At 62.4% G+C, this 56,864-nt stretch carries 48 protein-coding genes and 2 tRNA genes (2 of these 50 cut by a window edge); 27 read left to right on the top strand and 23 right to left on the bottom strand.

Going from position 1 to position 56,864, the window contains the following annotated elements; translation table 11 throughout:
* On the bottom strand, positions 1-816 hold the beginning of the coding sequence (locus tag DMP11_RS03625) for a molybdopterin-dependent oxidoreductase (RefSeq protein ID WP_123185144.1). The gene continues 1,689 nt to the left of window position 1, outside the view; the window shows 816 of its 2,505 coding nt (coding positions 1-816); it begins with the start codon at positions 814-816; its stop codon lies off the left edge, out of view.
* Positions 817-1,060: 244 nt separating this feature from the next.
* Complete coding sequence (locus DMP11_RS03620) at positions 1,061-1,678, bottom strand: TetR/AcrR family transcriptional regulator (protein WP_235869382.1); 618 nt, start codon at positions 1,676-1,678, stop codon at positions 1,061-1,063.
* A 230-nt stretch (positions 1,679-1,908) separates the two neighbouring features.
* Here DMP11_RS03620 and DMP11_RS03615 point away from each other — a divergent pair, with 230 nt between their 5' ends.
* The 5 genes from DMP11_RS03615 (at position 1,909) to DMP11_RS03595 (ending at position 6,012) form a co-directional block, all read left to right on the top strand.
* The gene (locus DMP11_RS03615) at positions 1,909-2,871 is read left to right on the top strand and encodes a DUF5692 family protein (RefSeq protein ID WP_123185142.1); all 963 of its coding nucleotides are present in this window, start codon (positions 1,909-1,911) and stop codon (positions 2,869-2,871) included.
* 276 nt (positions 2,872-3,147) lie between these two features.
* Complete coding sequence (locus DMP11_RS03610) at positions 3,148-3,564, top strand: MGMT family protein (RefSeq protein ID WP_123185141.1); 417 nt, start codon at positions 3,148-3,150, stop codon at positions 3,562-3,564.
* Positions 3,565-3,720: 156 nt separating this feature from the next.
* Entirely contained in the window at positions 3,721-4,389 is a 669-nt protein-coding gene (locus DMP11_RS03605) for a DUF3990 domain-containing protein (RefSeq protein ID WP_123185140.1), read from the top strand.
* A complete protein-coding gene (locus DMP11_RS03600) occupies positions 4,376-5,017 on the top strand; it encodes a helix-turn-helix domain-containing protein (RefSeq protein ID WP_161555283.1) in 642 nt (213 codons plus the stop codon). The genes DMP11_RS03605 and DMP11_RS03600 overlap by 14 nt, the downstream gene beginning before the upstream one ends.
* Positions 5,018-5,079: 62 nt before the next feature.
* Entirely contained in the window at positions 5,080-6,012 is a 933-nt protein-coding gene (locus DMP11_RS03595) for a HipA domain-containing protein (RefSeq protein WP_123185138.1), read from the top strand.
* 2 nt (positions 6,013-6,014) lie between these two features.
* Here the strand turns inward: DMP11_RS03595 and DMP11_RS03590 are convergent, their stop codons facing one another.
* A complete protein-coding gene (locus tag DMP11_RS03590) occupies positions 6,015-6,941 on the bottom strand; it encodes a LysR family transcriptional regulator (RefSeq protein WP_123185137.1) in 927 nt (308 codons plus the stop codon).
* A 25-nt stretch (positions 6,942-6,966) separates the two neighbouring features.
* Positions 6,967-7,116 carry a hypothetical protein gene (locus DMP11_RS10255; protein ID WP_161555282.1) on the bottom strand — a complete coding sequence of 50 codons (150 nt, stop codon included), beginning with the start codon at positions 7,114-7,116 and terminating at the stop codon, positions 6,967-6,969.
* A gap of 131 nt (positions 7,117-7,247) precedes the next feature.
* On the opposite strand from DMP11_RS10255, the gene DMP11_RS03580 reads away from it, so the two are divergent.
* Together DMP11_RS03580 and DMP11_RS03575 are read left to right on the top strand one after the other, a co-directional pair.
* On the top strand, positions 7,248-10,214 hold the full coding sequence (locus tag DMP11_RS03580; protein WP_123185135.1) for a molybdopterin-containing oxidoreductase family protein: 2,967 nt from the start codon (positions 7,248-7,250) through the stop codon (positions 10,212-10,214).
* Positions 10,215-10,217: 3 nt separating this feature from the next.
* Positions 10,218-10,880 carry a 4Fe-4S dicluster domain-containing protein gene (locus DMP11_RS03575; protein ID WP_123185134.1) on the top strand — a complete coding sequence of 221 codons (663 nt, stop codon included), beginning with the start codon at positions 10,218-10,220 and terminating at the stop codon, positions 10,878-10,880.
* Positions 10,881-11,004: 124 nt separating this feature from the next.
* Here DMP11_RS03575 and DMP11_RS03570 read toward each other — a convergent pair whose 3' ends face one another.
* Positions 11,005-12,252, bottom strand: a complete 1,248-nt coding sequence (locus tag DMP11_RS03570) for an aldo/keto reductase (RefSeq protein WP_123185133.1) — start codon at positions 12,250-12,252, stop codon at positions 11,005-11,007.
* 370 nt (positions 12,253-12,622) lie between these two features.
* Here DMP11_RS03570 and DMP11_RS03565 point away from each other — a divergent pair, with 370 nt between their 5' ends.
* Positions 12,623-13,582, top strand: coding sequence for a C-terminal binding protein (locus DMP11_RS03565; RefSeq protein ID WP_123185132.1), 960 nt, complete (start codon positions 12,623-12,625; stop codon positions 13,580-13,582).
* A 106-nt stretch (positions 13,583-13,688) separates the two neighbouring features.
* Here the strand turns inward: DMP11_RS03565 and DMP11_RS03560 are convergent, their stop codons facing one another.
* Together DMP11_RS03560 and DMP11_RS03555 are read right to left on the bottom strand one after the other, a co-directional pair.
* Positions 13,689-14,048: a rhodanese-like domain-containing protein gene (locus tag DMP11_RS03560; protein WP_123185131.1), complete on the bottom strand. Its 360-nt coding sequence runs from the start codon at positions 14,046-14,048 to the stop codon at positions 13,689-13,691.
* Positions 14,049-14,560: 512 nt separating this feature from the next.
* Positions 14,561-15,094, bottom strand: coding sequence for a GNAT family N-acetyltransferase (locus DMP11_RS03555; protein WP_123185130.1), 534 nt, complete (start codon positions 15,092-15,094; stop codon positions 14,561-14,563).
* Positions 15,095-15,128: 34 nt separating this feature from the next.
* On the opposite strand from DMP11_RS03555, the gene DMP11_RS10200 reads away from it, so the two are divergent.
* Both DMP11_RS10200 and DMP11_RS03550 read left to right on the top strand, forming a co-directional pair.
* Complete coding sequence (locus tag DMP11_RS10200) at positions 15,129-15,410, top strand: hypothetical protein (protein ID WP_136845461.1); 282 nt, start codon at positions 15,129-15,131, stop codon at positions 15,408-15,410.
* A gap of 98 nt (positions 15,411-15,508) precedes the next feature.
* A complete protein-coding gene (locus tag DMP11_RS03550) occupies positions 15,509-16,330 on the top strand; it encodes a formate/nitrite transporter family protein (RefSeq protein WP_183621472.1) in 822 nt (273 codons plus the stop codon).
* A 201-nt stretch (positions 16,331-16,531) separates the two neighbouring features.
* On the opposite strand, the gene DMP11_RS03545 is transcribed toward DMP11_RS03550, so the two are convergent.
* A complete protein-coding gene (locus DMP11_RS03545; RefSeq protein WP_123185129.1) occupies positions 16,532-20,935 on the bottom strand; it encodes a DUF7601 domain-containing protein in 4,404 nt (1,467 codons plus the stop codon).
* Positions 20,936-21,244: 309 nt separating this feature from the next.
* Here DMP11_RS03545 and DMP11_RS03540 point away from each other — a divergent pair, with 309 nt between their 5' ends.
* The gene (locus DMP11_RS03540) at positions 21,245-21,757 is read left to right on the top strand and encodes a very short patch repair endonuclease (RefSeq protein ID WP_211329066.1); all 513 of its coding nucleotides are present in this window, start codon (positions 21,245-21,247) and stop codon (positions 21,755-21,757) included.
* Positions 21,758-21,980: 223 nt separating this feature from the next.
* Complete coding sequence (locus DMP11_RS03535) at positions 21,981-23,396, top strand: MFS transporter (protein ID WP_123185127.1); 1,416 nt, start codon at positions 21,981-21,983, stop codon at positions 23,394-23,396.
* 207 nt (positions 23,397-23,603) lie between these two features.
* Here the strand turns inward: DMP11_RS03535 and DMP11_RS03530 are convergent, their stop codons facing one another.
* Both DMP11_RS03530 and DMP11_RS03525 read right to left on the bottom strand, forming a co-directional pair.
* Entirely contained in the window at positions 23,604-24,248 is a 645-nt protein-coding gene (locus tag DMP11_RS03530) for a 4Fe-4S dicluster domain-containing protein (protein WP_123185126.1), read from the bottom strand.
* A gap of 1 nt (position 24,249) precedes the next feature.
* The gene (locus tag DMP11_RS03525; protein ID WP_161555280.1) at positions 24,250-27,168 is read right to left on the bottom strand and encodes a molybdopterin-containing oxidoreductase family protein; all 2,919 of its coding nucleotides are present in this window, start codon (positions 27,166-27,168) and stop codon (positions 24,250-24,252) included.
* A 280-nt stretch (positions 27,169-27,448) separates the two neighbouring features.
* On the opposite strand from DMP11_RS03525, the gene DMP11_RS03520 reads away from it, so the two are divergent.
* Positions 27,449-28,363: a LysR family transcriptional regulator gene (locus tag DMP11_RS03520; protein ID WP_123185124.1), complete on the top strand. Its 915-nt coding sequence runs from the start codon at positions 27,449-27,451 to the stop codon at positions 28,361-28,363.
* Positions 28,364-28,601: 238 nt separating this feature from the next.
* Complete coding sequence (locus DMP11_RS03515) at positions 28,602-29,981, top strand: aldehyde dehydrogenase (RefSeq protein WP_123185123.1); 1,380 nt, start codon at positions 28,602-28,604, stop codon at positions 29,979-29,981.
* On the opposite strand, the gene DMP11_RS03510 is transcribed toward DMP11_RS03515, so the two are convergent.
* The 5 genes from DMP11_RS03510 to DMP11_RS03490 form a co-directional block, all read right to left on the bottom strand.
* Positions 29,978-31,147: an MFS transporter gene (locus DMP11_RS03510; protein WP_161555279.1), complete on the bottom strand. Its 1,170-nt coding sequence runs from the start codon at positions 31,145-31,147 to the stop codon at positions 29,978-29,980. The two genes, DMP11_RS03515 and DMP11_RS03510, sit on opposite strands and share 4 nt — an antisense overlap.
* Positions 31,148-31,269: 122 nt before the next feature.
* Positions 31,270-32,031 carry a DNA-deoxyinosine glycosylase gene (locus DMP11_RS10635; protein ID WP_306811813.1) on the bottom strand — a complete coding sequence of 254 codons (762 nt, stop codon included), beginning with the start codon at positions 32,029-32,031 and terminating at the stop codon, positions 31,270-31,272.
* Positions 32,032-32,054: 23 nt separating this feature from the next.
* Complete coding sequence (locus DMP11_RS03500) at positions 32,055-33,062, bottom strand: acyl-CoA dehydratase activase (RefSeq protein ID WP_123185121.1); 1,008 nt, start codon at positions 33,060-33,062, stop codon at positions 32,055-32,057.
* On the bottom strand, positions 33,059-34,321 hold the full coding sequence (locus DMP11_RS03495) for a hypothetical protein (protein ID WP_214647025.1): 1,263 nt from the start codon (positions 34,319-34,321) through the stop codon (positions 33,059-33,061). Before DMP11_RS03495 ends, DMP11_RS03500 begins: the two co-directional genes overlap by 4 nt.
* Positions 34,314-35,303: an acyl-CoA dehydratase activase-related protein gene (locus DMP11_RS03490; protein ID WP_123185120.1), complete on the bottom strand. Its 990-nt coding sequence runs from the start codon at positions 35,301-35,303 to the stop codon at positions 34,314-34,316. Before DMP11_RS03490 ends, DMP11_RS03495 begins: the two co-directional genes overlap by 8 nt.
* A 239-nt stretch (positions 35,304-35,542) precedes the next feature.
* Between DMP11_RS03490 and DMP11_RS03485 the strand changes: the two genes are divergently transcribed.
* The 4 genes from DMP11_RS03485 (at position 35,543) to DMP11_RS03470 (ending at position 39,866) form a co-directional block, all read left to right on the top strand.
* The gene (locus DMP11_RS03485) at positions 35,543-36,019 is read left to right on the top strand and encodes a MarR family winged helix-turn-helix transcriptional regulator (RefSeq protein WP_161555278.1); all 477 of its coding nucleotides are present in this window, start codon (positions 35,543-35,545) and stop codon (positions 36,017-36,019) included.
* 36 nt (positions 36,020-36,055) lie between these two features.
* Positions 36,056-36,901, top strand: a complete 846-nt coding sequence (locus tag DMP11_RS03480) for a DegV family protein (RefSeq protein ID WP_123185118.1) — start codon at positions 36,056-36,058, stop codon at positions 36,899-36,901.
* Positions 36,902-37,259: 358 nt separating this feature from the next.
* A complete protein-coding gene (locus DMP11_RS03475; protein WP_123185117.1) occupies positions 37,260-39,212 on the top strand; it encodes a fructose-1,6-bisphosphatase in 1,953 nt (650 codons plus the stop codon).
* Between the two features lie 66 nt (positions 39,213-39,278).
* On the top strand, positions 39,279-39,866 hold the full coding sequence (locus DMP11_RS03470; protein ID WP_123185116.1) for an LOG family protein: 588 nt from the start codon (positions 39,279-39,281) through the stop codon (positions 39,864-39,866).
* 385 nt (positions 39,867-40,251) lie between these two features.
* Here DMP11_RS03470 and DMP11_RS03465 read toward each other — a convergent pair whose 3' ends face one another.
* The 4 genes from DMP11_RS03465 to DMP11_RS03450 form a co-directional block, all read right to left on the bottom strand.
* Positions 40,252-40,821 (bottom strand): uracil-DNA glycosylase, encoded by a 570-nt coding sequence (locus DMP11_RS03465; protein WP_214647026.1) that lies wholly within the window; start codon positions 40,819-40,821, stop codon positions 40,252-40,254.
* A gap of 6 nt (positions 40,822-40,827) precedes the next feature.
* Complete coding sequence (gene alr, locus DMP11_RS03460; RefSeq protein WP_123185114.1) at positions 40,828-42,276, bottom strand: alanine racemase; 1,449 nt, start codon at positions 42,274-42,276, stop codon at positions 40,828-40,830.
* A 324-nt stretch (positions 42,277-42,600) separates the two neighbouring features.
* Entirely contained in the window at positions 42,601-43,236 is a 636-nt protein-coding gene (locus tag DMP11_RS03455; RefSeq protein WP_123185113.1) for a putative ABC transporter permease, read from the bottom strand.
* Positions 43,237-43,386: 150 nt separating this feature from the next.
* Positions 43,387-43,956, bottom strand: coding sequence for a helix-turn-helix transcriptional regulator (locus DMP11_RS03450; protein WP_123185112.1), 570 nt, complete (start codon positions 43,954-43,956; stop codon positions 43,387-43,389).
* A gap of 423 nt (positions 43,957-44,379) precedes the next feature.
* Here DMP11_RS03450 and DMP11_RS03445 point away from each other — a divergent pair, with 423 nt between their 5' ends.
* Together DMP11_RS03445 and DMP11_RS03440 are read left to right on the top strand one after the other, a co-directional pair.
* Complete coding sequence (locus DMP11_RS03445) at positions 44,380-45,627, top strand: molybdopterin molybdotransferase MoeA (protein ID WP_194950497.1); 1,248 nt, start codon at positions 44,380-44,382, stop codon at positions 45,625-45,627.
* 12 nt (positions 45,628-45,639) lie between these two features.
* A complete protein-coding gene (locus tag DMP11_RS03440) occupies positions 45,640-46,116 on the top strand; it encodes a MogA/MoaB family molybdenum cofactor biosynthesis protein (protein ID WP_123185110.1) in 477 nt (158 codons plus the stop codon).
* 94 nt (positions 46,117-46,210) lie between these two features.
* Here the strand turns inward: DMP11_RS03440 and DMP11_RS03435 are convergent, their stop codons facing one another.
* Complete coding sequence (locus DMP11_RS03435; protein WP_123185109.1) at positions 46,211-47,173, bottom strand: CorA family divalent cation transporter; 963 nt, start codon at positions 47,171-47,173, stop codon at positions 46,211-46,213.
* Between the two features lie 258 nt (positions 47,174-47,431).
* On the opposite strand from DMP11_RS03435, the gene DMP11_RS03430 reads away from it, so the two are divergent.
* From DMP11_RS03430 to DMP11_RS03420, 3 genes are all read left to right on the top strand, one after another.
* Positions 47,432-48,523 carry a sulfide/dihydroorotate dehydrogenase-like FAD/NAD-binding protein gene (locus DMP11_RS03430; RefSeq protein ID WP_214647027.1) on the top strand — a complete coding sequence of 364 codons (1,092 nt, stop codon included), beginning with the start codon at positions 47,432-47,434 and terminating at the stop codon, positions 48,521-48,523.
* Between the two features lie 4 nt (positions 48,524-48,527).
* Complete coding sequence (gene gltA / locus DMP11_RS03425; RefSeq protein ID WP_123185108.1) at positions 48,528-50,273, top strand: NADPH-dependent glutamate synthase; 1,746 nt, start codon at positions 48,528-48,530, stop codon at positions 50,271-50,273.
* Between the two features lie 110 nt (positions 50,274-50,383).
* Complete coding sequence (locus DMP11_RS03420) at positions 50,384-50,761, top strand: NifB/NifX family molybdenum-iron cluster-binding protein (protein ID WP_211329065.1); 378 nt, start codon at positions 50,384-50,386, stop codon at positions 50,759-50,761.
* A 550-nt stretch (positions 50,762-51,311) separates the two neighbouring features.
* Here DMP11_RS03420 and hisS read toward each other — a convergent pair.
* Positions 51,312-52,628, bottom strand: coding sequence for a histidine--tRNA ligase (gene hisS, locus DMP11_RS03415; protein ID WP_123185107.1), 1,317 nt, complete (start codon positions 52,626-52,628; stop codon positions 51,312-51,314).
* 148 nt (positions 52,629-52,776) lie between these two features.
* On the opposite strand from hisS, the gene DMP11_RS03410 reads away from it, so the two are divergent.
* On the top strand, positions 52,777-53,778 hold the full coding sequence (locus DMP11_RS03410) for a P1 family peptidase (protein WP_194950488.1): 1,002 nt from the start codon (positions 52,777-52,779) through the stop codon (positions 53,776-53,778).
* Positions 53,779-53,840: 62 nt separating this feature from the next.
* Here the strand turns inward: DMP11_RS03410 and DMP11_RS03405 are convergent.
* Together DMP11_RS03405 and DMP11_RS03400 are read right to left on the bottom strand one after the other, a co-directional pair.
* A tRNA-Gln gene (locus DMP11_RS03405) sits at positions 53,841-53,914 on the bottom strand.
* Between the two features lie 11 nt (positions 53,915-53,925).
* A tRNA-Lys gene (locus DMP11_RS03400) sits at positions 53,926-54,001 on the bottom strand.
* Between the two features lie 273 nt (positions 54,002-54,274).
* Here DMP11_RS03400 and DMP11_RS03395 point away from each other — a divergent pair.
* From DMP11_RS03395 to DMP11_RS03385, 3 genes are all read left to right on the top strand, one after another.
* Positions 54,275-54,880 carry an HD family phosphohydrolase gene (locus DMP11_RS03395; RefSeq protein WP_123185106.1) on the top strand — a complete coding sequence of 202 codons (606 nt, stop codon included), beginning with the start codon at positions 54,275-54,277 and terminating at the stop codon, positions 54,878-54,880.
* Positions 54,881-55,230: 350 nt separating this feature from the next.
* Positions 55,231-55,662, top strand: a complete 432-nt coding sequence (locus DMP11_RS03390) for a universal stress protein (protein WP_123185105.1) — start codon at positions 55,231-55,233, stop codon at positions 55,660-55,662.
* Between the two features lie 50 nt (positions 55,663-55,712).
* Positions 55,713-56,864, top strand: the 5' portion of a protein-coding gene (locus DMP11_RS03385; protein WP_161555277.1) for an MFS transporter. The gene runs 234 nt beyond the window's last position; 1,152 of the gene's 1,386 nt are visible here — the first part of the coding sequence; the start codon lies at positions 55,713-55,715; the stop codon falls past the right edge of the window.

Below are 56,864 nucleotides of genomic sequence, written 5' to 3'. Positions count from 1 at the left end.
TCCCAAGAACAGCGCGGCATCGGTGCCCGGCTCGATGGGAATCCACTCATCGGATTTGCAGGCGGTGGTGGAGTAGTGGGGGTCTACGGTTACCATGTGGGCGCCGGCCTCTTTCGCATCGGCGAAGGTGAAGGCGTTGGGCAGACTGGACTCGCAGTAGTTGGATCCCACGGTGAGAACCAGCTTCGACCGCTGCCAGTCGCGGGCCTCCGGCGCTCCCATGGCGAAGCCGCCGCCCAGGCCAGTGGCGGGGTCGAGGCCGTTGCCCACTCCCACGTCGATGCCGGTAAGGCCGCCGTCTTGCGCCCCCAGCATGGGGCCAAGGAACCCGAAGTCGGCTTCGGAGGTGGCCATCACCAGCAGGGAGTCTTTCCCGTGAGCGCTCTGGGTGTCTTTGATCAGGGCGGTTATTTCGTCCAGCGCCTGGTCCCAGCTGATGCGCTCGAATTCGCCCGCGCCCCGCTGACCGGTGCGCTTCAAGGGAGCCTGAACGCGGCCGGTGCCGTAGATGTGCGAGATTTCCGAAATGCCCTTGAGGCAGATGGTTTGGAAGTCCGGGTTGCCCACCCCGTTGGGCTGAATCTTCACCAGGCGGCCGTCCCTTACGGTGCAAGCCAGGGCGCACATACCGCCGCAGTGGCTTTGGTGATAGGTGCGGGCGATGGTCTCGCTGGGCTCAGCGTGGGCCGTGGCTTGAAGGCCCCCCGCCAGCAACATGCCGGTGCCGGCAGCCCCCAAAAGCCCCGCCGCAGCGGCGGTGGTTTTCAGGAAACCCCGGCGGCTCAAGCGGTGCTGGGAGATGAACGAATCGGTCATTTCTCCTCCTTCTCCTTTTGATGGAAATGATTGCATCAACAGGTAAAAGTCTAGGGGAGGAAAAGGGGTCGATTCAAGGAAACAACTTTTGGCTAATAGGCCCGTGAACTGGGAAAACAAAACTTTTTTAGCGGATTTCAGTGAACAAAATGCAACAGCGGTTTTCAGGGCGCGCGATGGGGTGCAAGCATTGGCCTTGCCGCCCTTTGAGGCGGCCGCAACGGCGTTACCCGCGCCGCACAGCTTAGCGAGATGCCGCGCTCGCTTCGCTTGGCGCTTCCAGCGGTACCATGTCCAGCCGCAGTGTTTGCTCCACCACTTTCATCAACGCCTCGTCCGGGATTCCGGGTTGCACCTTCACCAAGCCCACCATGCCAAAAATCACCAGACAGAACATCTCGAACACCAGCTCGATTTCCACTTCGTGGAAGGCGGCATACTCGGCGGCGATGTGGCTGCTCAGGCATTCGGCGGTTTCCCTGGTGGCTCGCACGTCAAAGGCATCGCGTATGCCCAGCTCTTCCAGCACCGCGATCATGGGGCGCGGCCGGCCGGAGGCATCGTAGAGCGCGTAGCGAAACAGTCTGATGCACTTGCGAAGCGAGCCGGCAGTGTCGCCGAACGCGCGCGACTCGTTCCATACGATGACGGTTTCCACGAGGTCTTCCACGTAGTCGTCCACTACGGCGCAAATCACCCTTTGTTTGCTGCCGAAGTGGTAGTACACCAGCTCGCGGGTCACATTGGCCGCTTTTGCAATGGCGGCCACGGTGGTCCTCGCAACGCCCTGCCGCTCGAACAACTGGCGAGCGGCGGCCACGATGGCGCCCCGCGTTCCCGTGAGGCGCCGTGATTCCCGCAAGGATTTCCTCGGCGGTCGGGGTGCCGATATGGCTTCCGCCAAAGAGGATGCGAAATGTTGAGAGGTGGCCATGGCGCCCCTGTTCCCTCGGTTGGTAGCTGCTAACAGGATAGCGAAATCAGCGTTTTCACAAAACACATCGCCATGTAAAAACTTCTGGATGCCGCGCATGGTAGACTGCGGGCAATGATGCCCCGGGGAGGGGGCAAATTAAGAGGAAGGGGAGCGTCATGGGTATTTTGTATCAAGCGGCCGACCCGACGTATTGGGCCATCTGGCTGTTCGTTCTGTTCGCGCTGATGGCCTTCAACGAACTGGGCCGCGTGAAGGTGTGGTGCGGCCTGGCCCTGTTCGCCGTGTTGCCCATCGTGATGACCATTTTCGTGTGGCCCACTACCGCCGCGCCCGGCAACGAGTACGGCACCGGCACTTGGTTCAACTGGGTGAAAACCTACTCCGCCCTTGCCGGCTGCCTGGGCTTCATGGCGCTGCGCTTCGTGAAATGGAAGGGCGCCGATGGCAAAACCCACTACCTGTACGAGAAGAAGTGGGCGCTCTGCTTTCCGCCGCTGATTCTGGCCATCAATATCGCCGAGGCGGTGCTGCGCGACTTCCAGGTGTTCAGCTTCGCGCTGTGGGAGGGCGGCCTGGTGGAGAACCTCTGGACCATTTCGGGCCCCTGGAACATCATGAACGGCATCGCCGGCATCTTGAACATCATCACCATCTGCGGTTGGTTCGGCATTTTCATTTCGAAGGATTCGGCGAAGGACATGATTTGGCCCGATATGATTTGGGCCTGGATCATCTGCTACGACCTGTGGAACTTCGCCTACACCTACAACTGCATCTCCGACCATTCCGCCTACTGCGGTTTGGCGCTGCTGCTGGCCTGCACCATCCCCACCTTCTTCATCAAACGAGGCGCATGGCTGCAGCATCGGGCCCAAACCCTTGCGCTGTGGATCATGTTCGTGATGACGGTGCCGCAGTTCGCCGATGTGCTAGCGCCCATCCCCACCACCCACAACCCCACGGCCTTCTTCGTGGTTAGCCTGTTGGCGCTGCTGTCGAACGTGGCGCTGGCCGCCTACCAGTTCTATCGCGTGCGCAAGCTGAAGCTGAACCCGCTGAAGGACGAGATTTACGCCGGCACCAAGCCTTATGAGCGCATTGTGGAGGAGAACCGCTAGGCGTTTGGTTTGGGGGAAGTCCCCGATAGATGGCAGTTTGGAAAGGCTCCGCGGCACAGCGTCGCGGAGCCTTCGTTTTGGGGCCGGTGCGCTGGCAAGTTTTGGCGAAGTGGTTGTTGCGGCGCAGGCCGCGCGCGGCCGGGGGCGCGGGCGCGTGGGCCGGCATCGCACGGGGCGCAATGCCGCGCGATCTGGCGGCGCGCCTCATGGGGGTTTCGCGAGGGGAGGGCCCCAGTGCCGACTTTCCGCTATGATGGAGCCGAAGAAAGGAGCGTCATGGGCGATTTTTCCCAGCGGGTTTTCGCGGTGGTGCAGCGTATCCCCGCAGGCAAGGTGGCCACGTACGGCCAGGTGGGGGCTTTGATAGGGGCGCCGCGCGGGGCCCGTTACGTGGGGTACGCGCTGCACGGCAATCCCAACCCTGGCACCGATGAGGGTTGCATCCCCTGCCACCGCGTGGTGTTCAAAGACGGCCGCATGGCCACTGGCTTCGCCTTCGGGGGCCCCGATGAGCAGCGGAAAATGTTGGCCGACGAAGGGGTGGCCTTCGATGAAGAGGGCCGCGTTCTGATGGACCGGTTCCAGTGGGACGGCCTCAGCTCGGCCGTGCGCTCGGGCGCTGAAGGCTCTGACGCCGACGGCCCCCTAGGCCCGCCCCCCGACTTCAACTGGAAAGCCGAACTAGGGGAATAGGCCCGGCGAGTTGGTGGGCCATACGCAATGGCCCGCATGTGGGTTGCTGCCGGCGCGGGCCGAGGCCAAATGCGCCGTAACAACTATTTAAGTGAGGGTATCTCCACAGAGATACTTCAGCTATAATGAAACTATCTCCACAGAGATAGGACTCCCATGACTCGGCTGACCCTCTACCACGGATCTTCCCGGATAATCGAAACCCCTTGCTTCGGTGCGGGCAATCCGCACAACGACTATGGTCTGGGCTTTTACTGCACGCTGCATGAAGAGTTGGCCTGCGAATGGGCGTGTGCCGCCGAAGGGGCGGGCGGATTCGCCAACAAGTACGTCTTCGACAGCTCCGACTTGCGGATGTTGGACCTGGCGGCGGAGCCCTATACCATTCTCCACTGGCTGGCGTTACTGGTGGAAAACCGGGTATTTGAAGCGAAAACGCCCGTGGCCGTTGAGGGCAAGCGCTTCCTTCGGGAAAGGTATTTGCTGCCCATTGAAGAATACGACGTCATTCGCGGTTACCGCGCCGATGACAGTTATTTCTCGTTCGCGCGCGCCTTCCTTCGCAACGACATTGCACTGGAACAGCTGAGCCGCGCAATGCGCCTTGGTAATTTGGGCGAACAGGTTGTGCTGAAAAGCCCGCGGGCGTTTGAGCGCTTGCGTTTTGAAGGCGCGCGTCCGGCGGCCAGCGAAGTGTACTATCCTCAGCGGATGGAGCGGGACGAAAATGCCCGCCGGCTGTACCGCGAGGAAGCGAGCCGCTTGGGCATCGGCGGCCTTTACCTGCGCGATATCCTGCAAGGGGGCGGCAATGAGGGCTTATGACGAAAGCTATCTGGCGGACGCCCGCGAGGTGCTGGGGGAGGCGTTCGATTGCGCCGCGAATAAGGCCGATATGCCGCTGCAGAGGTTTTTCGAGCTGTTCGTGGCCACGGGTGTGGCGGACGCTTTTGGGAAGGGCTGCCCGCGCTACGTGGCGGGTTCTTCGGGCGTGGAGCTGTTCTTGGACGTGTGCTACCGGGCTGGGGTGGATGCCGGCGTGGCGCTGTGCGATGAGGTGGCCTTGGAGGAAACTCCTGAGTATTGGTGCGGCTGGGCCTTGGCCCATTGGCAGTGGAGCGCAGGCCGGCCGTTTCGCATCATCGGGCGCTCGGTGACGATGGAGCAGGTGGTGGCTCTCTATCATCCGCTGCACGAGGCTCCCGAGGAAAAGTTCTGCGAAACCATGGAGGCCCGCTTGGCGTTGGGGCCTTCGCCCTTGAGGGTGCAACGGAGAACCCGCGGCTTGTCCCAGCGGCAGCTGGCGGAGGCGTCGGGGGTGTCGCTGCGGGCCATTCAGCAATACGAGCAGCGGGCAAAAGACGTGAACCGCGCGCAGGGAGCCACTTTGCTCCGGCTAGCCTGCGCCCTAGGCTGCTCCATAGAAGACTTGCTGGAATACCCCCTGAACTAAGCCCCCCGCGGCAACGTGCTACAATTGCGGAACTTGTTTTCGATGCGCCGAAGGAGGTTGCCGTGGTTGAGATTGCCGACTTGCGCGATTGCCCTGCCAGTGGCCTCTTTTACGGCGGTCGTGCGGGGCAAAAAGAAGGCATCCTGATTGACGGGGTACCGTGGATTGCCAAATACCCGCGCACCACGCGGGATTTAGCGGGGCGGCACCTGCCCTCCTACACCTCCAGCCCGGTTTCGGAATACTTGGGGTCCCATATCTACGGTCTGCTGGGCATTCCCGTTCATGAAACCATGTTGGGGTATCGCAAGGGGAAAATCGTTTGCGCCTGCAGAGACTTCACGTTTCCCAATGCCCGGTTGTTCGAGTTTCGCGAAGTGAAGAATGCCCTGTCGGATGACGATGCCGGCTTCAACTCGGCTCCCTCTGATGGCGAGAGCATTTACTTGGGTGATGTGCTTGCGGCTATCGAGACATCGGATTTGCTGCAAAGCGTGCCCGGTGTGCTTGAGCGCTTTTGGGACATGTTCGTGGTGGATGCGTTTCTGAAGAACCCCGACCGCAACAATGGCAACTGGGGCGTGCTGATGGTGGCGCCGATGACCTACGAGCTGGCGCCCGTGTACGATTTGGGCAGCTGTCTTTTCAGCAAGCGTAGTGCCAGCGTGGCGGCACGCCGGTTGCATGACAGCGAGGCGGGGAAGGAAGACGCCTTCGGCACGAATGTGTCTTGTTACCGACTTCCCGATAGCGAAGGGGGAAGTGCGGCCATTCATCCCTTCGACTACATGGCGAAAACCAGCAATCCGGATTTGCGGGCCGCTATCGCCCGCTTTGCGGCTGCGGTGGACCTCGGGGCCATCGAGCGGCTCATCGACAGCATTCCCGAGGAGGCCTACGGCATCTCCCTCATGCCCGCTCCCATGCGCGAAGAGCACAAGCGCCTTCTGCGCAAGCGCCATGAAGAAGGCATCCTGCCGCTTGTAGGGAGGTAGGGCTACTCCCTACTCCCGTAAACCTCGCGAAGGGTTTTGATGAACGTTTCTATGGAGGGCCCTGTGTTCTGTGCAAGATGCATCTCTTCCGCTTGTATGGCCAGAGAAGGGTCGGCCGGCGGAATGATCGCGTAATTCGGGTTGTTTTCAAGGGCCGGACGCTCGCCCGCAGGCATGAGCATGAGGCAGTTTCCCAGTTCGAGATTAGAGTAATCGTACACAGAAGACGTGGCGATGGGCTTGACGGTGTGGGGTATGCCCCGTTGCTCTAGTAGCATTTGGATTTGATTCCAGGTGGGCGTGAACAGGGGGCCCGCAAGGTGGATGAAGTTGCCGCCAATCAAATCTTCCGCAGTGTAAGCTGTTTTCGCTGCCAGTGCGCTGGCGCTAGACACCACTAAGTAAAGAGGGGCGCGCCATATGGGATTTACGGAGAACAAGTCGGCGTCGTCCCACGTGGCAATGGAGCTCGAGAGGCCAAAGGCCAGCACACAATCGGCCTCGTTCTGCCGCAAGAGGGCGGCCAGAGCGGTGGGCACATTGGAGATGCAGCGCACCACATGCAAAGAGATGCTCGGGGTTTGATTGCGTAGGCGCCCGATAAGCTGCAGGGTGGTGGCGTTCTCGTTTGGGCTGCCCAAAAGCCCGCATACGTTGAGCGAGGCGGCTTCTCTCATGCTGCTGGCGGCAGCTAGCGATTCTTCGTACATCCCCCAAATTCCGAGCTCTTGGCCGAGAAGAGTGACGCCCGCTTCGGTCAGGGCAACCTCGTGACGGTCGCGCCGGAACAGCTTCACGCCGTATTCCCGCTCCATGGCGGAGATGTGCTTGCTCAGCGTAGATTGCGACATGCACAGCTTCTTAGCCGCATCGCGGAAATTCAATCGATTGCTGAGCTCAATGAATTCCTGGAAATAACGAATATCCATAGTGCCCCCATTTCCCCTTTTCTCGCTATTTTAATACCGAAGCAGTGATGCAGTGCCGCTGGGGCGATGCGTAAAAAGCATCGTGATTCAAATATGGAATCACCTCATTAGCGAATTGGGCAGTTGTCCAATTCGCGTGCATCAACAGCTCTTCCTTGGAAATCACCTTTTCCATTCTGTCCTTATGTGGGCCGATTCCGATGCACCGTTGTGGGCAATAGGCCCGTATGCTGCCACCGTCGCCAGTGCCAGCAGGTCGTTTCGGGCCGCCAGCACTGCGCAGGGAAGAGAGAAGAAGGAGGAGCAATGAAGGGATTAACGGTTACTCGCCGCACCTTCGCAAAGATGGCTGCTGTTACCGTTGCCGCCACGGGTTTGAGCGCGGCGGTGGCAAGCACATCGTTTGCCGAGGGGCAGCAGCGCTCGGATGCGGGCGCGGGCATCACGCGGGTGCGCACCTGCTGTCGCGGTTGCGGCAAGATGGAATGCGGCGTTTGGGTGACGGTGGAAAACGGCCGCGCGGTGAAAGTGGAGGGCGATACCAGCTGCTTCACCTCCGGCGGCAACTGCTGCGCGAAATCGCAGTCATCCATCCAGGCGGCCTATCACCCCGACCGCATTCTGCATCCGCTCAAGCGCACTAACGCCAAGGATTCCGATGTGGCCGAATGGCAGCGTATCACATGGGACGAGGCCTATTCCACGATGGCCCAAAAGTACCAGGAGCTTATCGACAAGTACGGCGGCCCCTCCATCATGATGATGTCGGGCACGTCCCGTTGCTGGTGCATGGGCTCTTACGGCGTGTTCCGCATCCTCTTTGAGTCGCCGAACTCCGTTCACCCATACCAGGTGTGCAAGGGGCCCCGCCACTTCGCCACCCTTATGAATTCCGCTTACGCCTTCAGCTGGCAGGCCACTACTGACCAGCCCCGTGTGATGGTGCGCTGGGGCGGATCAACCGAAATGTCGAACTATGACGACTCGTGCCGCATGACGGTAGACGCCGCCAAAAACGCCGATGAGTTCATCACGGTAGACCCGCGCCTTACCAACCTGGGCAAGGAATCCACTATTTGGCAGAACCTGTATCCCCAGACCGATGGCGCATTGGCACTTTCCTGGATGAACGTCATCATCGAGAACGATCTGTACGATGTGCCCTTCGTGAAGAAATGGACCGATGCCCCCTTCTTGGTGGTAGAGGACATGCAGCCCAGCCCTGGCCCCTTTGGCGCAAAATTCCAGGTGGGCGTCTTCCAAACCATGACGCGTTTGCTCACGGAGTCTGACTTGCGCCCCGATGGCAGCCCCTTCCGAATGATGTGCTGGGACACGATAGGCAATCGCCTCACCTATTATGATGCTCAAACTGGTCAATGGGAGGGCCAGACTTGGGAGATGAAACTGGTGGGTCGCGAGCCGCAGCAAAAAGGCATGTATCCCGGCGTTTCCCAAGGCTTCTGCCCCGAGCAATCGGGCTTTACTGCCGATGATGGCTTTGTGCAGGAAATTGACCCAGCTTTGGAAGGGTCTTATCAAGTGACCCTGGCCGATGGCACCACCCACACCGCAGTGCCGGTATGGGAGCTGTTCAAGGCGCGCTGCGCTGAGTTCTCGCCGGAAAAGGCTGCCGAGATTACGGGCATCGCTGCCGACCAAATCGAGCTAGCGGCCAAAACTTACGCTACCCGTCTTGACCCCGAGAGCGGCTATGGCAACGGCGGTATCGGTTACATGCTCGCCATCGAGCACGGTTGCAATGCCATCCAGAACTCCCGCGCGCTGGACTGCCTGGTGGGCATTACCGGCAACTGGGACACGCCGGCGGGAAACCGTGGCGGCACCACTTGCTTCCTGAGCCCCCAGCAGGTGAATTTCGGCGGCAACGTTACCATGGGCGGCGGCCGTGAGAACACCAGCGGATTCGGCGAAGACGTGATTGCGAAGACGGCCGGATATCAGGACTTCCCCGTTATGCACTGGTGGCAGTACTGGGCCGATGCCAATGCCTGCTACGAGCAGATTCAAACCAGCGACCCTTATCCCATTCGCGGCGGCATTGCCCAGTCGGGCGACTTCATGAACATGGCCAATTCACTGTACAACTACGAGTCGATGCGCAGCCTGGATTTCTTCGTGGTGTCGGATTTCTGGCACACTCCTTTGGCCGACGTGGCTGACATCATCGTGCCCTGCGCCCATTGGCTGGAGGCCAACGCCACGCGTCCTTCCCAGGGTTCGTCCGGTGGCATGGGCCTGAACGTCCAGTGCGTCGAACGGCCGGGCGAAGTGAAATACGACGTGGTGTTTAACATCGAGCTGTTCAAGGCCATGGGCGTGCCCTTCTCCGCTGACTCCGAAAATCCCTGGCCCACCGAGGAGGAGTACTGCGACTGGTTTGTGCAGGCTTCCGGTATGAAGTGGACTTGGGCCGAGGTGGTAAAGCAGTTCCAGGAAAATGGCTGGTGGGACTGCAAAGAGATGACCATGAAATCGCTGGCGGGCGATCCGGACGGTTGGCTGGAGTATGGCGGCACCTGGGGCCTGTACCGCCGCTACGAACTGGGAATGCTGCGCCCCGATGGGCTGCCGGGCTTCCAGACGCCTACGGGTAAGATGGAGCTGTGGAATACCACCATGGAGACGTTCTACAGCCCGGAGTCGAGCCGCTATTACAGTGACGACGATGCCGCTCGTGATATTCTGCCCGACTGGCGCACGCCTCCGCTGTCCTTCAGCGCAGCGCCCGAGCTGGAAGGGGAGTACCCGCTCATTTGCAACACCGGCCGCCGCATTCCGGTGTACTTCCACAGCGAACACCGCCAGCTGCCCTGGTGCCGCGAGCAGTGGCCGTGCCCCCGTGTGGAAATCCATCCCGAGGATGCCGAGAAGTACGGCATCGAGCAGGGCGATTGGGTTTGGATCGAAAACGAGAATGGCAAGATTCGCCAGGTGGCCGATATTTATGCGGGAATCGAATCCGGCGTAATCAACTGCGAGCACCAATGGTGGTATCCGGAGCTGCCTCAGGCCGACCACGGCTTCCAGCTTTCAGGCGTGAATTGCCTGGTAACTCGCGAGCTGCGCGACCGCCATTGCGCTGCCACGTATTTGCGCGCCTATCCGGTGAAGATCTACAAGGCCACGCCTGAGAATTCGCCATTTGGCAACCCTGTGCCCTGCGGCAACGATGGCACCGAGATTATCCACGATGCGAGCGATCCGCGCCTGAAGGAATGGGCGAAGCTCGTGTACGGCGGGGAGGAGTAAATCATGACCCAGTACGCAATTGCCACCGACCTCAATCGTTGCGTCGGATGCCTGGGCTGCGTTGTGGCCTGCAAGGTAGTCAACGGGGTGGATGTGGGGTCCTTCTGGAACAAAGTGCTGCGCATCGGGCCCTTCGACAAGCCGGAGAAGGCCAGTTGGGAAGACGTGTCGATGTATTTTCTTCCCGTGCAGTGCCAGCACTGCGAAAACCCTGCCTGTGTGAGCGTGTGCCCTACCGAGGCCTCCCGCAAGCTGGATGACGGTACGGTGCAGATTGACAAGGAGAAATGCATCGGTTGCCAGTTCTGCGCCATGGCCTGCCCTTACAACGTGCGCTACCTGAACGAAGAAGAGCGAGTAGTGGAGAAGTGCACCCTGTGCGAGCAGAAGATAGCCCAAGGGGAGTTGCCCCAGTGCGTGGCCCAGTGTGGCGCCCGCGCCCGTTTCTTCGGCGACTTAGAGCAAGGGTTGGATAGCTTTGCCGGTGCCGGCCGCGTGGGGCATGGGGGCGATGTGGGTTACGATGCGGTGCTCACCACCTTCACCACCCTTGGCGAACTGTGCGAGGATTATTCCGATGCCGACGTTCACCATTTGCCTAATGCAGGTAACGATCCCAGCTTCGTATACATTTTGCGCAACGCCGAATGGAAGGGCGAAAAGTAGCAAAATCGGTGGGATGGCCGCTTCCCCCAATCCCCCTTGCAATCATAGGCGGCCATCCGGTTTAGTTAAAGGCCCCGCGGCATGGTGCTGCGGGGCCTTTGGTTGTGGCGGTTGGGAAGGGCCGTTACTTTTGGCGCAGGGCGCGGGCGGCTTCTTCCCGTTGGCGGCAGAGGTCGGCCCATTTCGGCATTTTCTCCAGCGCGCCAGCTAGCTCGGACAGCGCCTCGGGGATGTCGATGCCCTGGGGGCACAGGCGGCTGCAGCGGCGGCAATCGATACAATCGGCGGCCCGGTGCTCCTCTTCCACGGCGTCCATCTGCATCGACACGGTGAAGCTGCTGGCGAATTGCAGGTCGTTGTAGGTGGCCAGCATCATGGGGATGTCTATTTGCTTCGGGCACGTGTCCACGCAGTAGCGGCACGCCGTGCAGGGCACGCCGCCTTTCAGGGTTTCCGCCACTTCCAGCAGCGCGGCGGCTTCGACGGCGGCCAGCGGTTGGCGTTCGGCGAAGATGCGGCAGTTGTCCTGCACCTGCTCCAGGTTGCTCATGCCGCTCAGCACCACCTTCACGTTGCCGAGCCCTTGCAGCCATCGGAACGACCACTCCACCGCGCTGCGCCCGGCCGCGGCCGTTTCCAACGCATCCATCTGCGCCGGTTCCAGTTGGGCAAGCCGGCCCCCGCGCAGTGGCTCCATCACCACCACCGGCACCCCGGCGTTTTCCAGCATCGCGCACTTTTCCTCGGCCCGCTGCAAGGTCCAGTCCAGATAGTTCAGCTGAATCTGGCAGAACTCAAAGATGTTCTCGCCGGCGAACAGCGCGGCCACTTCAGGGGCCTTCTCCTTCAGCGCGGCGTACTTGCGGGCGCCGTAATCCAGGAACGCAGCCAGGTTGTCGGGGCGCCCGTGGCTGGAAAAGCCCAGATGGGAGATGCGCCCCAGCCGCTTTTGCTCCGCAAAGTAGTCGGCGATGCCCCATTTCTCATCGGTGTACACGTCAATGGAGTTCTCGTACACGTTGTGCAGCAGGTAGAAATCGAAGTGGCCCACCCCGCACTTGGCCAGTTGCTCCTCGAAGATCTGTGCCGGGTTGTAGCTGTCGGCAATCTGGTGGCCAGGATACTTGTCCGCCAGGTAGTAGCTGTCGCGCGGATAGCGGGCTAGGCTTTTGCCCAGCGCCACTTCCGAGAGGCCGTCGTGGTAGGGGTAGGCGGTGTCGAAGTAGTTCACACCGCTGGCAATGGCGGTGTCCACCATGGCGTCCAGCGCTGGCTGGTCGATGGCCGCCTGGTCGCTGTCCACCACCGGCAGTCGCATGGCGCCAAAGCCCAGCAGGCCAACGGCGCTTCCCAGGAATTCGTCGTAAATCATGTGCTTCCCCTTTGCCTCTCGCGCAGTTGTGCGTTCGGGCAATATGGTAGCCCATGGGCCGCTTTTGGGGAACTGACGGGAGGTTCGCGGGCGTGAACCCAGGGCTTTGCACTCGCGTGGGTGACGGGGCGCTGCGCCCTACAGCAGGCTGGTGCCCACGCACCCGGCCATGGCAATGCAGAAAGCCACCACGATTACGGTTCCCAACATAAATCCCAGCATGGCGCTCTCCTTTCCTCGGTAACCTGTTAAGGGCAGTATGGCAGCCCTGCCTTACTGGTGCGCTGCATGGGAATTACAATGCCGTAAGTTACGGCCGCGGCATCTGCCGGGCGTTCCGCGCGGCTATTTGTTTGGGAAGGAATGAGCGATGGCAAAGATCGTGGTAACTGATAGCGATTTCGGAGATTCCCAGTTCGAGCGCGAGATGGTGGAGGCGGCGGGCATCCAATTCGCCGCGTTCAACGGCGAAGAGGCCCGCAGCCCGCAGCAGATCATCGCCCATCTGAAGGGGGCCGACGGCGCCATAACTTCCTACGGCAGCTACACCGCCGAGGTGTTTCAGGCGCTGCCGGGGCTGAAGGTGGTCAGCAAAACCGGCACGGGGGTGGACAACATCGACGTGGCGGCCGCCACCGCCAACGGCACGGTGGTGTGCAACGTGCCCGGGTATGGCACCGAGGTGGTGTCCGACCACGCCATCGCGCTTGCGCTGTGCGTGCTGCGCCGCATCAACGAGATTGACGCCGACATGCGCGCCGGCATCTGGGATTTCCGCAGGCACCGGCCGTTGGGCCAGGTGAGCGGCCGTTCGTTTGGCGTGGTGGGCTACGGCCACATCGGCCAGGCGGTGGCGCGCAAGGCGAAGGGGCTGGGATTCAACGTGGTGGTGTGGGACCGCAAGGGGCAGCCCGGCACCACTACGCCGGAGGGCTTTCCCTACATGGCGCTTGACGCCCTCATCGCCCAGGCGGATGTGGTCAGCTTCCATACGGCACTGGTGCCGGAAACTCACCATCTGCTGAACGCCCAGCGCATCGCCACCATGAAGCCGGATGCCGTTGTGATCAACACCTCGCGCGGGGCGGTGGTGGACACCGATGCCCTGGCCCAGGCGCTGCGGCAGGGGAGGCTGTGGGGCGCTGGCCTGGACGTATTCGAGGAGGAGCCGGTGTCGCCGGATGCCGCCATTTGCCACGCGCCGCATACGGTACTCACATCTCATGCCGCTTACTGGAGCGAGGAGTCGGCGGTGGAGCTGCGGCGCCGCTGCACCCAAAACGCCATCGACGTAGTGCTGGGCCGCCGCCCCGAGAGCTCCGTGAATTAAGGGCTGCAGCTGCGGTGCCCCACCCGGTTACAGATCCCGCTCTCTAGCCGGGCAGCCGGGGCCGGTTCGGGCGAGGGCCGTGCTTGGGAATCGCAGCTGCTTCGGCTTATTCCACCGGGAGGTTCTTCGCCGTCCAGTCGTTCATGCTGCCGGAGTACAGCTCCACTCCTGTGAAGCCTTTGTCCGCCAGGGTGTCGGCTGCCAGGCCGGCGTGCAGCCCGGTTTGGCAGTACAGCACCACATCGTCGCCGGGGGCAACCCCGGCCGCTTCCACAGCGGCCACAATTTCATCGTCGGGCACCATCGACCCGTTTTTGGGCACCACCAGCGGCACGCTTATGGCGCCGGGGATGTGGCCTTCCTCGTACATAAAGGCGGGCCGTACGTCCACCAGGGGCACTTGCTGCGCCTGGGCCTCCTCCACGCGCGCGCTGTCTATAACGGTAACGGTCTGGTTGCTTGCCATGAGGGCTCCTTTCGCTTCGTCCCCATCGGCGCAACGTGGCGCGACCGCTGGGGCATCGGGGCATGCTGATGCATGGTTTTACCGCACCGCCCGCTCCGCGCATCCTCAATCTTTTGCGCCGTAAGGGTGAAGCCCCCATACCGTTACGCGTCGTTCATGCGCGTTTTGCCACATCCTCGTTTTTTTGACGCCTGCTGTCACGGAAATGAGGATATGGCAAAAAACCGAGCGGAAAATTGCCACATCCTCTCGTTTTGTGCGAAATCTGCAGCGAAAACGAGGATGTGGCAAAAACAGGGACCCGAAATTGCCATATCCTCGAAAATGTGACACGGGCCGTCAAAAAAACGAGGATGTGGCAATTTCGCGGCCCGATGGCCGGTGCGTGGTGCTTGGAGGCTGGGGCGCGGCGGCGGGGAGTGGGGGAACGTGTGGCGGAGCGCGGTGCCGGGGCGATACGGTGCCGCCCGGCGGGCGAAGTGCGCTGGCTGATGGCGGCGCGTGCTGGTGCGCTACAGGGGCAGTTCGAACATGTCTAGTTGCACGGTGCCGAGGTCGTCGTAAAACACGGGGAAGGTGCCTACGTTGGTGAAGCCCAGTTTCTCATAGAGGCCGTGGGAGCGCACGTTGTCCACGAAGGTGTCCAGCCGCAACGCCTTCAGGCCTTCGGCGCGGCTGGTGGCGATGGCCGCCTCCATCAGCTCCCGAGCGAAGCCGTTGCCGTGATAGGCGGGCAGCGTGGCCACCGCGTGCACGATGCCCGCTTCGCCATCGGTCACTGTCACGCGCCAAGGCACTTGCTGGTAGCCGTCGGCTGGCGTGCGGTCCACCACCAGGGCGCTGGCGATGTTTCCGTCTTCGGCAATGCCCAGGTACAGGTAGCCGTGCTCTACCGATTCCCGCAGGAAGGCGTGGGAAGGATGCACATCGTGCTTCCACAGCACGTCGAAGTCGGTGCCGGCCATCTCGTCGATCATGCGGGCGTAGAAGTCGATGACGGCATCGGTATTGGCGGTGGTTGCCTTGCGGACGGTGAGGTTGGCCATGGTCTCTCCTTCGTTTTCGTGAGGGCTTCCCCTTATGAGCTGGCGAAGTGGCGCTTCGGTTGCCGGCGGCCATGGGGACAGCGGCTCTTCTTGCGTGGTTGGCGAAGTGGTGGGCTGGATGCCCCCGGCATGCCCGCCAGTGACCGCGCGGGCCGATGCTTGCCCGCGCCGCGCCGACCGCTCGATGCGAGGCGCGCCGGTGGGCCACATCGCATCGCTCGCGGCGGCCGCTTCCGCCGCGCGGAACAAGGGGCGCTCGTGCGGTTTTTCGGTTGACCGTCGCGTACCGCCGCCGGTTTCTCTCTTTCCCCTATGATAGTGCAACAAGGTTCGGTTTGCGCCGCTGGGGCCGACCATCCGCCCCCAGCGCCGCCCCGTGGTTTTTAATGGAGCGAACCAAAGAAAGGACGCCGCATGACCATAACCAAGGAAGACCTGCTGTCCATCAGCCCCGACGAACTGACGCCGGCCGCCACCGAGGCCAAGGTGGAGAAGGTGGCGGAAACGAAAGCCGCCATGCCTGCGGCCCGCTGCTTCGTGTCGGCCATGCTGGCGGGTGCCTTCATTGGTTTCGGCGCCATGTACTTCTGTACGTTTTTGGGCGATCCCACCCTGCCCTTTGGCGTGCAGCGCACTGTGGGGGGGTTGTGCTTTTGCCTAGGGCTGGTGCTGGTGCTGTGTTGCGGCGCCGAACTGTTCACCGGCAATATTCTCATGGTGTGCGCGAGGGCCTCGAAGAAAATCAGCGGCGCGGCTCTGGCCCGCAGCTGGGCGCTGGTGTGGCTGGGCAATCTGGCCGGCAGCCTGGTGGCGGTGGCGCTGGTATTTTTTGCGAACGTGCAAGGAATGAATGGCGGCGAAGTGGGGGAGGCCTTTGTGTCGGTGGCAGCCGGCAAGGTGGCGCTGGATCCGTTGACGCTTTTTGTGAAGGCCGTCATGTGCAACATTCTGGTATGCCTGGCGGTGTGGATTGGCCTTTCGGCGAAGACGGTGGCCGACAAGGTGCTGGGCATCTTGCTGCCCATTTCGGCTTTTGTGGCCTGCGGCTTCGAGCACTGCGTGGCCAACATGTTCTTCCTGCCCATGGGGTTTGCCCTGAACAGCGCCGGATTCGGTGCGGCGGGGGCCATCACAGTGGGCAGCATGGTGTGCAACATCGCGCTGGCCACGGCGGGCAACATCGTCGGCGGCGCCATCGTGGGAGCTGCCTATTGGTTCGTCTACCGCCGCAAGTAGCTTCGGAAGGTGACAAGGGGACGTACACTTTTGTCACCTCTCTCTGCCTGCGAGGCAACCCCGCTGGCTTCTTAGGCAGAGATAGAATCTCTGCCTAAGAAAGTGGGCGAGCCGCATGACGTTAACCCCGTCCCCTGTCGGCCCATGAAAAAAGAAGCAGAGATTTCTCTGCTTCTTTTTTCATGGGCCGTTGGGACTGATTTAGCGGCGGTGGGTGGCGAGCTGCCGTTGCTGGCGCAGGCGGCAACGGCTCACCAGCGCCACTGCTGCGGCCACGGCCATGGCGCCTATGACCGTGGGCAGCATCGGGCTGTCGCCAGTGCGGGGCAGTAGCTTGCCGGTATTGGTTGGATCGTCGCCCTCTGATCCGTCGCCACCCTGCGGATCGTCATCGGGGTCGTCGCCGTTGGGGTTGTCGGGCGGTGTCACCGGGTTGCGAGTGTTCACGAAATTCGCTTCGTACAGGTCTTCGCCAGTCACCTCTGCACTTTGCTCGATCGCCGGCAGCACGGTGTAGCCGTCTTTGTTGCCATCGATTTCCGTCACCCGGTAGGTGGTGCCCTCGGGTACGCCCAGAATGGTAACCGCCTCGTTGTGGTGCAGCGGCAGCACCTGACCGCTCTTCACCCTGCCGGTACGGTCGGTGCCATAGAAGCTGAAACTGTCTTCGAGCGCGTTGCCATCGGGGCCGAAGAACTCCAACCGGAAGTGGAACAAATGGCGGTAATCGTTGGTGGCGAGGTTGTCGCCTTCCGCTGTCTTGCTCACTTGCAGCTTGCCCGCCTTGGGGACGTTGGTGTCAGTGTCGGTAACCACCACGGTGTTGATCAGGCTGAACAGGCTGGTAATGTCCATGTCCAGCAAGTCGTCGGCGTTGCTGTCAGAATGCTCGGGGTCGGATGGGTCGTCGTGGGCATGCAGGTTCTGCTGCACACGGGTGCGGATAAAGCCTTCGTCGGTGACGAAGAAGGGCTCGTACAGCTTGCCGCCGTCGGCATCGGACAGGCCGTAGTCGATGGTGGCGTTCTGGCCGTAGTGCAGATTCATGAAGCGGGGCACTTCAAGACCATCGGTTTCGGCCAGCAGGTCATCTTGCCATCCGGCCATGGTGAAGCTGTCAGACGCCTGCTTCTGGGCGAAGGCGGTGATGTCGCGCAGGGTGATGTTCACATCGCCATCGGCGGCGAATTTCACCATTGTCTGGGTGAGTTTGCCCACGCCGGCCATTACGCTTACGCCGTCATTGGCAACTCCGGCGTCAGCGTAGATGGAGTAAATCCCCACTTTCACAGGGATGATGGTTTCGTTTATAGTGAAACCATCCGGCGCCGAGAGCTCTTTCAAGTAGTAAGTGGCAACGGTGCCGTCGGCGCTGCCGGCTGGCCAGCTCATGTTGGCGTAGCCGTTGCCAAAGCCCTCACTGTGAAGGGTGTGGCTTTCTTCTGGCTCGAAAATAAGCATGCCTTCTTGCCCCTCAACCAGAGAGGTGACGCCCTTGGCGATGGGGGCGGTGCCGACTTTAGCAGCTTCCTCGCTTGCGAACAGGCCAAACTGCACGCCGTTCACGCGATTGCCGTTCTGGTCCACTTTCACCACGCGCAATTGCCGCTGCTCGTTGGGAATGTAGAGCACCGAACGGAAGTTGCGAATGAATTGGCGCGAGTCGAGGGGAGTGTAGCCCCGCTGGTCGTAGGTGGAGCTGGCGGTGCCGGGGTTTATGGTGTCGATCAGCTCTTGAAATTCGGGAGCGCTGGTGGAGTTGGTGTGGTTCAAGATGTTGTAGGCCATCTCGCCCAGCGCACGGTATTTCTCATCAGCGGACATGGAAGCAATTACCGCCTCTGTTTCCCCCAGGGTCTTCGCTAGCGCTTCGGGGGTGATGATGGCATAGAACATGCGCATGTCGCCCTCGGGGTTGGTGTTCAGATAACGGTCGGCGCGGCCGGGCAGGTTCTCCAGTGTGGCGGTGAGGCGTTTCGATTCGTTGTCCCAGTTCAGGTGCCATGCTTGACCGTCACTGGCGTAGGCGGTTGCGGCTTGCATGAGGGCAGCCTTCAACGTAACCTCGCGGGCGGCCAGTCGGTACTGGGCCGGGTCGTCTAGGTTGACGTCCTCTGGGTACTCCACTGTTTGGAAGCCGGTGAGGTTGTCGCCGTACAGAGGCAGCCATAGCTTGTTGCCCGTTTGCTTTTTCAACATGGGTACGGTAACTACCAGGCCGTTCTTTTGCGTCTCTTCGGAAACGGGCGGGGTGCCGGGGATGTACTCCACCAAGCCGCCGTCTTCGCCGACTTGCCCGTAGAAGGTGGATCCGGTGATGCCGTTAACGTAGCTGTTGAAACTGGCGTAGGCGCCAGTTTGGTAGCGGTTGTTCACTATGAGAATGGTGCGTTCGGGATCGAAGCGCACCAGCATATCAGTGGGCAGAGGCTTGTATCCGTCAGGTGCTTTCTTTTCCCGCAGGATGTACAGCAGCCCCTCCTGGGTGTCGGCGTTGTAGCGATCGGCAAAATTGAAGGGCTCCAGCTTGTCGCCGCGAGAGGTTACGTTGTCCACGAACTTCGCCTCGCCGTTTGCGTCGGTGGTGACGGTGGCTTCCAGCTTTTTAGGGGTCACGTCGGCAAGTTCAACCGTGCTGGCGTTCTGGGCGTTGATTCCGGCGGGGGTTTCCACCGAGTACAGCTCAAACTCGGCTCCTTCCAGCGGTTTTCCGTCTTGGTCTACTTTCTTAATCTGCTGGTACAGTGCCTGCTGCAGGTTGAAGCGAACAGCGATGGACGAGTCGTAGTTGCCACGCTCAAGGTAGAACATCTTCAAGGTGTGAGAGGTGCTGGAGGCGAAGGCGTTGCCGTTCCACTGGGTGCCGTCAGCCTTGCCAGCGCGGGTGAACATGTCTTTGATGGTGGTCTTGATTACGGGCTCGGTGATGTAGTTGCCGTCGGCATCGTAAATCTTGCCATTGGAGTTGAAGGCAGTGCCCAGGTTCACATCGCCAGTGGAAAAGTCGATGGTTCCATACAGCTCCGAATGGATGCCGCCCAAATCCAGCACCAGCACGTCGTCGATGAACACCCACACGTCGTCATCGCCAACGAATTCGAAGGTCATGGGCTTGCCGCCTACCAGGCCTTTTACCGGCTGGCGGAAATTGGTTTCCATGGTCATGCCCAAGTGATGGTCGGCGAAGGGCTTGCTGGCGGCGGTTTCTTCATAGCTGTTGCTGGCGTTAAGCAGGTTGACCAGCTTGCCGTCTTTTTCGCTGAAAACATCGGCAGCTTTGTTGAAAGGGAAGAAGTTGCCGACGCTGTCGGTGCCGTCGGTACGCAGGCCGGCGGGAGCGTCGTAAAGCACGAAATGGCCACTGCTGGCTTCGCCGTCGATGGTGGTGGGCGCATTTACGAATTCTGCGAAGTTGTCGCGCATGTTGTAGTAGTAATAGCCTTCGTCGTCCACCTGGAACAGGCCGGTGACGTTGCTGTAGGACTTCTTGCCGCCGTGGGGTACGGCGGGGTCGAACAAGTATTTCAGCGACAGTTGTTCGGGGGTAAGGGTATAGGTGCCGTCTTCGCCGTTGTCGCTGGAATCAAGCCCCGGTTTCACCACGCGCGCCTGTACCGCCTTGCTGACGTTGGTGGCTTTGACGGGATTGAATCTGGGGTTTTCGAATGTTCCTTGTCCGCTGGCCTGGAAATCGGGACCCGCATTCCAGTAAATCATTTCTTTGTAGGGGATTCCGCCGGACGTTAGCGTACGCCATGCCGTGGAGTACAGGGGCGGATTGGAGTTGTAACCGCCCAGCTCAGCGCCGTTGGGGCCCACGGAGGTTTCGTCGTCGTTGATGCTGGGATAGCCGTCGGTGAGCAGCGGCGCCACAATGTTCTGCATGCCGGGACGTTCGAGGGCAATGTCGCCATAAGACGCCACAATACCTTGGTTCCAGTAACCCAGGTGGCGCATGCCGTCGCCGAAAGTGAGCAAGTGTCCGTAATTGATGCCGGTGGAGTTGTTTAGCCAGGTTTGATAGTTAACGGCGGGTGTGGCATTGCCAGTGGCGCTGATGGTGTCACTACCGTTGAGGTCGGGGCGCCAGCTGCTATCGCGGAAAACGCCGGTGCTGTAGTTGAACAGGTTGACCACGGTGTTTTCGGGGTTTACGCCCTCCACCACGTGCTTGGCAAGCGCTGCATCGGAGATGCTTCGGGCGGAAGTGCGGGCACTTGGGCTTTCGTCCCCGTCGCTCAAGTCGGTGACAGCAGGGATGTCGAGAATGGTCTCGTCTTCGTCAGGAACCTCATTCGCTTTGGCTTCTTCGGCTCCGATGGCTTCGCCCTCATCTTGCGGTTGACTTTGCTCCCCGGAATCGGAATTTAACGAATGGGGGGGGGTCTGCGCAAATTCGTTGCCAGTGGTTTCGTCGGCTTCGTTCATAAGCACGTCGCTGATGGGGGTTTCGAATTCGTCGGCTGCTGGTTCCGCGAACGCCGGCAGCCCGGCGGCGCCGAACAACGATAGCGCCAATGTGAGAGAAACCACCACCGACAAAGCTTGGGTAGTGCGGTGTTTCTTGTGCTTCCAGTTCCGTGAAATGATGTGCGTTTCGGACATGCGTGCTCCTCTGAGTAGTGCAGCCGCCCTCTGTCTATAGCCCCCAGACTAGGGCGGGAGAATCTTAGGGCAGATGCTAGCGCAAACGCATGCCGAGAAAAACCCCTTTTTTTGGTAAAAGTGCAGATAAAAGCCGTTTTTGCCCGTAAAATTCGGGGGGGGGGGCTTCTCAGAAGCCATAAAACGATACTTTCTAGCTTGGAGTTTTAACGGGGTTTGCCATTGGCTGCAATTCGGATGTTGGTCGCGAGCCCGGTGCCGGTTGCGGCGCTGGCTTGCTTTGCGCCCCTGCAGTCTATAATGGTTGTCATGCACGCATCTGAAGACAATCCGCAATCCGAATTTGCCACATCGAAGCTGGTCTCGAAAGAGCGCTACAATTTCGGGGTGGTGAGCACCGCCACCCGCAAGTCGATGCAGTCCAACAAACGGCGCGACACCAAGCCGGAAGTGAAGCTGCGCCAGCTGCTGCGGCGCATGGGCTACACCGGGTACCGCACCGATTGGGCAAAGGCGCCAGGCCGCCCGGATGTGGCGTTTCCCGGCCGCAAGCTGGCCATTTTCGTGATGGGTTGCTTTTGGCACCGCTGCCCTCAGTGCCACATGGCTGTGCCGAAGAAGAACGTGGACTACTGGGAGGCGAAGTTCGCCCGCAACATTGAACGGGACCAGCAGAACCTGCGGGATTTGGAGGCCATGGGCTGGAAGGTGCTGGTGCTGTGGGAGCATCAGCTGAAGCCGAAGCAGTTGCCGGAAACGGAGCGCATCGTGTGGCGCTTCGTCCGCCGTCCTCACGATCCGCTCGACCCGCCCGCCCGGTAGACGGCCCGGGCGCCCTTGAGGGCGAGGGCGGCGCTGTGGTTGCCCGTGGTTACCGATACGCTTTCCTTGAAACCGATTCGTTGGCGGGGCGCCGCCGCTTTTGCGTTACACTTACCCAGTGCAGAACTCGGCGAAGTGTCCACAATGCGCTCGCATCTAAGCTGCTTTGAGACGGCCATTTCGGATGGCAGATTTGAACAACTTGGTTGAGAGGAATTAAAGCATGGGCTCGTCGCTACGGATGCTGCTTGTAGTTTTATACGGCTGCGCGTTCATTGCCGGTTTCAACGAAAATCTTATGAACATGGCTCTGGTTTCCATTATGGGGCAATTTGCCATCGATGCCGTGGTGGCCCAATGGCTGGTAACGGGCTACATGATTGTGGTGACGGTGGTGGTGGCCTGTATGGCCTACCTGTACCGGCGCTTTTCACTGCGGGCGCTGTTTTTCGCGGCGGCGGCTTTGAACATCGCGGGTTCGCTGGGGGGCATGGCCTCCGGCGGTTTTGTGCCGCTGCTGCTGTTTCGCATTGTGCAGGCGCTGGGGGCGGGGGTGTTCATTCCCCTCATGATGAACGTGGTGGTGGAGCGGGTGCCCCGGCAGAACCTGGGCGCCTGTTTGGCGCTGGGCTCTTCCATGATCACCATCGGGCCGGCAACCGCCCCCATTGTGACCGGTTTTCTGGTGTCGCGGTTCGGCTGGGCCAGCGTGTTCTGCGTGCCGCTGGACTTCGGCGTGCTGTTTGCGATTCTGGGCTGGTTTGTGGTGCGCGACGAGCGCCAGCCAGTGCGGGGCCGTTTCGACGGGCTGTCGGCGCTTTTGATGGCCGGCGGCGTAACGCTGTTGTCGGTGGGGCTGGCGGCGGTGTCGTCGCAGCCCGTGGCCGGGTTGGGGGAAATGGCGCTGGCGGTGGCGTTGCTGGCGGCGTTTGCCCTGCGGCAGCAGCGGTGCAGCCACCCGCTGGTTTCCCTGAAGCCGCTGCGCTTGCGGGCGTTTTGGCCGGCGGCGGTGCTGGTGATGGTAACCATGATGACCTACTTCTCGCTTTCGGTGGTGACGCCTTTGTACTTCGAACAAGCGGCGGGCATGAGCGCTTCCATGGCGGGGCTGATGCTGCTGTTGCCGGTGTGTGCCCATGCGGGGGCCGCCGTGGTATCGGGCCGTCAGCTGGACCGGCGGGGCGAGTGGCCGCTGATGCCGCTAGGCATGGCCATCGCGCTGATGGGGCTGCTGATGATGGTGGCCGGCGCGCTGCTGCCCGTCATGCCGTTGGTAGTGGGAGGCGTTTTCCTGGGATATTTGGGCACCGGCATGCTGCTCTCCCCGTCGCAGACGGCGGGGCTGCGGCGCCTTTCGCCGCAGCTGCACTCCCACGGGGTGTCGCTGATGGGCATGGCGTTGCAGCTGGCCGCTTGCCTGGGGCCTGCTTTGTATGTGGGGGTGATGAGCTCGGTTACGGGGGCGGCCCAGCAGGCCGGCGCGCCGTTGGCCTGGGCGGCCTCGCAGGGCTTCGGCACCGCCATGGCGGTGGCGGCGGTGATTTGCGCCTGTGGCCTGGCCGCAGCTGCAGCCTACGCCGCCTTTATGCGCAAGCGCCCCTACGGAGGCCCTGAGGACGAGGCGGCTGCAGGGGAGTAGGGGCCGCCATCTGGACCAACGCCGGTTGGGCCGGATCCAGCTGCGGGCTCTTTCCTGCTGCGCCCGCGCCATCCGCGGTACGTGCAAATCCCCGGCTTCTGTCGCGATTCCTGCAACAGAAAGGGCTCTGCGCGTCCATCGCCCAGAGCCCCAATTTTGCAATGTGCCGTTCGCGCGCCTTCTCAAAGAGGAGGCTGCCCGACGGGTCTATTTCTTCGCATCCCCGTACCAGGTGCGGCCTCGCAAGATGTAGCGAAATGCCGGATTGTTACCCACATTGGGAAGCTCGTGGACATCTGCCTCTGTCCAAGGCTTGCTCGTCTCCCCAATGAGCAGGAACTCGGTGTCTTCGGAGCCCCACTTAGGTCCGCGGAACGATTCGATACCCTGATCAAGGTCGCCAAAGAAACGGGCACGGCCCTGGCACTGGCGCACGCATTCGGGCAAGTCCCCTTGGGCGGTTTTCTGCTCGCAGAGGGTGCATTTTTCCACTACCCGCTCCTCTTCGTTTAAGTAGCGCACGCCGTAAGGGCAGGCCATGGCGCAAAACTGGCAGCCGATGCACTTCTCCTTGTCCACCTGCACCGTGCCGTCGGCCAACTTGTGGCTGGCCTCGGTGGGGCACACCTCTACGCAGGCGGGGTTCTCACAATGCTGGCATCCAACGGGAATGGAATAAAACTCCACATCGGGAAATTGGCCAGAGCCGCCGGGGGTGGGCATGGGGCCGATGCGAAGCACCTTGGTCCAGTAATTCGCCAATGGAACGTTGTTGGCCATCTTGCACGAAACGCTGCAGTTTTGGCACTGCACGCAACGGTTCAGGTCGGTGACAATTGCGTATTGGGTCATCTTAAGCCTCCTCGTAGTTGGGCAGCCAGCGCTTGAGCCGCTCGTCGTCGGGGGTGGAAATGATGGGGGTTCCATCTTCGGTGGCGCGGGGCACCGGGTCGCCATAAGGTGAGTTCTCCGGCGTTGCCTTGTACACCTTCACCAGATAGGCGCGAAGATTCGTGGAGCCGATGATGGGGTCTTGCACGTACTCGTCCACCATCACGTTGGCGTTGGACAAATCGAACCCGTGGGTGGGGGCGGGAAGTTCCGGATACCACCAGCCGTGATCGGCTTCAATGGTGCCCGGCTTGATGCCGTAGAATAGGTCGGCAACTTCCCGAATCTTGCCCTTGGGGCTTTCAATCCAGCACCAATCGCCTTGCTCGATGCCAAGCTCTTTGGCGGTTTCGGGGTTGATCTGGAAACAGGGGACGGGGCTTTGCTCGCGCAGCATCGGCACCTGTCGCCCTTCGGAGTGGAAGAACAAGGGGTTGCGACGGCCCGAGGTGAAGATGATGGGGTATTCCTGGTACAAGTCGGGGGTAGAGTAGGGGCTGTACTGGGGTTCGCGGGCAATCGGCCATTCTTCGCCGGGATGGTAGGTTTCCAGGACGGTAGAGAAAAGCTCGAATTTGGTCGTGGGGGTGCCGAACCCGGGAAGTCCGTCGGTGCGGATGTAGCCATTGATGTAGCGCCTGTAGTAACCGATGGGGCTCACTTCCCGTAGGTTCCACTGGCCGTGCTCTTGGTATTGTTGCACCGCGTCATCCCAGCTGCTGAACTCCAGCCGGCTGCCATTGTGCCCGGGCAGGTTCATGCCCATTACAACGGGGAGCACTTCCAGTTCGTGCATCTGCTGTGCGGTGGGGTACTCGCTGTCCAGCCATTCTTCGGGCCAGAAGGGGGGAGCGAACTCCTTCTTCGTGGGCCACCATCCCAGATTCAGGGCCTCGGCCACGCGGACGCACGTTGTGGCGTCCCATTCGGCTTCAGCGAGGGGCTCCACGCACGGCACCATGATGCCGTAGCCCTTCTCTGCTCCTTGGGAAGAGCGCACGCACCCGATTTCCAGGAAGTGCGCTGCCGGGGTAATGATGTCCGCCAACTCAATGGTGGGGCTGAACCACAGTTCGCTGCCCCAGTAGAAATCCAACGTCTTGTAAGCCTCCCAGTTCTTGGTGGCATTGGCGGCATGGAAGTGAGAGCCGGTATCGGAGATCATGCAGCGAATGGGGTAGGGGTTGCCGGTCAGGATCATGTCGGTGGCCGAAGTGGTGTCGTGGAAGTTCGCCGCGCCTTGGCACTTAGTGGCCCAGGGAAGCAGGGGGAATTTCTCCACGCCGGCAATTTTTTCCAACTCGTTTAGGGGCAGGCTGGGCTGGCCGAAGGGCACGCAGTACATGAAATAGTTGTGGTAGTTGCCGTCTTGACCGTGGCCGCCGCAGTTGCCGCCCACGTTGTCGACGTTGCCCATGAGGGCGGACAGAGCCAGGATTGAGCGGGTGGTTTGTATGGAGTTGGCGGCGTGTTCGGTGGGCAGGTTGTAGGAGATGCCGCCCAAGTTCGGCTCAGCGCAGTAGATGTCCACCGCCTGCCGCAGCTGATCTTCGGGAATGTCGCAGGTGGCGGCAACGGTTGCGGGGTCGTACTGTGACAGGTGGTCGCAATACTTCTGCCAAACCGGAACGGCTGTAACCGCGGTGCCGTCTTTGAGCGTTACGGTGAATTCTCCTTCAAGGGCCGGGTCTATCTGGAGCGGCAGGCCGGGGTCGATGACAAGGGTGCCGGTGTTATCCAGGCCCGCCGGCTGGAACTCCGTTGGGGCCAGGTATTCGGTCTCGCCTTCCCAAAGCGCAGTTTCGCTGTCGAAATAGATGGGCTTTCCTGTGGTGCTGTCCCACACCATGAAGCGCTTGGGGCTGCCGCCCTCTACTAGGTCGGCCTCGGTAAGGAGCTGCGTGCGCAGGTTCAGCGGATAGAATCCCACGCCGGTTTCATAGGGACAGTACTCCCAGGTGAATTCCGCCGGAGCCTTGTCTGCGACATAGAGGAAAGGCGCGTTAGTCCACTTTTTCACGAACAGCTGGTCATAGGTTTTCTTTTCGTTCACCAGCAGATTGATCATGCCCAAGGCGAGGAAGTCGTCGGTGCCGGGGCGCAGGTGCAACTGCAAGTCGGTCTCTTTGCCCAGGTTCTGAGTACGCGGCCCAACACAGATGGAGCGCTCGGCGAAATTATAGGCGTCAACTGTTACGCGGCAGGCGTTGTCGTAGTTGGAAACTTCCTGGTCGGATCCCCACTGGAAAAATACTTTGGGATGGTCGGAGAGGTTAATCCAATGAACACCCATGTAGGCGGTGATGGCTCCGGAGAACTCGCGGGGACCTTTGCAGATCTGCCCGGCAGTGTTGCCGATGTTGGAGGTTTGCAGGCCCTGCGATAGCCCTTCGATGCCGTAGGTGGTGATGCGGCTGGTGCCGTGAAGAATTTTCACCGTGTGGTTGCCGTATTTGTCGCGGCACTCCTGCACACCCTTCGCGATGGAGCTTATGGCCTCGTCCCAGCTGATGCGCACCCAGCCGGGGTCTTCGCCTTTGGGATTGGTGCGGCGCATCGGGTACTTCACGCGGTCGGGGTGGTAAAGCTGCTGCATGGCGGTGCGGCCCTTTACGCACAGATTGCCGCGGCTGGTGCAGGCGCTCTCGTCTCCAGAAATGCTTACCACGCGGCCGTTTTGGACAGTCACCCAGTTGGGACACTCCATTTTTCCGCAGGCACGGCAGAAGCTGCGAATCACCTTGGTTTCCCCTTTTGGCGAAGCGCCTGCTGGCGCTTCGCCAAACGCAGCCGACGCGGTGCCTCCCGCAACGGCCATCGCCGCACCCGTTGCGGCGGAAAGCTTAAGGAAGCTTCGACGGGCAAGATTGAGTCTTGTCATTTCTCCTCCTCTCGGTTTGGCCCCGAGGGCCAAGGCGGTTTTTGCCTTCTGGCAAATTGCCGTCCGCCTCGATTCGGAAAATACGCGGATCATTTGTCATAGGGAAACGAAATGAGGCAATGATGCGATGATATTCTGCCATCTTCCCATCAAGAAACGGAATAACGCCTGCTCAGAACATGGCGTCATTGCGAAAGGCTGTTTGATTCATGGTTAAAGAAAGGGCGAATCCGCGATACAATTAACCGGGGGACAATAGGGGCAATTGCAAGGGGTGCACATGAGAATAGAGCATCTGAGGGAGTTTCTCGAACTGGCTTATTGCCTAAACTTTACGCGGGCCGCTAAGAAATTGCAGATGACGCAGTCGGGCTTGAGCAAGCACATTCAGCTGTTGGAGAGCGAACTGAACGTGGTGCTGTTTGATCGCAGCGGGCAGCGGATAGAGCTTACCGAGGCCGGGCGATTGCTGTTTCAAGAGGCGTCTGCGCTTGTGGAAGCCCATGATGGCGTAGTCCGGAAAATGAGGTCTTTGGGGCATCGGGCAAATTGCGTCACCGTTGGAGGCATGGTTTACAACCCAACTGTTGCCGCATGGGCCGATAAGGCCGTCGCTGCGCTCGATTGCTCTGGCGAGGAAATTTCCCTCGTGTTTCGCAACGCCGTGACGCGGCCGCTCCAGGAGGCGTTAGAGTCGGGGGAGGTGGACGCGATTTTCACCATGCTTGATGCGGGGCAGCCCATGGCGTCATCCCTTGAGGTTGTTCCGCTGTTCCGGGACCCCCTGGTTTGCGTGGTGGCCCAGGGCCACCCCTTGGCCAATCGATCGACCATAAGCTGCCGCGACCTTTGCGAATGGACGCTCATAAAGCCTATGGGCACGTACCAGATCCTTGGCAATGCGGCTATTTCGTCGCTGCTGACAACTCATGAAATCATCAGCTCGACCCGTGTGGTGTTTTTGGAGTCCATAACGGATTTCCATACCATTGAGTTCGGCCGTGATGTTCTGCTTATGGAGAAGACGTTGGCCCAGTCCCGTCGTTTCCCCGAGGGGTATACCGTGCTGGATTTCTCGGATGAAGGAATGGCTCTTACGGTGAGCGCTTTGTTTCGGGCAGACGAGCGCGATCCCGCCATAATCACGTTCCACGATGCCCTCGCACAGCTTGCCCAGGGCGGGGCCCAGCTTTAAAGTTTTGCGGCCACGCATTTGCGCGCTCGTGCAAGCAAAACCCCAATTTTGTGACACGGCGCCCGCGCGCTTGTCGGAAGCGCTATGCTTGGCAGAGGCGCCCTTTCTCTCTAAGTGGGGAAGGGCCGCGAGGATAGCCGCTTCGCCGAACGCTCTCGGACTGCAGGTTCGCCGTCGGGGAGGATGCCTGATTGGCGGCGGCCCCGCTCATATTCCGTACCCGTGAGGGAGGACGAACATGGAAGCTGAAGCCATTGCCGCGCTGGTGAGCGAGCAGCGGCAGTTCTTTTTGACCGGCGCCACGTTGCCGGTGGAGTTTCGCCTGGAGGCGCTGCGCACTTTGCAGGCCTGGATTCGCGGCCACGAGCAGGAGATAAGCGCCGCTCTCAAGGCCGACCTGGGCAAAGGCGCCTACGAGTCCTACATGTGCGAAGTGGGCCTGGTGCAAAGCGAGCTGAGCTTCATGCTGCGTCATGTGGCCAGCTACGCGCGGCCGCGGCGGGTGCGCTCTTCCATCACCCAGCTGCCCGGCCGCAGCTACGTGCAGCCGTCGCCCTTTGGCACCGTGCTGGTGATGAGCCCCTGGAACTATCCCTTCATGCTGACGGTGGACCCGCTGATCGACGCTTTGGCGGCCGGCAACACCGCTGTGCTGAAGCCCAGCGACTATTCGCCCGCCACCAGCACCGTTATCGCCCAAATGGTGGCGGAGTGCTTCCCGCCCCAGTACGTGGCGGTGGTCACCGGCGGCCGCGCCGAGAACACCGCGCTGCTGGATCAGCCTTTCGACATGGTGTTTTTCACTGGCAGCCAAGAGGTGGGGAAGGTGGTGCTGCGCCATTGCGCCGAGCGGCTCACCCCCGCCACGCTGGAGCTAGGGGGCAAAAGCCCCTGCGTCGTGGACGAAACCGCCTCCATCCCGCTGGCGGCGCGGCGCATCGTGTTCGGAAAGTTCCTCAACTGCGGCCAAACCTGCGTGGCGCCGGACTACATTTTGGTGCACGAGAGCGTGAAGGGGCCGTTTCTGAAGGCGGTCATTGCCGAGGTGAAGCGGCAGTTCGGGGCGGATCCGCTGGAGAACCCCAACTATGGGCGCATTGTGAGCCAGCATCATTTCCAGCGGCTTTTGGGGCTTATCGACCCCGCCAAGGTGGTGATGGGCGGCCAGTCGAACCCGGCCACGCTGCAAATTGCCCCCACGGTGATGGAGGGGGTTTCCTTCGACGATGCGGTGATGGGGGAGGAGATTTTCGGCCCCATCATGCCCATCATCGCCTATAGCGATTTGGATGAGGAGCTGCAGCGACTGGCGTTGGGCCCCAGTCCTCTGGCGTTTTATCTGTTCACGTCCGATGGCGAGAAGGCGAAGCGCGTGATGGCCCGGGCCCGCTTCGGCGGCGGCTGCATCAACGATGTGGTGGTGCACCTGGCCAGCAGCCACATGGGATTCGGCGGCTTCAGCGCCAGCGGCATGGGGGCCTATCACGGGAAGGTGGGCTTCGACACCTTCAGCCACCGGAAGTCCATCGTGAACCAGGCAACGTGGGTGGACGTGCCCCTGCGCTACCAACCCTACGGGAAGCTGAACGAGCGGCTGATGCGCCTGGTGCTGCGCTAGCGGCGCTTCTCGATGCGCATGGTGACAATCGAGGAGGCCAGCCCCACGGCGGAAAACGCCACCAGCAGCAACAGCACGGGGGTAAGGCCCACAGCATCGCCCACCATGCCCAGCAGCGGCGACACCACGCCGCCCACCGCCACCGCAACGCCGAAGGAAAGCCCCGAGGCCATGCCCAGGTGGGCCGGCAGATAGCTTTGGCTCAAAGCCACCGCCGGCGGGTTGAAGATGTTGGTGCCCACTGCGATCAGCATCAGCATCGCGATGCACAGCGGCAGGTTATGGCAGAAGACGAACACCAGCATCGCGGCCCCTATCAGGCAAAAGCCCCCTACCATGAGGGCGGGGATGCTCACCTTGTGAGAGGCGAGGCCGGAAAGCGCCGTGGCCACCGCGCCTGCCAACGAGAACACGGTGATGAGGGCCGAGGCGAACCCTTGCTCCACTCCGAAGGTGCCGATGATGAACAAGGGCATGAAGCTGGTGACGCCGTAGAACACGATGGAGCGTACCGAGAGGGCTCCCATCACCACAGAGAAGGCGCCCCAGCGGTCGCGGGCCACTTGCGCCCCTTCGGCCGCTTGTTCCCGCAGCCCGAAGGAGAGAAAACGCCGGTTGAAGGCCAAAAGCACCGCCGCATAAGGCAGGCAAAAGGCCAGGTAAACCAGCGTGCCCGCCAGCCCGAAGGCGTTGATGGCGGCAACGGTGATGATGGGCCCCAGGCAAAAGCCCACCTGGCCGCCCACGGAGAACACCGACATGCTGACAGCTTTGTCGGTGCCGCCCACCAGGTTGGCCAGGCGGCCGCCTTCCGGATGCAGCATGGCGTTGCCGATGCCGCTTATCAGGGCCGCCAGCACGATGAGCCAGTAGGTTTTCAAAAGGCCGATGGCGGCAATGCCTCCGCCGGCCAGCACCACGCCCAGCGCCATCAGCCAGGGGCGCGCCTTTTTGTCGCCTAGCCAACCGAACAGCGGCTGTATGACGGCAGAAGCGATGTTGGAAGCCAGCACCAGCAGCGTGGCCTGGGCGTAGGAAAGCCCTCCGTCCAGCACCAGAAAGGGCAGCACGGCGGCCAGCCCCGCTTGGGCCGCGTCCACGCAGATATGGCCGCCCATCAACAGATAGGGCAGCCGGTTGGGAAGGGTTGTTCTCGATTCAGCCATGCCGCCCATTGTATGACTGTCGCCAACGGCAAGAGGGGAGAATGACGCAGACGGAAGAGCGGGCTGCGGCGCAGTGTCGGCTGCTGGAGTTCGGGTTTTTGGGAATCGGGGCGAGTTGGAAGTTAGCGGCAAAAGGGGAGAATTGCCTGGTAAGCCTCTATAAGTTGGTCCAATGAGGTGGCGGCGTTGGCGGGGCTGGTGGAGGGAAGGCGGGTGGCGGGCATTCCCGCGGCCGCCTCGCAGCGTTTGGCGTAGAGCTCGGCCGCCTTGGCCCCGGTGCAAAACACCGCCTGGATGGGGGCCTTCCCCAAAAGCCAGCCGATGTCGTTGGGCACGCAGTCGGCGATGGAGCCGTCGGAGGCGCCCTTGATGGTGCACTCCGCCAGCACGTCCCACAGGGCAATGCCGTGGCGCAGCGCCAGGGCGCGTTTCTCGCTGTTACTCGCTGGCAGCGGCTCGTCAAACAGCGCCGCCATCACTTTCCAGAAACGGTTTTGCGGGTGGTTGTAGTAGAAGCCGGTTTCGCGGGATTTCGGCGAGGGCATGGTGCCCAGGATGAGCACCGACGATTGCTCGTCGAACACCGGCTCCAAGGGATGCACTACCCGATGGGCTGCTGCGGGTGCCTTCCAGCCGTCTTCCGGCTGCGGCTCGCGCGGGGCGGCGTCGATGCCGGCGGCCTTGCGGGGCCCTTGCTCTTGGGCCATTTGGCCCCGCGCCCGCTCGGCCGCCTCGTTGGAAAGCGCTTCCAGTTCCTGGTCGAGCGCCGAGGGGATGCCGAACAGCGTGCGGCGGGAGGAGAACACCCGCGGGCTCTTGCCGCTGTTCTCCGCCGCCAGCACGTCGCCAATCAGCTCCCAGTTCTTGTCTTCCCGCGTGCCCATGGCTGCCCTTTCGCGCCAGTGGCTTACGCCGTGGTTTTCACGGCGCCCTTTTCGCAGCGGTTGCCCCACGAGTCGATGATGTCGCGGTCGCGGTACACGCAAATCACTTCGCAATGGTTGGCGCACTTCTGGCACTCAATTTCGCGGGTTTTGAAATCGAAGTCCTGCACCGCCTCGAAGTCGAAGCTGCCGCTGGCGAAGGGCCCGCTCTCGGCGTTGCGCACCGGGCCCGCGTCCGCCGCCAGCAGCGCCGCGCCGTAGGCGCCCATCAGGTGCCCGTCTGGGTCTACTGCCACCGGCATGCCCAGCTGCTTCTCGAAGGCGTCCACCACGCCGGCGTTCTTCGACACGCCGCCCTGGAACACCACCGGCGCCAGAATCTTCTTGCCCTTGCCCACGTTGTTCAGGTAGTTGGAGGCTACCGCGTGGCACAGGCCGGCGATGATGTCCTCGCGGGCGTAGCCCACCTGAATCTTGTGCACCAGGTCGGACTCGGCGAACACGGTGCAGCGGGCCGCGATGTTGGCGGGCTTTTCAGAGGTGAGGGCGATGTCGCCGAACTCCTCCACCTCAACCCCCAGCCGGTGCGCCTGGCTGGAAAGGAACGAGCCAGTGCCGGCGGCGCACAGGGTGTTCATGGCGTAGTCCACTGCGATGCCGTCCGCCACGCAGATGATTTTGGAGTCTTGCCCGCCAATTTCCAAGATGGTGCGCACGTCCGGGTGCAGATGGGTGGTGCCCACCGCATGGGCGGTGATCTCGTTTTTGATCACCGATGCCCCCAGCATGGCTCCCACCAGCCGTCGCGCGCTGCCGGTGGTGCCGGCGCCCACGATTTCCAGCGCTTCGCCGCCTTCCGCCTGGGCCGCGTCCAGCTGCTCCTTCAGCTGGCGCGCCACCCGTTTGCTGGCCTCGGTGGGGTTGCCCTCCGTCCACAGGTAGCTGCGGGCCACGATGTTGCGGTCTTCGTCGATCACCACGCCCTTGGTGGAGATGGACCCAATGTCAATGCCCAAATAGGCTTCCTTCATCGCAAGGTTCCTTTCTGCTTCTTCATGGCCAGCATGTCGTAGAAGGCCTCCAGCCGCGTGTCCAGGCCGGTGTCGCTGGTCTGCGCGTCGTAGGTGAGGTACAAGATGGGAATGGAGTAGTCTTCCGCGATGCGCATCAGCACCGGTTCGCAGTCGATTTCCGGCGTGCAGCCGGCCGACTTCGCGTGCACCAGCCCATCGAACCCGTCCGCCGCGTACTTTTTGGCGGCCACGATGGTGATGGTGGAGGTGGGGCCCATGTCGTAGCTGATGTAGTCGCGGGCCGATTGCCGCAGGTTGGGCTCGTTGTAGCGCACGAAGCGGTTGGTGAGGTTCATCATGCGATGCACCTCCACCCCCATGGCCAGCAGCTTCTTGTCCAGGTTCAAATTCGAGCGCGGGTCGATGGCGGTGAACATCTCGCCCACGATGCCGATACGGATGGGGTTCTCCGGCTTGTCCAGCGGAATGGCCCGCATCCGCTCCATGCCGCGGGCGTGGGCCTCCTGGATGCTTTTCTCGTCGGTGGCGGCGCTCATGGCGTCCAGGTAGGCGGCCCAGGCCTGGTCGAAGGCGCCCGGTTCCCGCTCAAAGCCGGCATTGGCCAGGTAAAAGTCGTAGGCGCTGTCCACGTGGGCCACCATATGGGTAAGGGGAATTAGCTTCAACGCCGCTTTCGGCACGTTGATGTCTGGGTTCACTTGGCGCAGGCACTCGCGGGTCCAGCCCACGGCGCTGTTCACGTCCAGGCCGTTGGAGAAGTTAAGCATGCTGAAATTGTCGTAGCCCATTTCCCGCAGGATGGACTCCTGCAGCTCGCCGTAGTAGCCCAGCCGACATGGCCCGCAGAACTGCACCACCACGTTGGCCCCCAGCTCCAGCGCGTCCACGAAGTCGCCCAGGATGTGCTTGAAGGGAGTGCACACGTAATCGGTGGAGTTTTGGGTGCCCACTTCCTCGGTGCGCCGCGTGGGGGGCGGCAGCGGCAGGTACTCGGCGTTGAGCACCTGCTCGGTGAAGTATTTGAAGCAGGGGTCGTAGTAGGCGTAGCGGAAAAACGCCACTCGGTTGGGACTATGGCGCTTGTCTTTCTTCGGCTTGTCCTTCTTGCGCGGCAAAAGCGGGCTGCGCCGTTTCTCGCTGCTCACGGCGATGCGCCACTGCAGCGATTCGGGGGCCTTCGCGTCGCCCGCTTCGAAATTTTCCCGCTTACGGGGCGGGCTGCTGAGGAAGGGCTTGCGGTCGCCGTCGTTACTCATGCAGGTAGCCTCCCTTCTTGTGGAATTGCAGGATGTCCATGAAGCTCTCCACGCGGGTTTGGATGCCGGCGGTGCCGTTTTGGGCATCTATCAGCAGGTTAAGGATGGGGGTGCCCTCGATACAGCGCATGATGGCGTCGTCGGTCATGGAGTCGGGGCCGCAGGGGAAGGCGCTGATCAGTACGATGCCGTCGATTTTGTCCTGCAGGCTTAAGATAGAGCCGATCAGTTCGCGGTTGATCACCCACGGCATGGTGGTGGTGAATTCGAAGCTCTTTTTGAATGCCCGTGCCTTGTCGGTTTCGTCGGCGAACAGCACGATGGCGCCGGCCTCTTTCAGGGCGTCCAGCACCGGGTCGGCCATGAAGGGGTCGTGGCCGATGTAGGGGTGCGCCACCACTAAGATGGTGATGGGGGCGTCGCCGGTGTTGTGGCGCAGGCGCTTGATGTCCTTCAGCGCGGTTTCCTGGTTTTTCGCCCACAGCTCGTCGGTGGCCTTTTGCGCCTTGCGGGCGGCTTTGTAGGCCCGCTTGGCTTCCTTTGTGCTGAAGCCCAGGCGCTTGCCCAGGTCAACGTAGGCGTCTTCCACTTCCCGCTCGTTGTCCAGGTGTTCCACCAGCAGGCTGATCACCGGTAGGTTCTTGTCGCGGAACGTGTTGGCGGCCATGTCGGGGGCGCTTTGGTATTTGGTGCAGAATCCCACGCGCGGCGAAGCGCTGGCGTAGGATGGGATGAACACGGCGTCGCAGCGGCCGATCAGGTTGGCCACCGCCCCCATGAACACCTTGGACGCCAGGCAGCTTTCGTCGCTGGACACCTCTTCGCCCGCCTGTAAAATGGCGCGATCGGTGGGGTCGCTCACCACCACCTGAAGCCCCAGGCTGCGGAAGAACGTCTCCCACAGGGTGCTGTAGCGGTAGTACAGCAACGCCCGCGGCAGCCCCACTACTTTCACGTGGGCCGCATCGTTCAAAACGGCCATCTTTCACCTCTTTTCGATTTGCGTAAACCTTCCATATGATAGATGTTGAGCAAACAACATTTCTGCGAAAGCCTTGCAAGGTTGACAATAGCCGCCCAAGCGGCGCCGTTGTGCAGTTGGCACCGAAAGGGGAGGTGCGCTTGCCGTCCGCTGGTCGATTCCGGCCGCGCGCGGTTTGCGCCTTCGGGGCGGTGCGGCTATGATAGATGTTGTTTCGTCAACATCTTGAAAGGGCGGCGATGGAAAATCGCTTCGACACATTTACCAGCTCCATCTTGGAACTCAACCGCATTGTGCAGCGGGTGAAAGACTGCGAGATGAAGAAGCTGGGGCTGAAGGGGGCCCATGCCATGGTGCTCTATCAGCTGGGGCGGGCGCCGGAGGGGCTGTCGGCTGTGCAGCTCACCGACCGCTGCCGCGAGGACAAGGCCGCCATTTCCCGGGCGCTTTCTCAGCTTATGACTAAGGGGCTGGTGCGCAAGACGGCGCCCGAAACAGGGCGCGCCTACCGTACGCCGTTCTTCCTCACTGAGACGGGAGCCCAGGTGGTGGCCCAGCTGAATGCCCGCATCGATGCGCTGTTCGCGAAGGGCGGCAGCCTGCTGAGCCCCCGTCAGCGGGCCGATTTTTACGAGGCTTTAGAGCTGGTGGTGCGCGGCGCCGAGCAGTGCGTGGCCGATGTCTGCCCCGAGCCTTGCCGCAAAGGCTCCTGCTAGCGGCGCTGTTGTAAGCACCTTGAAAGGAAATCCCTCATGACCAAAACCCTTCTCGTCACCGATTCCGCTTCCGACATCCCGCAGGGCGCTTCTGGCATTTGCGTGGTACCGCTGGAGGTCACCTTCGGTAGTGACACCTTCCAAGACGGGGTGGACCTCAACCATCGGCAGTTTTACGAGCGGCTGATTGAATCTGACCAGCTGCCCACCACCAGCATGATTCCGCCGGCCCGTTTCGCCGCCGCTTTCGAAGAGGGGCTGGCCCAGGCCGATGAGCTTTTGGTGGTAACCCTTTCCAGCAAGCTGTCCGGTACCTACGAAAGCGCGCTGGCGGCCGCCGCCGTGTATCCGGGGCGCGTGCACGTGGTGGACAGCCTGAACGCCTGCATCGGCGAGGCGGTGGTGGTGCGGCGGGCGCGCCAGCTGCTGGATGAGGGCATGGGCGCGGCGGCGGTGGCGGCCCAATTGCAGCAAGAGCGGCACCAAGTGCGGCTGGTGGCGCTGCTGGGCACGCTGGAGTACCTGCGCAAAGGCGGCCGCCTGAACGCCGCGGCCGCCGTGATGGGGGAGGTGCTGGCCATCAAGCCGGTCATCTCCATCGAGGAGGGCGAAGTGGCGGTGCTGGGGAAGGCCCGTGGCTCCAAAAACGGCGCCAACTTGCTGAAGAAGCAGATTCTTGTCGCCGGCGGCGTGGATTTCTCCCGCCCCTACATGGTGGGCTACACGGGGCTTTCCGACGGGCTTCTGCAGAAGTACATCGCCGACCACGGCGATTTGTGGGAAACGGAAACCCATCAGCTGCCGCAGGGAAGCGTGGGGGCCACCATCGGCACCCATGTGGGCCCCGACGCCATAGCCGTGGCCTTCTTCGCCCAAGACTAGCCCCGTCCCGATGCGACTGCCGTGGTTGCATATCGTCTGGCTTTTCGTAGGGCAGAGATAGAATCTCTGCCTAAGATGCGACTGCGTTCTGCCCAGTTTTCGTAGGGCAGACATTCTATGTCTGCCTAAGGTGCGACTGCGGCTGGGCTTTAGGTAGAGATAAAATCTCTGCCCTACGAAGGACGGGCGGTCGCGCCGCCGTTGCAGACGTGGCACCCCCCGCGTCGCCATTGCCGATGGGGCGCCCCGCGCTGTGCCGCCTTCGCCGATGGGGCGCGCCCGGGGCGCCGCGCCGCGCCGTCAGGTGCGCCCCGCTCCGCTACCATGGTGCCCGTTCAACCCTAACGAAGGAGCCCCCATGGATTGCAGCGAAGAGCGCTACCTGAAGCAGCTTTCCCGTCTTTACCCCACGCAGGCCGCCGCCGCGGCCGAGATCATGAATCTCAGCGCCATCTTGAACCTGCCCAAGGGCACGGACTTCTATTGTTCCGACATCCACGGCGAATATGAGGCCTTCTCCCACATTCTGCGCAACGGCTCCGGTTCCATCCGGCTGAAAATCGACGACGTGTTCGGCGACGAGCTGGGCGACGAGGAAAAGCGCGCCCTGGCCACTCTCATTTACTACCCGCGCGAGAAGACGGAAATTTGCCTGGCCCAAGAGCCGGACGCCATGGCCTGGTACATGCGGATGGTGCCGCAGCTGGTGGCGGTGGCGAAGCGGGCCGCCCAGAAGTACACCCGCGCCTACGTGCGCCGTTGCCTGCCGCCGACCTTCGCCACGCTGATGGAAGAGCTGATGGCCGAAGACGGCCTGGGGATGGACAAGCAGGCCTATCGTCGCGCCCTGGTGCGCTCGGCGGTGGAGTCGGGGCAGGGGCCCGCGCTGGTGGAGGCGCTGGGCAACCTGGTGCAGCGGCTGGCCATCAACCAGCTCTACATCTTGGGCGACATCTACGACCGCGGCCCGGCCCCCCACGTGATCATGGATGCGCTGACGGAATTCCCCAGCTTGGACATCCAGTGGGGCAACCACGACATCGTGTGGATGGGGGCCTCGCTGGGGCAGCGGGGCTGCATCGCCCACGTGGTGCGCAACTGCGCCCGTTACGGCAACCTGTCCATTCTGGAAGACGCCTACGGCATCAACATCTTGCCGCTGGCCCGCTTCGCCATGAGCACCTACGCCCAAGACCCGTGCACTGCCTTCGCCCTGAAGGGCAGCCCCGCCATCTCCGACGCCGAGCGGGAGATGTGCGAGAAAATCCAGAAGGCCATGGCCGTCATCCAGTTCAAGGTGGAGGGCCATCTGATCGACGCCTATCCCGAGTTCGCCATGGAAGACCGCAAGCTGCTGTCGCAGGTGAACCCGCAGGCCGGCACCGTGGTGGTGGACGGAGTGGAATACCCACTGCTGGACACTCATTTCCCCACGGTGGATTGGAGCGACCCCTACCGCCTCACCCCCGAGGAAGAAGCCATCATGCAGCGTCTTGAACAGGCGTTTTGCCACTGCGAGAAGCTGCAGCGGCACATGCGCTTTTTGCTGGATCACGGCGCCCTGTACAAGGTGCACAACGGCAACCTGCTGTTCCACGCCTGCGTGCCGCTGAACCCCGACGGCAGCCTGAAGGCGGTAAACGTGTTCGGCGAAACCGTGGCGGGGCGCGCCCTGTACGATTGCCTGGACGCCCACGTGCGCAACGCCTTTTTCAGCAGCGACGAAGAGGAGCGACGCCGCGGCCGCGACCTTCTGTGGTACCTGTGGCTGGGGGAGGGCTCGCCGTTGTTCGCCAAGAGCAAGATGGCCACCTTCGAGCTGTACCTGGTGGCCGACAAGGCCGCCCGCAAAGAGGTGAAAAACCCCTTCTACCAGCTGCTGGAGCAGCCAGAGGTGATTGACGGCATCTTCCGCGATTTTGGTATGGACCCGGCCAATTCCCGCATCGTGTGCGGCCACGTGCCGGTGAAGGCCAAAGACGGCGAAGACCCGGTGAAGTGCGGCGGCAAGGTGCTCATGATCGACGGCGGCTTCTCCGAGGCCTACCAGCCCACCACCGGCATTGCTGGCTACACCCTCATTTCCAACTCCTATGGCTTCATTCTGGCGGCCCATCAGCCGCTGGGGTCGCGGGAAGACGCGGTGCTGCACGAGTGCGACATCCACTCGTCGCGGCGCGTGGTGGAGCGGGTAGACCGCCGCACGCTGGTGGCCGATACCGACCGCGGCCGCGAGCTTGCCGCCCAGGTGGAGGAGTTGAAGGCGCTGCTGGAGGCTTACCGCACCGGACGCCTGAAGGAGCGCGCCTAACGCCGCGGTTGCGCCCTGTGCTATGCTTGAGCGCTGCATTTGCTAACTGCGCGGAAAGAGGCGTTTGTGAACATAACGGTGTATTGCGGGTCGGCCATGGGCGACAGCCCCGCCATTGTGGAGGCGGCCCGCCAGCTGGGGCAATGGATTGGCGAAAGCGGCAACCGCTTGGTGTACGGCGGCAGCTCGGTGGGGCTGATGGGGGTGGTGTCCCGCGCGGCGCTGGAAGCCGGCGCTGAGGTGGACGGCGTGGAGCCGCAGTTTTTCATCGACGCCGGAGTTGAGCAGCACCATCTCACCAACCTCTTTGTGGTGGAAACCATGGCCGAGCGCAAAACCATGATGATCGGTCTGGGGGACGTGTTCGTGGCGTTGCCGGGCGGCGTGGGCACGCTGGAGGAAATCAGCGAAATCCTCACCCGCGTGCGGCTGGACATGGGTCCTCACGAGTGCTTCTTCCTGAACGTGGACGGCTTCTACGATCCGCTCATCAAGATGCTGGAATCCATGATTGTCCACGGCTTCTTCGATGAAGCCGACATGGAGCGCACTCATTTTCCCGGCACGGTGGAAGAGCTGGCGCGCCTGGTGGCCCACTCCCAAGAGCACCCGCCCACCCGCAAAGGCGGTGCCTTCCTGGCCCAATTCGGCTAGGATCATGACAGGGGACGGGGATAACGTCAGGTTTCTGGGGGGGTGGGCCGACCCGACAGGCCTGCGCTCGACGCTCCGTACGAGGGGAACTAACTCGCCCTGGCGGGCGAGTGGATTTCCCCTCTGCTCCGCTTGGCCGGACCTCGCTCCGACCCGCCGGGTCGGCCCAGCCAAGATGCCATCGCTGGTCGAATTCGTAGGGCAGAGATTCTATCTCTGCCTAAACGGACGGCCCGTGTAGGGTTGCGGCTTCAGGCCGAGATAGAATCTCTGCCCTACGAAAATGCTCTGATCCGAGCCGTCGCCAAAAGCACAACGGGCCTGTCGGGTCGGACCACCCAGGATGCTATTGCAGGTCCGGACCTGACGTTATCCCCGTCCCCTGTTACGCTTCCTCGGCTAGCAGGCGGCCGAGGGTGGCGAAGTCTTCTTCCAGGGCGGTGCGTTTGCTGCGGTCGTATAAGGCGGCGGCGGGGTGGTATACCGGGAACACCTGGAACTTGCCCGCCTGGGCCAGTTTGCCGTGCAGCCGTGTGATGCCCACATCGGTTTTCAGGATGAACTTCGTGGAGAAATTCCCCAGCGTCACGATGAAGTTCGGCGAGATGGTGCGGGTTTGCTCCCGCAGGTAGGGGGTGCAGGCTTCAATCTCTTCCGGGCGTGGGTCGCGGTTTCCCGGCGGGCGGCACTTCAGCACGTTGGCGATGAACACGTCTTCGCGCGCCAGCTCCGCCATCGCCAAAAGCTCATCCAGGTACTTGCCGGCAGCCCCCACGAAAGGGCGCCCCTGCAGATCCTCGTTCTTGCCCGGCGCTTCGCCCACAATCATCACGCGGGCCTCGGGGTTGCCTTCGCCGAACACGATATGGGTGCGCCCCTCGCACAAGGGGCAGCGGCGGCAGCTTTCCACCGACGTGCGAATTTCTTCAAGTGGGATATGGGGTTTCGGCATCATGGGCTCCTAGTGGTACAGCCGCGGCATGCGGGAGGTTCCGAAATCGATGCACACCTCGTGGGGGATGGTGTTCAGCAGTTCGCACATGCCCTCCACCGTGCACACGTTGTCGCCATCACCGCCGATGATGGTCACCACGTCGCCGATGGCCGGCTCGCGCCGTTCCCGCAGGCCGTGGGCGTAGGGGTCCATCTCAAACATGCACTGGTCCATGCAGATGTTGCCCACCTGCTGCATCAGGGCGCCGTTGTACAAAAAGCGCACGCGGCTGGAGAGGCTGCGGCGCAGGCCGTCGGCGTAACCGATGGGGATGGTGCAAATTTTCGTGTGGGCACCGCGGCTGCGGTAGTGCAGCCCGTAGCTCACGCCGTCGCTCAGGGGCACGGTGCGCACGTCGCTGATGCGGGCGTATACGCTCATGGCCGGCTTCAGGTCGATCGTGGTGAGGGTTTCGGGGCAGGGATAGAAGCCGTAGAGGCTGATGCCCAGCCGCACCATGTCGAAGTGCACGTCGGGGAAACGGATGGCGGCGGCGGAGTTGGCGGCATGCACGATGCCCGGGTCCACGCCGGCCATGCGCAGCGCCGAGAGCGCCTCCAAAAAGCGCTTCGTCTGAATTTGGAAGTCAAGTGTTTGGGTGCAGTCGGCGGTGGCGAAATGGGTGAAGGTGCCCACCAGCTCAAGGGCTCGGTGGAAGCCCACCTGGTGCATGAACTCGGCCGCCTGGTCCCAGCGCACGCCGATGCGATTCATGCCGGTGTTCACCGCCAGGTGAAACGGCGCGGAGATGCCAAAGGCATCGGCAGCTTCAGCGTAGGCGATGGCAAAGTCGGCAGTGTAAATAGCCGGCATCACCTTGTAGCCCAAAAGCAGCGGAATGGCCTCGGCCGGCGGTTGCGACAGTACCAAGATGGGCGCGCCGATCAGCGCTTCCCGCAGCTCGATGGCCTCGTCAACCGTGGCAACGCCCAGGTAGTCGGCACCGGAGTTCAGGGCCATCTTCGCCACCGGCACTGCGCCGTGGCCGTAGGCATCCGCCTTCACCACGGCCATCAGCCGCACTCCGTGGGCCAGCCGGTTGCGCACCGCCTGGGTGTTGTGGCGAATGGCGGAAAGGTCCACCTCCACCCATGCCCAGCGGCGGTCCGCTTCGGGGATGCGGGCCAGCTTTTCCGGGTCGAAGGTAAGGCCGCTGTCGCGGGACGACACCGGGGCGGCGAACTTCAGCGCAGCCGAACGATGGGCGCTGCCGCGATGGGCGTTGGCATCATCGGCGCCGCTGCCCAGTCCGGAGGTAAACGCCTGCGCCTGGGCCAGCGTCTGGCGCGCTTGCTGCACGGGGTCGTTTTTGGCGGCCTGGGCGGCAATTTCCGCCTTGCGGATGGCGTCTTTGGCCGATACGAAGCCGGGGTTATGCCTGCCGAAACCGGTGAAGCCGTTTATCTGAGAATCCATGAACCGTCCAATCCTGTTGCACTTTGGCAGAAAGTATAGCGCGAAGTGCCCCGCACCGCCGCGCCGACTCGGCATGGGAGACAAAGGGACAACTCTAATGACTCATGTGTGTTTCTGGAGGGTGGGCCGGTTGGACGGGGCTGCGCTCGACGCGTCGTCGCGCCGAGCCTGTAGTCTCGGCACTCCTTTGGCTTAACCGGACCTCGCTCCGCCCCGCCCAACCGGCCCAGCCAGGATGCACCGCAGGTCGAATTCGTAGGGCAGAGATTCTATCTCTGCCTTTGCGTTTTCGGAGCAGGGGGGCGCCCTGCGGTTTCGCAAACCCTATGCCAGGGCCAGTTGGATGTAGGAGACGGCGCAGCAGATGGCGAAGGCCGCCACCACAACAGCCATGGTGATGTTGGCGCCGCGCGGCCCTGCCTTTCCAAGGCCCTTGCAGATGAGCGGCCACATCACCCACACGTAGAACATGGCCACCAGCCCGATGACAAAATCGTTCACCAGCCATGCTTGGCCAAACACATTCAGCGGCAGCTTCGAGTTGTCCCAATAAGGGTAGTTGCCCATTTGATCTGGCTGGTTCACCAGCCACCCAATCACCAGCTCCAGCAGCATGGCCAGCAGCACGGCGTACAGCAGGGTTTCCAAAAACGCCCCCCACATGGTTTTGCGCCGCACAATGATGACTTCCTTGAAGGGCTCAATGAGGAAGGTCATGGCCATGGCGCCGAATCCGTACACCCAGTAAGGGTGGTACCAGGGGTCGGTCCATACGGCGTAGTCGGGATCGACGATGCCGAAAAAGTAGTTCATGAACATGCAGTAGGGAATCTCCAGCCAATGGCCCACGATGCATCCTACGCAAAACGCCACCACGATGGCGCGCCAAAACGGCCAGGTTCTGAAAGCGGCGAACCCCACTTCGTTTTTGGCGGTTATCTTGTGCGTGTGCGTTTTCATTGCCAGCCCTCTCTCCTCGCGCCTTGCATGCGGCTTCGAGGAAACCAAGAAAAACGTAGCGCTGATGCGGCCGTTGCGGGGCGGTGGCGGAGGCTTTTTGACTCATCGTTGCTGGGTTGTTGCCGTGCGGGATGAGGGGGGGGGCGGCGGTTATTCCGCCGTTGGCTCGAACTGCAGTGCCACTACGCGAGCGGTGAATTCGTTGCGCCGGCCCACGCCGGCTTTCCGGTAAATGCGGCAGGCGGTTTGCCGAACCGAATCGTGGGAAACTCCCAGGTCGCTGGCGATGGTCGAGAACGCGTCCCCTTTGATGATGCGCTGGGCTACGCGGCCTTCCGCATGGGTGAGCCCCAGTTGATTCCAACAATCAAGTAAACCGCGGCGGTTCGGGTCTTTCGGGGCTGTCTGCTGGGGGTCAAGGGAGGCGGAGACTGGAGTGGCGGCAGCTCGCGGCCCCAGTGCCCCCGCGGGGGTGATGGGCTGGCGGCAGCTGATTGGAGCGTCCGCGGGGAAGGCTGCATCGGCGTTTTCGCAGGCAATTGGGCGAGCGGCGCGAGGGGCCTCTGAGGCGTCGGCCAGGGCGTTGCGCTTTTGCGCCGAAATGAGTTCGGTACGGCGCACAAGGGCGTGGACGGTGGCGCCGGAAATAAGTCCAATCATGAGGGAGCCCAGCGTGGCTGCAGCTATTGATGTGAAGGATGCGTTGCTGAGGCGGCCCATGGTTTCTCCGTTCCCTGGAAGGTGGGTAGTGGGGGACCGCGCTCGGGCGGCCCGGTGGAGCGGGTGCCGTTCGGGAGCCGCAAAAATAACGCAGCACAGCGATGCGACGGAAGAACGGAAGAGCGGAAGAACGGAAGTGCAGAAGTGCAAATGCTTCAAAAGCGAGTGATTTACTTAGCATAAAGGAGTTTTGACTGATTTAGGTTGAGATTATCGAAAAAATCTAACGCATATTCATATCCAATAATGTCTCTGACTCAATTTATAGGTAGAGGATGCGTTTTGGAATCTTCGCGCAAGGCCTTCTCGGCCGAGTTCCTCGGCACTTCCATTGTATTCTTGAAGAGATATAATGCCGCTATTCAAAAATCGCGGGCAGCGCAGCAGCACCCCGCATGAGAAGGAGGTCTTTCCGTGGCCGAAATGATTTCTCTGGAAGAAGCTCGCAGCTTAGTGCTTTCTGCCGTTTTCCCTCTCGGGGAAGAGGTGGTGCCGCTACTGGAATCCTGCGGCCGTGTGGCCTGCGCCCCATTGAGCAGTGACATCGATATTTCTCCCTTCGCGCATTCTGCCATGGACGGTTTTGCCTTGCGCGCATCCCAAATTGCCAGCGCCACCGAAGCGGCCCCGGTGCCTTTGAAGGTGATTGCCGAAGAGGCGGCCGGCGAGGTGTTTGAAGGCCCCATCGGCGAAGGGGAGTGCGTGCGCATCATGACCGGGGCGCCGCTGCCCGCCGATGCCGACAGCGTGGTGAAGTATGAGATTGTGGAGGTGCTGGAGGGCGACGGAAAGCCCGGTAGCACCGTAGCCTTTGCTGCTCCCACCGAGCGGGGCTCCAATGTGCGGCAGGCGGGCGAAGAGGCGCGCGCCGGCGACGTGGTCATTCAGCCCGGCGATGTAATCGGCACGGCGGGCGTGGGCTTTCTGGCCAGCTGCGGCATCTTGGACGTGCCGGTGCACCGTCGCCCCGTGGTGGGGATTTTGGCCATCGGCAGCGAGCTCGTGCAGCCGCCCGCTGTTCCCACTCCCGGCAAAATCCGCAACTCCAACAGTTACGCCATGGCAGCTTGCGCTCAAGCTGCCGGTGCCGTTCCCCGCGTGTATCCCATTGTCGAGGACACTTTCGAGGCCCTCTGCGCGGCCATCACCGCCGCCACCGCCGAGTGCGATTTCGTGCTCACCACCGGCGGCGCCTCTAATGGCGACTTCGACTTCATCAAGCCGGTGGTGGAATCGCTGGGCACATTGCTCATGACCACGGTGAACATTCGTCCCGGCAAGGCTCAAACCTTCGGCGTCGTGAACGACACGCCGGTGTTTGGCCTGCCCGGCAACCCGGCCGCCGCCTACGTGGGCTTTGAGCTACTGGTGCGCCCGGCGCTGCGACGCATGCAGGGTTTCGCCCATGTTCAGCACATGAGCGTTCAGGCGCGCCTGGCCAAAGACGTGCGCAAACGCGATCCGCGCCGCATCTTCCTCCGCTCCACTATTACCCGCTGCCCCGACGGCGGCTTTGAGGTGATGCCGGACAAAAACCAAAGCTCGGGGCTGTTCGGTCCTATCCAGCGCTCGAACTGCCTGGCCGTCATGCCGGAGGGGCTGGAATCGAAACAGACGGGCGACCTTATCGAGTGCCTGCTTTTGGGCGTGCCCGAGGATTTGGGCCTGTAGAAAGGAAGGGCCATGAGCGCCATCACATTTGCCATCGTCACCTGTTCGGACACGCGCCAGCTTTCCGAAGACGCCGCCGGCTACGCGCTGGAGCGGCTGATCGGGCAAGCCGGCTGGCAGTGCGCTTCCCATGTGATCGTGAAAGACGAGCAGGAGCAGATTTCCGCGGCCATCGTGGAAGCGGCCGACGCCTTGAAGGTGGACGTGGTGCTCACCTGCGGCGGCAGCGGGCTTTCGCTGCGCGATGTAACCCCCGAGGCCACCCGCGCCGTGTGCGACCGGGAAGTGCCGGGTATCGCCGAGGGCATGCGCGCCCACTCCATGAAAATCACCCCGTACGCCATGCTGTCCCGTGCCCTGTGCATGCAGCGGGGCCGCACGCTGGTGCTCAACCTGCCCGGTTCCACCAAGGCGGCCACCGAAAACTGGGAAGGAGTGGCGGGCGTCATCCCCCACGCCGTAAAGATGATGGCCGGCGGCGGCCACTGATACCGCCGCCCTGAGACAAAGGGACAACCCTAATGTCTCATTTTGAAAAATGAGACATTAGGGTTGTCCCTTTGTCTCATGCCTCATGTTGAGGCTACTTCACGATTTTCTGCAAAAAGCTTTTGCGCTGGAACACCGCTAGCAGGGCGATGGTGGAGATGACGAACAGCGCCAGCAGCAGCGCCCACATAGGCGCCCACTGAAGGCCGGGGATTACCTCCAGGTTCATGCCGAACCAACCGGTGATCAGGGTGAGCGGCGCGAACAGCACTGTTACCACCGTGAGGATCTGCATGATGGCGTTTTGGCGCAGATCAATGCGGGTTTGATACAGCTCCCGCAGCTGCCCACTGTACTCGTTCACCGTTTCAGCGCGGTCCACCAGGCGGTCGGCCATGGCGGATGCGTGGTCGAAGGCGTCCGCCTCCTCTTTTGGCAGAATTTTGTTCTCGTTGTCCGCAAGTATGGATGCCATGGAGGCCAATTGCTGGTAATAAGTGAGGAAGCGCATCGACAGACGCCGGTAGCCCATGATCACCGTGGTGGTGCTTTTGCTCTGGTTGGCGAGCATTTCCTCTTCCATCGACTCCATTGAGTCCTCCAGCTTTCCCAGCCACACCAGGTCGTCTACCATCAGGTTTTTGAAGAACATGTATAGGCAATGGGCAGTGGTCATCCGCCGCATGATGCCGGATTTTCCCAGCTCGGCCAAGATGTCGGCCGCGAAGGTGCCGTCGTCCACGAACACCAGGCTTTCGCGGTCCATGTAAAAGGCGAACAGATCGGGGTCGGAAGGGATGAGGCAGGTACTGGCCATCTTGGTGTCGCATTTCGCCGGCACCGCGAATGAGCCTAACGTGAAGTTAGAGAACACCTCAATGAAGCTGCTTTCGGCGTGCTGGATTTCCCGTAATGCCTCTTTGGCTTCCTCCGGGATGGTTTTCATGGCTTCAAATTCGGCGGAGGTGAGCACTTCCACAATGGGAGAGAGCCCTGCATAGGGAGTATTTGCGTCGATGAGGGCCAGGTGCCCCTTCAGTTCGTAGCGTATGGCCACGGCCCCTCCCTTCCGCGTGCTTTCTGATTATTCAAGGGTACAGAACCTGCCATCGGTGCAGGGAAAAGGGGCGTTTTCTGTTGACCGCGTGTAAACAGCTCTCCAGGTAAGCGCGGCGCGGGCCGGTGGTTATACTACGCTCTCGTTTATCGTGCAAAAAGCTGCGGAAATTGCCGGTGCGCGCGGGCTTGGGGGAGGTCTGGCGGGCGGGGACGCAGCGGGTGGGCGAGCGCGCCCCATAAGAGGAAGAGACGGCACATGTATGAAATTGTGAGCGTTGAGCAACTGAATTCCGAAGTGACTCGCATGTGCGTGCGGGCGCCGGAGGTGGCTCGCAAGATTCTACCGGGCCAGTTCATCATGCTGCGCATCGACGAATACGGGGAGCGCATTCCCCTCACCATGAACTCCGCCGACCCCGAAGCGGGCACGGTCACCATCGTGTTCCAGGCGGTGGGGGCCACCACCATGGAGCTGGCCACCATGCGCCCCGGCGAGGCGCTGCTGGATTTCGTAGGGCCGCTGGGCAATCCCACCGAGCTAGAAGGCTCGAAGCGCGCCTGCGTCATCGGCGGCGGCCTGGGCACCGCCATCGCCTACCCGCAGGCCCGTTGGCTTTCCGAGCATGGCTGCGAAGTGGATGTGATCACCGGTTTCCGCAACAAAGACCTGGTGCTTCTGCAAGACGAGATTGAGGAAGTGGCCGCCCGCAGTATCGTGATGACCGACGACGGCAGCAACGGCAACAAGGGCGTGGTAACCGAGCCGCTGCGCCAGTGGATTGAAGAGGGCGCCGGTTACGACTTGGTGCTGGCGGTGGGCCCCATCATCATGATGAAGTTCGTGGCCAAGACCACCGCCGAGTTCGGCATCAAAACGCTGGTGTCCCTGAACCCCATCATGATCGACGGCACCGGCATGTGCGGCGGCTGCCGTGTGAAGGTGGGGGACGAATACCTGCACGCTTGTGTGGACGGCCCCGACTTCGATGGCCACCTGGTGGATTACGACGACGCTATTCGCCGCGGCGTGATGTACCAAAGCTACGAGAGCACCGCCAAGAAAACCGCCGCTCGCCAGATAAGCGAGGCGCGGGACTGCGATGTGGTGGCGGCCCGCGCCGCCCGTGCCGGTCGCGAAGAGGCCCGGCGCCAGGCGCGGGCGTCGCGGCCCGCTCACATAGAGTTCGACAGCGAAACCGAGGACAAACTGGCCGCCATGGATCCCGCTTCCGCCGCAAAGGTGCGGGCGGCGCTGGTGGCTTCTCTTGCCCGCGAAGAGGCGGCGCGCGCGGCGCAGTTTGCCGAGAACGCCGGCGCCAGCCTGGAAGTTTACGGAGAGGAGGAGTAGCCCCATGGCCAAGTTGGTGAATTACAACCGTCAGAACTTCAAAACTCCCATGCCGGTGCTCGATCCCCTTGAGCGGGCCCACACGTTTTCGGAAGTGACGCTGGGCTATAGCGCCGATCAGGCGGTGAACGAGGCGCGTCGTTGCATCCAGTGTGAGTCGCGCCCCTGTGTTGCCGGCTGCCCCGTGGGGGTGCCGGTGCGCGAGTTCGTGGCCCTCATCGCCCGCCGCGATTTCGCCGCTGCTTACGCCGCAGTGAAAGACGCCAACGCCCTGCCGGCCATCTGCGGGCGTGTGTGCCCGCAGGAAACCCAATGCGAAGGGGTGTGCATGCGCGGCCGCAAGGGCGAGCCGGTGGGCATCGGCCGCCTTGAGCGCTTCATCGCCGACTGGGCCGCCGAGCACCCGCAAGAGGCGGCGCGCGCCCTGGCCGACCGCCGGCTGGAACGGGCTCGCATCCAGGCAAACCCCGAGCGCTTGGAAGAGCTGGAGCGGGAGAACAAGGCGCTGGGCGGCAAGGCGGTGCCCGTCATTCCTGCCGGCACCGACCTTTCCGGCCGCAAAGTGGCGGTGGTGGGTTCGGGCCCTGCGTCGCTCACCTGCGCCGGCGAGCTTGCCAAGGTGAACGCCGACGTGACGGTGTTCGAAGCGCTGCACGCAGTGGGCGGTGTGCTCACCTACGGCATCCCCGAGTTCCGCCTTCCCAAAGAGCTGGTGGCCCGCGAAGTGGCCGCCATCGAGGAAGCGGGCGTGAAGTTCGAGCTGAACCAAGTGGTGGGTAAGATCTGCGACATCGGCGAACTGATGGAGCAGGGCTTCGAGGCAGTGTTCGTGGCAACGGGCGCCGGCTTGCCCAGCTATCTGGGCATCGAAGGGGAGGGGCTTAACGGCGTGTGCGTGGCCAACGAGCTGCTCACCCGCGTGAACCTCATGAAGGCCTACCGTTTTCCTGAATACGAAACGCCGGTGTATGCTGGGCAGAAGTGCGTGGTGGTGGGCGGTGGCAACGTGGCCATGGACGCCGCCCGCACCGCCAAGCGGCTGGGGGCCGACGTGACGGTGGTGTATCGTCGCGGCCGCGAGGAGATGCCCGCCCGCCATGAGGAGATTCGCCATGCCGAAGAAGAGGGCATTGTGTTTTGCAACCTTACCAACCCGGTGCGGCTCATCGGCGATGAGAAGGGGTGGCTGTCCGGTGTGGAAGTGGTGGACATGACCTTGGGCGAACCGGACGAATCCGGCCGTCGCCGCCCGCAGGAAGTGTCGGGGTCGAACCATGTGATCGACTGCGACATGTTCGTCATTTCTATCGGCAACCGCACTAATCCACTGATTGGCCAAACCACCCCGGGGTTGGAAACCACCCCGCGCAATCTTATTGTGGTGGACGAGGAAACCGGTGCCACCTCGGTGCCCGGCGTATTTGCCGGGGGCGACGCGGTGAGCGGGGCTGCCACGGTTATCTTGGCCATGGGGGCCGGCAAACGGGCGGCGGCCGGCATTGCCGCCTATCTCTCGCCCCAGCCGGCGGCAGTGTCGCTCGCGGAAGCCGAAGAGGCCACCCGTCAGTTTGAGGCGGCGGGGGAGGCCCTGGCTCAGGAGGCGGTGGATTCTGTGCAGCTGAGGGGCGTGCCCGCAGCCGCCCAAGCGGCGGCCGAAGCGGAAGCGGCCCTGGCCAGCGCACTTATGGACGTAGGGGTGAACCCGGAGGTGGCCGCCAAAGCTGCTGCCTACGTGGTGCGCAACTCATAAAGGATGTGATGGCGCCTCTGTTGCGGGGGACAGCGCTCCTCAAATGCGCTACTATGAACCGTGACTCACTGAGAAGCGCGTTTTTGCGCGCCCATTTGAAAGGAGCCTCCATGGCTACAATGAAACTTGCAGTGCCCACCCTGGGCCAGCCCGGGCTTGATTCCGAGCGCAGCGGCCACTTCGGCCACTGCGACTGCTTCACCCTGCTCACCATCGAGGACGGCGAGATTACTGAAGTGGCTGCGATCGACAACCCGCCCCATGAAGAGGGCGGTTGCCTGCGCCCCGTGGGGCTTTTGCAGGAGGCCGGTGCCGACGCCATCGTGGCGGCGGGCATGGGCATGCGTCCGCTGATGGGTTTCCAGAACGCCGGCATCACCGTGTACTTCGAGAACCAAACCCCTGGCGTGGGGGATGCCGCCAAGAAGGTGGCCGCCGGCGAATGCCCGGTGATGAGCGCCGACCAAGCCTGCAACCACCACCACTAAGAAGAACGTCCCCGTGTCAGGGGGACGTACACTTTCGACGCACGCATTGTTCGTAGGGCAGAGATTCTATCTCTGCCCTTTTTTCGTTTCTGGGGCAGGGGGAAGGGCGGGGGCAGCCCAAGTCGCTCAGACAGTCCTGCTTTGGAAAACGCGCCACTGGCGCGTTTTCGTCGTGCGGAACTCGCTTTGTTGGACCACCCCCGCCCTTCCCCCGCACGGCTGCGTCTCGCGAGACAAAGGGACAACCCTAATGACTCATGCGCACGACAGAGGTGCTGGCTTTCGCCCCATCTTCGTAGGGCCGAGATTCTATCTCGGCCTGATGCCGCAGCCCCGCGCGGGCCGTCCGTTTAGGCAGAGATAGAATCTCTGCCCTACGAATCCGACCTGAATTAGCATTCTGGCTGGGCCGACCCGGCGGGTCGGAGCGAGGTCCGGCCAAGCGGAGTAGAGGGGAAATCCACTCGACCGCAGGTCGAGTTAGTTCCCCTCGTACGGAGCGTCGAGCGCAGGCCTGTCGGGTCGGCCCACCCCCCCGATGGCTTGCGCTTTACGCCAGGGCGCGGCCCAGAGTGTCTACCACTTCGTCGAAGCCCACGATCAATTGCTCGTGGGTGCCCATGTCGCGCAGTTGGCACTTGCCTTCGGCCATCTCGTCGGGGCCCAGCACCGCCACCTTCGCGGCATTCAGTTTGTCCGCCAGCTTGAACTGGCTCTTCAGGCTGCGATGCTGATGGTCCATGTCGGCTTTGTAGCCGCGGTCGCGGGCCGCTTGCACCAGCCCGAAGGCGGCGGCGCGCATCTCGTCGTTCACGCAGGCCACGAACAAATCCAACCGCTGAGCCTGGGGCATTTCTACCCCCGCCGCTTCCAGGGTCAGTGCACAGCGCTCGAAGCCCAGCGCGAAACCCAGCCCCGGCGTGGGACGCCCGCCCACTTCTTCCGCCAGTTTGTCGTAGCGGCCACCGCCGCCAATGGCGTTTTGAGAGCCCAGTCCGGCGTCCGCCTGCACTTCGAACACGGTGCGGGTGTAATAATCCAGCCCGCGCACCAGGGAGGCGTCTTCCACGTAGGCCACCTCGGCGCCGTCCAGCAGCGCTTTCACGGTTTCGTAGTGGGCCTTGCATTCGTCGCACAGGTGATCGGTGATTTTCGGCGCCTGCTCCATCACCTTGGCGCAGCTTTCGTTTTTGCAATCAAAGGCGCGCAGCGGGTTGATTTCAGCGCGGGTGCGGCAGGTGTCGCACAGCTCGCCGCTGTGGGCGTCCAGATGGGCCTTCACCAAATCGCGGTAGGCGGGGCGGCACTTCTCGCAGCCCATGGAGTTCAACAGCAGCGTCATGTTGGCAGAAGGGATGCCCACCCGTTGGAAGAAGCGCATCAGCATGATGATGGCCTCGGCGTCCACCGTGGGTTCCTCGGCCCCCAGGCACTCTACGCCCACCTGGTTGAACTGGCGCTGGCGCCCCTTCTGGGGGTTTTCCGCGCGAAACATCGGGCCGGCGTACATCAGCTTCGCCGGCGCAGCCCCTTGCGGCACCAGGTCGTGCTGCACTACGGCCCGCACCACGCCCGCCGTGCCCTCGGGCCGCAGCGACAGGCGGCTTTTCCGTTCGGGGGCGCGGCCGTTTTCCACCCAGTTCTTCAGGTTCTCGCCGGAAATGGCGGTGAACATCTCTTTCGACACCACATCGGTGGCTTCGCCGATGCCCCGCACGAACAGCTCGGTCAGCTCCAGCGCCGGCGTCTCGATGGGCAGATAGCCGTAGGTGCCGAACACTTCGGCTGCCGTTGCCTTGAACTGCTGCCAGAACAGCGCCTCGTCGGGCAGAAAATCGCGGGTTCCTTTGGGGGCGGAAATAGCCATAGTGTCTCTTTTCCTGTGGATAGCGGTAAGTTTGTGTGGGAATGATAGCGCATTTTGCGGTCTGCGGGCTTCCCGGGGCCAGCGGCCGTTGCCAGAGGGCATAATGTTTCGCAGCATATATATAAGTACATTCCGAAGGAGGGCCTCCATGACTTCCGCTTCCATTTTCGCTCCCGCCACCAAGGCCGATCTGCCGGCCTTCGGCGTCGGCTCGGCCGAGCTGGCCTCTCGCGGCACCGGGTGCACCTTCGTGGTGGCGCCCCAGGGGGCGGTGTGCGGTGTGGACGTGCGCGGCGCGGCGCCGGCAACGCGGGAAACGGACCTGCTTCGCCCCGAGAACACGGTGCAACAGGTGCAAGGGGTCATGCTGGCCGGCGGCTCGGCCTTCGGGCTTGAGGCTGCTTGCGGCGCCATGGACGAGCTGGCCGCCCGCGGCACGGGCTTTCACCTGATGGACGCTTGCGTGCCCATTGTGCCGGGGGCCTGCCTGTTCGACCTGCCGGTGGGGCAGTTTGCCTACCCGCGCAAAGAGCAGGGGGCCGAGGCTTGCGTGAACGCGCTGGAAAACCTGGCGTCGGGCGAGGAGCCGCAGCAGGGCAACATCGGTGCTGGCACGGGTGCCACGGTGGCCAAGATGCTGGGGCCGGCCCACGCGGTGAAATCGGGGCTGGGCTGGCACGCGGTGGCGATGGGCCCGGTGGTGGTAGGCGCTTTGGTGGCGGTGAACGCCGCCGGCTGCGTGTACGCCCCCGACGGCGCGCTGCTGGCGGGCATGCGCATGGACGACGGCACCATGCTGGACGCCGCTTCCGCCCTGCCGCTTGCGGCCCAGGCGGCAGCCGATGAGGCCGCTGGGATAGCCGAGGAGGGCCCGTGCGCCAATACCACCATCGGCGTGGTGCTCACCAATGCCCAGCTCACCAAGCCCCAGGCCCATCGCCTGGCGGTGACTACCCACGATGCCTACGCCCGCTCCATCAAGCCGGTGCACACTTCCCACGATGGCGACTGCATCTTCGCAATGGCTTCCGGGGAGGTGCCGGCCGACCCCGACTTGCTGGCCATGATGGCCTGCGAAGCCATGCAGCAAGCTATCGCCAACGCCATCACCCACGCCACGGCCGCTTACGGCTTTGCCGCGGTAGGGTAGGGGCTCCCGGCGCCACCTGTTCCCGTGGCAACAAAAAAGGCCCTGACGGGCCTTGGATGTATTGGCTGGGGTACCAGGATTCGAACCTAGATAGCTGGCACCAAAAACCAGAGTCCTGCCGTTGGACGATACCCCAGCGAAAGCGCGTGGTGGGCCGTGAGGGGTTCGAACCCGCGACCTTGGGATTAAAAGTCCCCTGCTCTACCAACTGAGCTAACGGCCCATGTGCACGCGAACGGGTATTGTACTACTTCGCGGTGTGCAGGGTCAAGGACAACCTCTTCAGCACCTGCCCGCCGGCCGCCCAGCCCGGCCCGCTTTGCGGGCGGTGGGGGATTGGGGCGCCCCTCAACGCGGGGCGTGGAGATTTGGACGGGCGCTGCTTTTCCCTGGGCGCGGCGTGGGGTATAGTGGCGGCAGCAAATTCAACCCGCGGCGGGCTGCTGGGCGCTGTGCGCGCCAAGGCCTCCGCGGAGGCGAGAAGGAGGAGGACCCTATGACTACACTTTCCGCCGGCATGACGCGCGACGAGGCGTTTGAGCTGCTGGCCGCCCACAACAAAGACCCCTTCCACATCGAGCACGGCGAAACGGTAGAGCAGACCATGCGCTACTTCGCCCGCGAGTACGACCCCGAGAACGAGGAATTCTGGGGCATCGTGGGGCTTCTGCACGACCTGGACTGGGAAGAACACGACGACGAGCCGGAGAAGCACACCCTCTACGCCGCGCCCCTCATCGAGGCGGCCGGCGGTACGCCCGAGCTGATTCGCGCCATCCAAAGCCATACCTCCGATTTCAACCCCGAGCTGCCCAAGCCGGAGCTGCAGATGGAGAAGATTCTCTTCGCCACCGAAGAGCTGACCGGCCTCATCGGCGCCGCCATCGTGATGCGTCCCTCGAAGAGCGTGATGGACTTCAACGTGAAGTCGCTGAAGAAGAAGTTCAAGGACAAGCGCTTCGCCGCCGGCGTTGACCGCGGGGTAATCACCAGCGGCGCCGAGATGCTGGGCTGGGAGCTGGACGAGCTGTTCGCCCGTACCATCGAGGCCATGCAGTCCTTCGCCCCCGACCGCGACACCTTCGTGCCTGCGGAGGGCTAAGGGTCCCGACACCTGCCCTTCACGGGGCAGGCATTCCCAAGCGCACGGCGGCTTTGGCGTTGGGGGAGTTGCGCCAGACGATCTTTCGTGGGGCAGACATTCTTATGTCTGCCTGGGCTGCAACCGCTTACGGGCTGTCCGTTAGGCAGAGATAGAATCTCTGCCCTACGAATACCGAGCTCGCGGCATCGCTGGCCTCTTGCGGTGGTCGGGTCTCCTGACCGCCTCCCCCAAACAACAAAATTGCAACTTGGGCAACTCCTCTGCTTCCAAAATCGGCGCGGGGGGTTATTGTTGTGGCGGGAAATCATCGCCAAGCCCGCTACCCATTGTTCAGCGAAAGGAAAACCATGTGGTGTCACAAAATTCTGGTTGCCTATGATGGCTCGCCGGCCTCCGAGAAGGCCATCGCGCTGGCACAGGCCATTGCCAGCGAAAGCCCGGAAATCGAATTGGTGCTGGTGAACATCATGCGCCTGGTGGGGGGTGGCATGACTGGCGCCGGCATGGACGCCGTGCTGGCCGACGACGCCGAGGCCATGCGCCAGCATCTGCTGGAGGTGGCGGCAAGCTCGGCGAACCCCACCACCGTGAAGGTGCTCTCGGGCACGGCGCCCGCCGAGCTGATCTTGCGCTGCGTGCGCGAAGAGGGCTGCGATTTGGTTATCATGGGCAGCCGCGGCAAGGGCGGCGTGGGCGGCTACTTGGGCAGCGTCAGCTATGCAGTTACGAAAAGCTCGCCGGTGGCGGTGCTCATCACGAAAGAAGGCGACTGTCGCTAATGGCTGCTCCCGCGCGCGCCGCGCAACCCCCTCTCTGGACCCGAAGCTTCGTGGCCGGCACCCTCCTTAACTTCTTCATCGCCGGCAACTATTTCATGCTCATGGTGGTGATGACCGCCTACGCGCTGAATGTGTACCAGGCCCCGCCGGCCGCGGCGGCTTTCTGCGCCAGCGCGTTCATCGTGGGCACGCTGGTGTCCCGCTTCCTCTGCGCCCCTCTGATGGAAAAGTTCGGCCGCGTGCCGGTGCTGGTGGTGGCCTGCGTGTGCGAAGTGGTGTTCAGCGTGCTGTACCTGGTGCACGAGCCTCTGCTGGCGCTCATCGGGGGCCGGCTGCTGCACGGGTTTGCCTACGGCACTGCCTCCACCACGGTGGCCACCGTCATGACCAGCCTCATTCCCTCCCAGCGCAAAGGGGAGGGCATCGGGTATTTCATGCTATCGGTTACGCTGGGCAGCGCCATCGGCCCCTTTGTGGGCATCTTCCTCTCCAACAACTTCGGCTACGACTGGGTGTTCGTCGTCGCTAGCGTGCTGGTGGCCCTGGCGGTGCCGGCGTCGTTGCTGCTGAAGCCGGCGAAGGGTTCGGCCGTGAAGGGGCGCCCGGCGAAGGCGCGGGCCGAAGAAGCGGCTGCCGCTGACGCGGCTTCCGGTGCCGGGACGGGCGCGCCCGCCGAAGAGCGGCGGGAAGAAGCGATGGCAACGCAGCTGGAAGCGGCCGCCGACGACCCGTGCGGCGCCGGTGCGGCTGCTACGAAGCCGGCCGCCATGAGCGCCCCGGTCCCCGAGGACGGCAGCGACACCGCCCGCGTTCCCTCCACCCATCTGGAGGAAAAGGTGACCGAAAAATTGGAGCATTCGCCCCTTTCCCGGTTCGTGGAAGCGGGAGTGCTTCCCATCGCCCTGGTGTGCGGGCTTCTGTTCTTCGGCTATTCAAGCCTGCTCACGTTCCTTACCCCCTATGCCGACCAAATTGGCCTATCCCGTGCCGCCAGCGTGTTCTTCGTGGCCTATGCGCTGGCCATGTTCGTCACGCGTCCCTTTACCGGTCGCGCGTTCGACCGTGTAGGGCCCCATCCGGTGATGGTGCCGGCCTTTGTGGCCTTTGTGGTGGGCATGGCCCTGGTGGCTGAGGCCAGCAACGATTTCATCTTGCTGGGGGCCGCCATGCTGCTGGGCTTCGGCGTAGGCACGGTGCAGTCC

The sequence above is a fragment of the Parvibacter caecicola genome (genome assembly GCF_003725335.1).
Classification (GTDB): Bacteria; Actinomycetota; Coriobacteriia; order Coriobacteriales; family Eggerthellaceae; genus Parvibacter; species Parvibacter caecicola.
This window is presented reverse-complemented; position numbering and strand designations above follow the sequence as displayed.

Coding starts and splice junctions, on each gene's coding strand:
- DMP11_RS03615 (WP_123185142.1), top strand. CDS start 1,909: ATGGGTATTTTGTATCAAGCGGCCGACCCGACGTATTGGGCCATCTGG.
- DMP11_RS03610 (WP_123185141.1), top strand. CDS start 3,148: ATGGGCGATTTTTCCCAGCGGGTTTTCGCGGTGGTGCAGCGTATCCCC.
- DMP11_RS03605 (WP_123185140.1), top strand. CDS start 3,721: ATGACTCGGCTGACCCTCTACCACGGATCTTCCCGGATAATCGAAACC.
- DMP11_RS03600 (WP_161555283.1), top strand. CDS start 4,376: ATGAGGGCTTATGACGAAAGCTATCTGGCGGACGCCCGCGAGGTGCTG.
- DMP11_RS03590 (WP_123185137.1), bottom strand. CDS start 6,941: ATGGATATTCGTTATTTCCAGGAATTCATTGAGCTCAGCAATCGATTG.
- DMP11_RS10255 (WP_161555282.1), bottom strand. CDS start 7,116: ATGGAAAAGGTGATTTCCAAGGAAGAGCTGTTGATGCACGCGAATTGG.
- DMP11_RS03580 (WP_123185135.1), top strand. CDS start 7,248: ATGAAGGGATTAACGGTTACTCGCCGCACCTTCGCAAAGATGGCTGCT.
- DMP11_RS03575 (WP_123185134.1), top strand. CDS start 10,218: ATGACCCAGTACGCAATTGCCACCGACCTCAATCGTTGCGTCGGATGC.
- DMP11_RS03570 (WP_123185133.1), bottom strand. CDS start 12,252: ATGATTTACGACGAATTCCTGGGAAGCGCCGTTGGCCTGCTGGGCTTT.
- DMP11_RS03565 (WP_123185132.1), top strand. CDS start 12,623: ATGGCAAAGATCGTGGTAACTGATAGCGATTTCGGAGATTCCCAGTTC.
- DMP11_RS03560 (WP_123185131.1), bottom strand. CDS start 14,048: ATGGCAAGCAACCAGACCGTTACCGTTATAGACAGCGCGCGCGTGGAG.
- DMP11_RS03555 (WP_123185130.1), bottom strand. CDS start 15,094: ATGGCCAACCTCACCGTCCGCAAGGCAACCACCGCCAATACCGATGCC.
- DMP11_RS10200 (WP_136845461.1), top strand. CDS start 15,129: ATGAGCTGGCGAAGTGGCGCTTCGGTTGCCGGCGGCCATGGGGACAGC.
- DMP11_RS03550 (WP_183621472.1), top strand. CDS start 15,509: ATGACCATAACCAAGGAAGACCTGCTGTCCATCAGCCCCGACGAACTG.
- DMP11_RS03545 (WP_123185129.1), bottom strand. CDS start 20,935: ATGTCCGAAACGCACATCATTTCACGGAACTGGAAGCACAAGAAACAC.
- DMP11_RS03540 (WP_211329066.1), top strand. CDS start 21,245: ATGCACGCATCTGAAGACAATCCGCAATCCGAATTTGCCACATCGAAG.
- DMP11_RS03535 (WP_123185127.1), top strand. CDS start 21,981: ATGGGCTCGTCGCTACGGATGCTGCTTGTAGTTTTATACGGCTGCGCG.
- DMP11_RS03530 (WP_123185126.1), bottom strand. CDS start 24,248: ATGACCCAATACGCAATTGTCACCGACCTGAACCGTTGCGTGCAGTGC.
- DMP11_RS03525 (WP_161555280.1), bottom strand. CDS start 27,168: ATGACAAGACTCAATCTTGCCCGTCGAAGCTTCCTTAAGCTTTCCGCC.
- DMP11_RS03520 (WP_123185124.1), top strand. CDS start 27,449: ATGAGAATAGAGCATCTGAGGGAGTTTCTCGAACTGGCTTATTGCCTA.
- DMP11_RS03515 (WP_123185123.1), top strand. CDS start 28,602: ATGGAAGCTGAAGCCATTGCCGCGCTGGTGAGCGAGCAGCGGCAGTTC.
- DMP11_RS03510 (WP_161555279.1), bottom strand. CDS start 31,147: ATGGCTGAATCGAGAACAACCCTTCCCAACCGGCTGCCCTATCTGTTG.
- DMP11_RS10635 (WP_306811813.1), bottom strand. CDS start 32,031: ATGGGCACGCGGGAAGACAAGAACTGGGAGCTGATTGGCGACGTGCTG.
- DMP11_RS03500 (WP_123185121.1), bottom strand. CDS start 33,062: ATGAAGGAAGCCTATTTGGGCATTGACATTGGGTCCATCTCCACCAAG.
- DMP11_RS03495 (WP_214647025.1), bottom strand. CDS start 34,321: ATGAGTAACGACGGCGACCGCAAGCCCTTCCTCAGCAGCCCGCCCCGT.
- DMP11_RS03490 (WP_123185120.1), bottom strand. CDS start 35,303: ATGGCCGTTTTGAACGATGCGGCCCACGTGAAAGTAGTGGGGCTGCCG.
- DMP11_RS03485 (WP_161555278.1), top strand. CDS start 35,543: ATGGAAAATCGCTTCGACACATTTACCAGCTCCATCTTGGAACTCAAC.
- DMP11_RS03480 (WP_123185118.1), top strand. CDS start 36,056: ATGACCAAAACCCTTCTCGTCACCGATTCCGCTTCCGACATCCCGCAG.
- DMP11_RS03475 (WP_123185117.1), top strand. CDS start 37,260: ATGGATTGCAGCGAAGAGCGCTACCTGAAGCAGCTTTCCCGTCTTTAC.
- DMP11_RS03465 (WP_214647026.1), bottom strand. CDS start 40,821: ATGATGCCGAAACCCCATATCCCACTTGAAGAAATTCGCACGTCGGTG.
- alr (WP_123185114.1), bottom strand. CDS start 42,276: ATGGATTCTCAGATAAACGGCTTCACCGGTTTCGGCAGGCATAACCCC.
- DMP11_RS03455 (WP_123185113.1), bottom strand. CDS start 43,236: ATGAAAACGCACACGCACAAGATAACCGCCAAAAACGAAGTGGGGTTC.
- DMP11_RS03450 (WP_123185112.1), bottom strand. CDS start 43,956: ATGGGCCGCCTCAGCAACGCATCCTTCACATCAATAGCTGCAGCCACG.
- DMP11_RS03445 (WP_194950497.1), top strand. CDS start 44,380: ATGATTTCTCTGGAAGAAGCTCGCAGCTTAGTGCTTTCTGCCGTTTTC.
- DMP11_RS03440 (WP_123185110.1), top strand. CDS start 45,640: ATGAGCGCCATCACATTTGCCATCGTCACCTGTTCGGACACGCGCCAG.
- DMP11_RS03430 (WP_214647027.1), top strand. CDS start 47,432: ATGTATGAAATTGTGAGCGTTGAGCAACTGAATTCCGAAGTGACTCGC.
- gltA (WP_123185108.1), top strand. CDS start 48,528: ATGGCCAAGTTGGTGAATTACAACCGTCAGAACTTCAAAACTCCCATG.
- DMP11_RS03420 (WP_211329065.1), top strand. CDS start 50,384: ATGGCTACAATGAAACTTGCAGTGCCCACCCTGGGCCAGCCCGGGCTT.
- hisS (WP_123185107.1), bottom strand. CDS start 52,628: ATGGCTATTTCCGCCCCCAAAGGAACCCGCGATTTTCTGCCCGACGAG.
- DMP11_RS03410 (WP_194950488.1), top strand. CDS start 52,777: ATGACTTCCGCTTCCATTTTCGCTCCCGCCACCAAGGCCGATCTGCCG.
- DMP11_RS03395 (WP_123185106.1), top strand. CDS start 54,275: ATGACTACACTTTCCGCCGGCATGACGCGCGACGAGGCGTTTGAGCTG.
- DMP11_RS03390 (WP_123185105.1), top strand. CDS start 55,231: ATGTGGTGTCACAAAATTCTGGTTGCCTATGATGGCTCGCCGGCCTCC.